36 protein-coding genes, 3 rRNA genes and 1 pseudogene (2 of these 40 running past the window's edge) are annotated in these 57,671 nt (G+C 43.0%); 7 read left to right on the forward strand and 33 right to left on the reverse strand.

Annotated elements, in window-relative coordinates; all coding sequences use genetic code 11:
- From QNH17_RS27310 to QNH17_RS27420, 23 genes are all read right to left on the reverse strand, one after another.
- Positions 1 to 666, reverse strand: the 5' portion of a protein-coding gene (locus QNH17_RS27310; RefSeq protein WP_283876468.1) for an ROK family protein. The gene continues 201 nt to the left of window position 1, outside the view; only the first 666 of its 867 coding nucleotides appear in the window; it begins with the start codon at positions 664 to 666; its stop codon lies beyond the left edge, outside the window.
- Between the two features lie 20 nt (positions 667 to 686).
- Positions 687 to 1,619 carry an ROK family protein gene (locus QNH17_RS27315; RefSeq protein WP_283876469.1) on the reverse strand — a complete coding sequence of 311 codons (933 nt, stop codon included), beginning with the start codon at positions 1,617 to 1,619 and terminating at the stop codon, positions 687 to 689.
- A gap of 14 nt (positions 1,620 to 1,633) precedes the next feature.
- The gene (locus QNH17_RS27320; RefSeq protein ID WP_283876470.1) at positions 1,634 to 3,046 is read right to left on the reverse strand and encodes a glycoside hydrolase family 1 protein; all 1,413 of its coding nucleotides are present in this window, start codon (positions 3,044 to 3,046) and stop codon (positions 1,634 to 1,636) included.
- A 17-nt stretch (positions 3,047 to 3,063) separates the two neighbouring features.
- Positions 3,064 to 4,572, reverse strand: coding sequence for a response regulator transcription factor (locus tag QNH17_RS27325; RefSeq protein WP_283876471.1), 1,509 nt, complete (start codon positions 4,570 to 4,572; stop codon positions 3,064 to 3,066).
- Complete coding sequence (locus tag QNH17_RS27330) at positions 4,565 to 6,367, reverse strand: sensor histidine kinase (protein WP_283876472.1); 1,803 nt, start codon at positions 6,365 to 6,367, stop codon at positions 4,565 to 4,567. The genes QNH17_RS27325 and QNH17_RS27330 overlap by 8 nt, the downstream gene beginning before the upstream one ends.
- Positions 6,368 to 6,479: 112 nt before the next feature.
- Positions 6,480 to 7,934: an ABC transporter substrate-binding protein gene (locus QNH17_RS27335; protein WP_283876473.1), complete on the reverse strand. Its 1,455-nt coding sequence runs from the start codon at positions 7,932 to 7,934 to the stop codon at positions 6,480 to 6,482.
- Positions 7,935 to 7,957: 23 nt separating this feature from the next.
- On the reverse strand, positions 7,958 to 8,836 hold the full coding sequence (locus QNH17_RS27340) for a carbohydrate ABC transporter permease (RefSeq protein WP_144554931.1): 879 nt from the start codon (positions 8,834 to 8,836) through the stop codon (positions 7,958 to 7,960).
- A 159-nt stretch (positions 8,837 to 8,995) separates the two neighbouring features.
- On the reverse strand, positions 8,996 to 9,925 hold the full coding sequence (locus tag QNH17_RS27345; protein WP_144554884.1) for an ABC transporter permease: 930 nt from the start codon (positions 9,923 to 9,925) through the stop codon (positions 8,996 to 8,998).
- A gap of 226 nt (positions 9,926 to 10,151) precedes the next feature.
- Positions 10,152 to 12,725, reverse strand: a complete 2,574-nt coding sequence (locus QNH17_RS27350) for a glycoside hydrolase family 84 protein (protein WP_283876474.1) — start codon at positions 12,723 to 12,725, stop codon at positions 10,152 to 10,154.
- 68 nt (positions 12,726 to 12,793) lie between these two features.
- Positions 12,794 to 15,106: a glycoside hydrolase family 84 protein gene (locus QNH17_RS27355; protein WP_283876475.1), complete on the reverse strand. Its 2,313-nt coding sequence runs from the start codon at positions 15,104 to 15,106 to the stop codon at positions 12,794 to 12,796.
- A 298-nt stretch (positions 15,107 to 15,404) separates the two neighbouring features.
- On the reverse strand, positions 15,405 to 15,902 hold the full coding sequence (locus tag QNH17_RS27360; protein ID WP_283876476.1) for a PRD domain-containing protein: 498 nt from the start codon (positions 15,900 to 15,902) through the stop codon (positions 15,405 to 15,407).
- A gap of 86 nt (positions 15,903 to 15,988) precedes the next feature.
- Complete coding sequence (locus QNH17_RS27365; protein WP_283876477.1) at positions 15,989 to 19,099, reverse strand: alpha-mannosidase; 3,111 nt, start codon at positions 19,097 to 19,099, stop codon at positions 15,989 to 15,991.
- Positions 19,100 to 19,124: 25 nt separating this feature from the next.
- Positions 19,125 to 21,005, reverse strand: coding sequence for a beta-N-acetylhexosaminidase (locus QNH17_RS27370; RefSeq protein ID WP_283876478.1), 1,881 nt, complete (start codon positions 21,003 to 21,005; stop codon positions 19,125 to 19,127).
- Positions 21,006 to 21,220: 215 nt separating this feature from the next.
- Positions 21,221 to 21,832, reverse strand: coding sequence for a YesL family protein (locus tag QNH17_RS27375; protein ID WP_283876479.1), 612 nt, complete (start codon positions 21,830 to 21,832; stop codon positions 21,221 to 21,223).
- Between the two features lie 24 nt (positions 21,833 to 21,856).
- Positions 21,857 to 23,188 carry a glycoside hydrolase family 125 protein gene (locus QNH17_RS27380; protein ID WP_283876480.1) on the reverse strand — a complete coding sequence of 444 codons (1,332 nt, stop codon included), beginning with the start codon at positions 23,186 to 23,188 and terminating at the stop codon, positions 21,857 to 21,859.
- A gap of 11 nt (positions 23,189 to 23,199) precedes the next feature.
- Positions 23,200 to 25,905, reverse strand: a complete 2,706-nt coding sequence (locus QNH17_RS27385; RefSeq protein WP_283876481.1) for an alpha-mannosidase — start codon at positions 25,903 to 25,905, stop codon at positions 23,200 to 23,202.
- Between the two features lie 201 nt (positions 25,906 to 26,106).
- Entirely contained in the window at positions 26,107 to 28,833 is a 2,727-nt protein-coding gene (locus QNH17_RS27390) for an endo-beta-N-acetylglucosaminidase (RefSeq protein ID WP_283876482.1), read from the reverse strand.
- Positions 28,834 to 29,217: 384 nt separating this feature from the next.
- Positions 29,218 to 31,887, reverse strand: coding sequence for an endo-beta-N-acetylglucosaminidase (locus QNH17_RS27395; RefSeq protein WP_283876483.1), 2,670 nt, complete (start codon positions 31,885 to 31,887; stop codon positions 29,218 to 29,220).
- A 442-nt stretch (positions 31,888 to 32,329) separates the two neighbouring features.
- On the reverse strand, positions 32,330 to 32,869 hold the full coding sequence (locus QNH17_RS27400; RefSeq protein WP_283876484.1) for a CBO0543 family protein: 540 nt from the start codon (positions 32,867 to 32,869) through the stop codon (positions 32,330 to 32,332).
- Positions 32,870 to 33,043: 174 nt separating this feature from the next.
- Positions 33,044 to 33,580, reverse strand: a complete 537-nt coding sequence (locus tag QNH17_RS27405) for a ferric reductase-like transmembrane domain-containing protein (RefSeq protein WP_283876485.1) — start codon at positions 33,578 to 33,580, stop codon at positions 33,044 to 33,046.
- 1 nt (position 33,581) lies between these two features.
- Complete coding sequence (locus tag QNH17_RS27410; RefSeq protein ID WP_283876486.1) at positions 33,582 to 34,460, reverse strand: FAD:protein FMN transferase; 879 nt, start codon at positions 34,458 to 34,460, stop codon at positions 33,582 to 33,584.
- A 60-nt stretch (positions 34,461 to 34,520) separates the two neighbouring features.
- Positions 34,521 to 34,865 (reverse strand): hypothetical protein, encoded by a 345-nt coding sequence (locus QNH17_RS27415; protein ID WP_283876487.1) that lies wholly within the window; start codon positions 34,863 to 34,865, stop codon positions 34,521 to 34,523.
- A gap of 472 nt (positions 34,866 to 35,337) precedes the next feature.
- Positions 35,338 to 36,057: a MurR/RpiR family transcriptional regulator gene (locus tag QNH17_RS27420; RefSeq protein ID WP_283876488.1), complete on the reverse strand. Its 720-nt coding sequence runs from the start codon at positions 36,055 to 36,057 to the stop codon at positions 35,338 to 35,340.
- Between the two features lie 227 nt (positions 36,058 to 36,284).
- Between QNH17_RS27420 and QNH17_RS27425 the strand changes: the two genes are divergently transcribed.
- On the forward strand, positions 36,285 to 37,613 hold the full coding sequence (locus QNH17_RS27425) for a 6-phospho-beta-glucosidase (protein ID WP_283876489.1): 1,329 nt from the start codon (positions 36,285 to 36,287) through the stop codon (positions 37,611 to 37,613).
- A gap of 169 nt (positions 37,614 to 37,782) precedes the next feature.
- On the opposite strand, the gene lsrF is transcribed toward QNH17_RS27425, so the two are convergent.
- The 5 genes from lsrF to QNH17_RS27450 are packed head-to-tail and all read right to left on the reverse strand — an operon-like array spanning position 37,783 to position 43,264.
- A complete protein-coding gene (gene lsrF / locus QNH17_RS27430) occupies positions 37,783 to 38,661 on the reverse strand; it encodes a 3-hydroxy-5-phosphonooxypentane-2,4-dione thiolase (protein ID WP_283876490.1) in 879 nt (292 codons plus the stop codon).
- Between the two features lie 38 nt (positions 38,662 to 38,699).
- Positions 38,700 to 39,767 (reverse strand): autoinducer 2 ABC transporter substrate-binding protein LsrB, encoded by a 1,068-nt coding sequence (gene lsrB, locus QNH17_RS27435; RefSeq protein ID WP_481858639.1) that lies wholly within the window; start codon positions 39,765 to 39,767, stop codon positions 38,700 to 38,702.
- 14 nt (positions 39,768 to 39,781) lie between these two features.
- Complete coding sequence (locus QNH17_RS27440) at positions 39,782 to 40,780, reverse strand: ABC transporter permease (RefSeq protein WP_283876492.1); 999 nt, start codon at positions 40,778 to 40,780, stop codon at positions 39,782 to 39,784.
- A gap of 20 nt (positions 40,781 to 40,800) precedes the next feature.
- A complete protein-coding gene (locus QNH17_RS27445; protein WP_283876493.1) occupies positions 40,801 to 41,814 on the reverse strand; it encodes an ABC transporter permease in 1,014 nt (337 codons plus the stop codon).
- Positions 41,789 to 43,264: a sugar ABC transporter ATP-binding protein gene (locus tag QNH17_RS27450; RefSeq protein ID WP_283876494.1), complete on the reverse strand. Its 1,476-nt coding sequence runs from the start codon at positions 43,262 to 43,264 to the stop codon at positions 41,789 to 41,791. The genes QNH17_RS27445 and QNH17_RS27450 overlap by 26 nt, the downstream gene beginning before the upstream one ends.
- Before the next feature lie 337 nt (positions 43,265 to 43,601).
- On the opposite strand from QNH17_RS27450, the gene QNH17_RS27455 reads away from it, so the two are divergent.
- The 4 genes from QNH17_RS27455 to QNH17_RS27470 all read left to right on the forward strand — a co-directional run bounded on the left by QNH17_RS27455 (position 43,602) and on the right by QNH17_RS27470 (position 47,796).
- The gene (locus QNH17_RS27455) at positions 43,602 to 44,522 is read left to right on the forward strand and encodes a sugar-binding transcriptional regulator (RefSeq protein ID WP_283876495.1); all 921 of its coding nucleotides are present in this window, start codon (positions 43,602 to 43,604) and stop codon (positions 44,520 to 44,522) included.
- Positions 44,523 to 44,573: 51 nt separating this feature from the next.
- Positions 44,574 to 46,133, forward strand: coding sequence for an autoinducer-2 kinase (lsrK, locus tag QNH17_RS27460; RefSeq protein WP_283876496.1), 1,560 nt, complete (start codon positions 44,574 to 44,576; stop codon positions 46,131 to 46,133).
- Between the two features lie 26 nt (positions 46,134 to 46,159).
- Positions 46,160 to 46,516 carry a cupin domain-containing protein gene (locus QNH17_RS27465; RefSeq protein ID WP_283876497.1) on the forward strand — a complete coding sequence of 119 codons (357 nt, stop codon included), beginning with the start codon at positions 46,160 to 46,162 and terminating at the stop codon, positions 46,514 to 46,516.
- 155 nt (positions 46,517 to 46,671) lie between these two features.
- Entirely contained in the window at positions 46,672 to 47,796 is a 1,125-nt protein-coding gene (locus QNH17_RS27470) for an oxygenase MpaB family protein (protein WP_283876498.1), read from the forward strand.
- 396 nt (positions 47,797 to 48,192) lie between these two features.
- On the opposite strand, the gene rrf is transcribed toward QNH17_RS27470, so the two are convergent.
- The 3 genes from rrf to QNH17_RS27485 all read right to left on the reverse strand — a co-directional run bounded on the left by rrf (position 48,193) and on the right by QNH17_RS27485 (position 53,055).
- Positions 48,193 to 48,309: ribosomal RNA gene (gene rrf / locus QNH17_RS27475) — 5S ribosomal RNA — on the reverse strand.
- Between the two features lie 76 nt (positions 48,310 to 48,385).
- Positions 48,386 to 51,320 (reverse strand): 23S ribosomal RNA (locus tag QNH17_RS27480).
- A gap of 197 nt (positions 51,321 to 51,517) precedes the next feature.
- Positions 51,518 to 53,055: ribosomal RNA gene (locus QNH17_RS27485) — 16S ribosomal RNA — on the reverse strand.
- Together the 16S, 23S and 5S rRNA genes form the textbook arrangement of a ribosomal RNA operon.
- A 755-nt stretch (positions 53,056 to 53,810) precedes the next feature.
- On the opposite strand from QNH17_RS27485, the gene QNH17_RS27490 reads away from it, so the two are divergent.
- Positions 53,811 to 54,080, forward strand: a complete 270-nt coding sequence (locus QNH17_RS27490) for an excalibur calcium-binding domain-containing protein (protein WP_283876499.1) — start codon at positions 53,811 to 53,813, stop codon at positions 54,078 to 54,080.
- Between the two features lie 256 nt (positions 54,081 to 54,336).
- Here QNH17_RS27490 and QNH17_RS27495 read toward each other — a convergent pair.
- Together QNH17_RS27495 and QNH17_RS27500 are read right to left on the reverse strand one after the other, a co-directional pair.
- Positions 54,337 to 55,125: pseudogene (locus QNH17_RS27495) on the reverse strand (GNAT family N-acetyltransferase).
- 395 nt (positions 55,126 to 55,520) lie between these two features.
- The gene (locus tag QNH17_RS27500) at positions 55,521 to 56,216 is read right to left on the reverse strand and encodes an aspartate/glutamate racemase family protein (protein WP_283879613.1); all 696 of its coding nucleotides are present in this window, start codon (positions 56,214 to 56,216) and stop codon (positions 55,521 to 55,523) included.
- Between the two features lie 121 nt (positions 56,217 to 56,337).
- On the opposite strand from QNH17_RS27500, the gene pdxR reads away from it, so the two are divergent.
- Positions 56,338 to 57,671 carry the 5' portion of a MocR-like pyridoxine biosynthesis transcription factor PdxR gene (gene pdxR / locus QNH17_RS27505; RefSeq protein WP_283876500.1) on the forward strand. 76 nt of this gene lie beyond the right edge of the window, so 1,334 of the gene's 1,410 nt are visible here — the first part of the coding sequence; the start codon lies at positions 56,338 to 56,340; its stop codon lies off the right edge, out of view.

Consider the following 57,671-nt stretch of genomic DNA (forward strand, 5'->3'; position numbering starts at 1 on the left):
CGGAGAAAGAATCAAAATATATTTCATCAGTGCCTGGGCGATATAGTAGCCTTCTAATTCCCATACTTCCTTTCTGTCCACTAACTCCATTCCTTTTTGCCCCCAGCGCCCTTCAATGGCAGGGCCGGCCGCCAATCCTTCTAGACAATCACCGTGGTACGGGCACCGCCCCTGATATGGATCCTCCGGATGACGCCTAACCAAAATATGCCCCATTTCCGGATGAGAATGCCCTTGAAGCATCTGTCCCTGAACGAGCGCTCCTGCACCAATTCCTGTTCCAACCGTTATATACAAGCAGCTATCCATCCCTTTAGCTGCACCAAAAGTCGCCTCGCCCAACGCGGCGGCATTCACATCTGTATTAAATCCGATGGGAACCCCAAATTCATCCTCAAACCCTTGCACAAACGGATAATCCTTCCATCCTGGTTTTGGGGTAGATGTGATGTGCCCGTAAGTGGGGCTTTCCCGGTTAACATCAACCGGGCCAAACGACCCAATTCCAATCGCTTTAATCGGGTAGTTTTCAAAAAATTCAATGACCTTCGGAATCGTTTCATCCGGGGTAGTGGTAGGGATTTGAATTCGGTCCACGATTGTTCCATTTTCGTCTCCAACGGCACAAACAAATTTTGTCCCGCCTGCTTCAATTCCACCAAGCATTCGCAGCTCCTCCTACTCTATTATTCATTAAACCGGCCTGCGCCCTTCAGGAAATGAAACAATGCCCCGATTAGGTTTGCATCATTTTCAAATTGACAGGCTTGCACTTCTATTCGCAACGTTGAAATGTCGTCCCTTAACCTCTTCAATTCACGATTGATCCCGTCCATCACTTCCTGCCGCTTGCTGATGCCGCCGCCAATGAGGATTTTTTGCGGGTCCAAGGCATATTTTAAATTGTAAATTCCGATGGCGAGCCGTTTATAAAATTCTGCAATACTCTCCTTGGCAATCGTGTCACCTTTATCAGCAAGAAGAAATACATCTTCACCGTTCAACATTCCTTTTTCCAGTGACTTTCTCTTGGCAACCTCCTCCACTAAAGCATGGGTCGAAGCAGTCTTGCTCCAGGTTTGATCAAGCGGATTTTTAGACTGTGCTCCCATGATCATGTAGCCGAACTCCCCGCCGTGGAGCGAAGTCCCGCGTAAGATTGATTGGTTAATGACGATACTGCCGCCAATTCCGGTACCTATGACAATACAAATATAGTATTCCGTGCCTTTTGCTGCACCTAACCATCCTTCCGCCAAAGCGGCGCAATTGGCATCGTTTTCTATCGATACCGGGAAACCCGTTCGTTCCCTTATGAGGTCAGTCATACAAACTCCATGTATATACGGAATTGCACTGGCACCGCCAATAAACCCCGTTTTAACATTTACAGCACCGGGTGAACTTAAAGCAACGCCTTGCAATTCAAATGAATTCGAATATTCTTTTGTTACTTGGCTAAGTTTCTGCAAGAAACTTTCTAATCCTTCACAAGGAGTCGGAAACTTCCCACTTTCTAGTTTCTTTCCTTCTTGATCCATAACAGCATATTTTATATAGGTGCCTCCAATATCGAATACCATGTACGCTTTCATCCGACTCACCTCATTTTCATCCATTGCCCCTTCCATGGTTAAAACCCATTGTTTTCGGACAACTGTTTATACCATTTCCCTGATTTTTTAACCGTTCGTGTTAAATCGTTCTTTAAATCTACTTCCACTAATCCATATCGGTTCTTATAAGCGTTCGTCCATGACCAGTTATCCATGAATGTCCATAGGTGATATCCCAAGCAATTCGCTCCCTCTTCCAGGGCTTTATGCACCCATTTCAAGTGTTCCTGGATAAATTCAATCCGATAATTATCCTCAATAAACCCTTCCCCATGACGGAACTTTTCTTCCCCTTCAACCCCCATTCCATTTTCCGAAATAAAGAATGGCAGATTACTATAATTGTCACGGAGGTCAATCATAATATCATAGATCACTTCCTCGCAGATTTCCCAACCACGGTGCGGATTGATTTTCCTGCCTGGCATGATATACGGATCAAAAAGATGTTCCGGCATAAACGGAGCATTCTCCGGCTCAGGCTTCTCTTTCGCTTTAACACGGCGCGGCTGGTAGTAGTTCACGCCTAATAGATCAATCGGATTATTTCTAATCACTTCCAAATCACCGGCCTCCACGGCTGGAAGCAAGTCTCTTTCTTTTAAAATATCAACCAAGCCACGAGGATATTCGCCTTTTGTGACCGGATCAAGGAAACTGCGGTTAAAGAATAAATCCGAAATATGGGCAGCCTTTACATCTTCGGCATCCTGACTCCGTGGATAAGATGGGGTGAGATTGAGGATAATGCCAATTTTCCCGTCCACATTAACTTTTCTAAAGGCTTCTACTGCCTTCGCATGGGCCACAATGGTATGGTGGGCAACCGTTGCCCCCCGTTTGAAATCCACTATATTTGGATAATGCCAATTATATAAATACCCGGCCTCAACTGGGACGATCGGTTCATTAAAGGTAAACCAATATTTCACACGGTCGCCAAATAAGCGAAAGCAAGTCTCCGCATAATTCACATAGGCATCGATGACCTCCCGGCTTTCCCATCCGCCTTTTTCCTGCATGCACATCGGCATATCGAAATGGTATAAATTCATAAATGGTTGAATGTCTCGAGCAATCAATTCATCGATGACCTGGTTGTAAAAGGCAACGGCCTTCCCGTTTACTTCACCAGTTCCATCCGGAATCAAACGTGACCATTGAATCGAGGTCCGAAAGGAGTTATGGCCCGTTTCTTTCATCAGCTGTATATCTTCTTTAAACCGATGATAGAAATCCGACGTATGTTCCGGGCCAACCCCATGATGAAAACAAGCAGGTTCCACGCTGTACCAATAATCCCAGATACTTTGCTTTCTACCATCCATCAGCGCTGCGCCTTCGGTTTGCGGGCCTGATGCGGCACTTCCCCACCAAAAGTTTTTTGGAAAACGATAGGTAAGGTTATATTCTTGCAAACTATTAACCATTGATTATCACCATTCTTTTATTTGATTTTTCTCCATTCACTTGGTGTCGTTCCCACACTCTTTTTGAACTGTTTATAGAAATAAGCCGTATCCGAATACCCGACCTTTTTGCCAATTTCACCTGCTCGGTAATGGGTGGTCTTGAGGAGCTCCTTTGCCTTTTCCAATCGGTATCGGTTTAGGTATTCTGAAAAAACCGCCCCTACTTCTTTTTGAAATAATTGCCCCAAATAGATGGCATTGACATGAAATTGCTGGCCCAATGTTTTTAACGAAATCCCTTCATCATAGTGGGCATGGATATAATCAAGGACATTTTGGACAATCGGACTGCGATTATTAACTTGCTTATGGATTGAAAAAATTAATTCCTGGCAATATTCCTTCAAAATGGCTTTCATCTCGTCAATATCAGAGCTATACACGATTTTTTCGATGGCAGCTGTATGATAGGAGAGATCGTTCGGCTGCAGCGAATAATGGATATAAGAAAGTAAATCAAAGATATATTTTCTGGCAGCTGGCGGGGAGATAAAGCTGGAATTCTTGGTGAGATCCTGAAAAAATGAATCAATCTGTTGTAAAACTTCTCCCTCCGCTTTCAATAGCTGCTTGACAATCGTTTCTTTAAATTCTTGCTGTTTTTTTAATTCTTCATGCTTATCAATCGTCAAATGTTCGGAAAGAAGAACATTTGGGCATGAATATAGCTGCAATAAGCTATACTCCCTTGCTCTCATAAAACTTTCTTCTAATTCGTCTACCGTTTTTACCGGCTTTCCCATCGCTAAATAGAATAAACCGGCCCCTCTTTTTTCATCTTTTAGCTGCTCTACCAGGCCTTGGTTATATCGATATAGTTCCTCTTCCTTTTCGCTCCCTAAAATAATGACCAGGTCTTGATTTGGAGTAAATAAACAAACGGCTGCGCAATGTTCCTCAATAAAGGTTCTGATTTCCTTTAAAATCTCAACTCTGTAATAGTTTTCAAAGCTTAAAATAGAAACAGCATAATACGGCTGAGTAAACTGGAGATCATATAATGACAATCTTTCCAGACAGTCGTTCTTCTCAATCTCTCCGTTTAAAAACCGCCATAAGGTATTATCCATTAGGGTAGACGGTTCCTGTGCCTGATTACCTCCCGACACAGCATTCATTTTCCGGCCTACATTTTGAATGGTCGATAATAATTCTTCCTCATCCACAGGTTTAACTAAATAGTTTTCGATCCCTAATAACAGACCATGCTTAATATACTCAAACTCTTGATAACCAGTTAAAATTATACATTTCACCTTCGGCTGGATTTTTTTCGCTTCCTCAATTAAATCCAACCCGGACATTTCTCCCATTAATATATCGGTAATTAGGAGATCAACTGGATGTTCTTTTAGATAGGTAAGAGCCTCTTCCCCACTCTCGGCACGCGACACAATTTCAAAGCCATCGTCCTCCCAATCTAGGAGGGCTTGAAGGCCTATCGTAATTAACGGCTCGTCATCAACAAGAAGTACTTTATACATCGCTGGTCCCTCTTACTGGAATAGAAAGTGTCACAATCGTTCCCTTATCTTTGATACTTTTCACAGAAATGCCAAATGCGTTTCCAAATTTCAGTTTTAAACGTTGATGGATATTTCTTAATCCAATTGAATCCATTTCGTCCCCGTCTTCACAATTAAGATGCTGGACAATCATCGCAAGATCCTCCTCCGTTATCCCCCTGCCATTATCCTCCACTGTTATTTCCAACGTTTCCCCTAGCTGAGTGGCACGTATGTGCAGCTCATTTTCAGAGGAATCCTTTCTAAAACCATGAACAAAATAATTTTCGATGATCGGCTGCAAAATGAGCTTTTGCACAGGTGTTTGCTCCACATCACTAGGTATATGAATATCAACCTGTAGTTTGTTTGGGAATTTAAATTGCATTAATTTTAAATACTGATTGACATATTCAATTTCTGTATATAGAGGCACCGTGTCTTTTGATTCTAACGAGTAGCGGAATAGCTTTGATAAATGGAAAATCATTTTACTAGAAGTTTTTGAACCCTCTACGACAGCCACCATCCGTATCGCCTCTAACGTATTAAATAAAAAATGTGGATCGATTTGGGCCTGAAGCGCTTTTAATTCCGCTTGCTGCTGCTTTAAATTTAACAGGTAAAATTGTTCAATATAATTATTCAATTCATCTAACATCGAATTGATATTGACAGCAATCCTTGATAATTCATCTTCATGCTTGGATTCCGGTATCCTGGCATCCAGATTTCCGTTCTCAACCTGCCGAATAGTCGAAACAATCTTATTAATACGCCTTGAATAATTTCGAGTAAAGGAATAGGAAATTAAAATGGAAATAATGATGAAGAATATAATGACGCCCCACATGGTTCCCCTGACGATCGTAAGCTTTTGCCATCCTCTATCGGGAATAACACTGACATACGTATAATCCCCCTGGTTCGCAATAGTACTGATATAAAAATGGTCATTCTTCCACTTTATTTTTTTCTCATTTGTTTCAGGCTTTATCTGTTTGATCATATCTAAGGGAACATCACCCTTATTGACGGAATAGATGATTTTGCCTTCAGCATCCATGATAAAAAAGGAAGCAGGCACTCCATCGCGCTTTTTGACCATTTTGTCTAGACGATTAGTAGAATAAAAAATAGTAATCTCACCTATTTTTTTCAAGGTCACTGGATTGTTAACGACAATCTGTTTGGTAAAGGTATCTCTTAGCTGCCTGCCTCGTGGAATACCATCCCCGCCAAGATTGGGAATCTCTTCTGAAAGATACAGGCTGCCTAAATGCCTGGGAGAATCGATGATGCTTTTATTCCATCGTAAATTTTGAAAAATGAGCAAGTATTCTACAGAAGGGGTTTCCAACGAACGTAAACTGATCGCGTTAATATCGCTATCTTGACCGAAATAGGCATTGAAATACGTATCAATATTATTCGGTACAAAGGACTTGCCCTCCGAAAATTTATCGAGACGGTATTCCAAATATTTCGCATACCCGTTTTGAAGGGCAAAGGACATATCATCAATGACTTCCCCTTTAACGTAAAAATCCCTTTTGGATCGATTAATATCTGCATCTTTAGCGGAAAAATAATCCTCCACCCGCTCCATCGTTCTGGTATTGACGTTCACTTCTTTTTGAATAATCACTTCGGAGTAATAGTTTGTAATCGTAACGATTAAAACAATGATGGTTAAAATAATAGTGATAGATGATGCCAAGAATAGTTTATTAAATATTTTTTGAGTAAAACGTCCTTGTCTTCTTAATCCCATTTTGATGTCCTCAAATTATACTTATTGTTTTTTTCTAGTCTACCACTGGAAACTACGGTTTCAAATGAAAGCAAGCTGAGATTTTCCACCCAGCTTGACTTTTTTGTTATTATTATTGCTTGCTCTTCCATTCGTCAAATTGCTTTTGAATTTCTTTTAAGACTTTGTTAATTCCAGCTTCTTTTAACTTCTTATTATATTTTGGCAAGTACTCTTCTGGGTCAACAGAACCTGTTGCCAATGCCGGATAGAATTCTTTTGAAATATTCGTAATCGATGCAAGCTCAGATCTTACAGAGTCACTGTTAAAATGGAAACCAAGGGTTGGCGCTGGTTTGGCAGATGTGTTAAACTCTTCGAATTTATCCCATTTATCTTTAGGATCATTTTCATACAAATCCAAAACAAAGAAGTTTCCAAGTGAATAAGATGGAACATTATAACGATCGATACGTGCTGGAAGGTCTTTAATCTTTCCGTCGTCATTTTTTTCGTAATGAACACCTTCAATCCCTTTGTCAACAAGATTACGAAGATATGGGTCTGTGTTAAGCAGGGTCAGGAACTCCATTGCTTTCTCAGGATTCTTGGAAGTGGCTGAGATGGCCTGAATGGAACCGGATACAGAATCATTAATGGTAATCGGATCTTCAGCCGGAACGGAAACAACATCATATTTAGCCGAGCGCGACCACAATAAATCAGCATATGGCTGAGAATCACCCATGCGGACAAACCAGTTTTCTACATCCATTGGCCAGCTGTCTTTACTTGTCGCTGCATCTTCTTTAAGAAATCCAGCCTTATAATATTGATGCATAGTTTTATAGGTTTTCATCGTTAAATCAGATTCAAATTGGTTGATCACATGGTCTCGATCGCCTTCCATCGCAAAGGCAAATGGCATTTCATTATTAAAGATATAATCATATGGCAGATAGGCTTTGAATGTCGCCATTGGAGTGACGCCAGGTTCATTCTCTTTAATGGTTTTCAGCATTGGTTCAAGATCTTCCAAGCTTTTTACTTTTGAAAGATCAAAGTGGTATTTGTCTACAAGGCGTTTATTAAAGGTATAAACCGATTGTCTAGCTGCCTCTTTATTAGTAGGAACGCCATAAATTTTCCCATTAACTTTAATTCCTTCTAACAACGCAGGATTAAGAGTCTCTTTAAGTTCTTTGCCCTCTTTTCCTAACATATCGTCAATGTCCTTAAATGCACCTTTTTGGGCATTTTGAACGTAAGAGGTACCATTCGTAAAGATAATATCAAAGGGTTCCCCGGAATTGATCATCACTTGCGATTTTTGATCCCAATCACCCCAGTCAATTTGCGTCATTTTCACTGTGGCATTAATTTTTTCCTTTGTATACTTGTTGACTTCTGCAAAGACTTTTTCAGTATCTTTTTGCGGGGTTCCAATGGTGTACCATTTAATTTCATAAGGTGCGCCATTTTTACCGCCCTTTTCTGATGTGGCACTGTCTTTGCTGGTGCAGGCAGATAGAAGGGTTCCAGCTGCCAAAACGGATGCGAGAATAATACCTAACTTCTTTTTCTTCATTCCTCTTCTCCTCTTTCTGTTGATTATTCTTTAACGCCGCCAATCGTCAGTCCGCTAATAAAGTACTTTTGGAAGAACGGGTACGAGACTGCGATTGGTAAGGTGGCAATAACAACCATGGCCATTTTGGCTGATTCTTGCGGAATCGTATCAAATAAGCTTTGCTGCATGATAGCGACATCCATATTTTTTCTCATAAATTCAAGATTTGCCTCAATTTTCATGAGTAAAGCTTGAAGCGGCACCAGATTGGGGTTATCAATATAAAGCAAGGCTGTAAACCAGTCATTCCAATAACCCAGTGTACTAAACAAGGCGATCGTGGCAATTCCCGGTAAGGAAAGCGGGAAGATGATTTGGAAGAAGATTCTCCATTCACTTGCCCCATCGATTCTTGCCGATTCCAAAATCGATTCAGAAACGGACTTTAAGAAGAAGGTTCTCATGATGATAATGTAAAACGCATTCATCGCAAGGGGCAGGATTAGTGCCCAAACGGAATTTTTCAAATGCAGAAACTGGGTGACAACGATGTAAGTCGGCACCAGTCCGCCGCTGAAAAGCATCGTAAAGAATGCCAGAAAGGTGAAAAATCTTCGATACTTAAATTGCGGTCTTGAAATCGCGTAGGCATAAAAGGTAATCATGAACACACTGATCAAGGTACCGATAATTGTAATAAAAATCGTGACACCATAGGAGCGGAAAAAGGACTCCTTCATACCCCAGAGATAATGATAAGCATCCAAGCTCCATTCCTTCGGGATCAATTGAAAACCGTTCCTGACAATACTTTCCTCGCTTGTAAACGAAATGATAATGACATAGATAAAAGGAAAGATACACGTAAGCGCGAGAATCCCAAGCAGCACACTAATAATAGCATTTGCGGCCGGATGCATATGTTGAGGGTTCCGATACTTCTTCCTGGTGACCCTAGGCTTCCCCTCTTTTATTTCTTCTACTGGTTTTGAAATAAGAAGCGTTGATTGGGTTTGTTCTAGTTTTGGCATATCATTAGCCGCCGGGCGACTTTTCCTCCCTTCTTAAAGAAATGAACATTAAAACAAGGCACTTTCCTCATCCACTTTACGGACAATGTAGTTGGTAATGATCACGAGGATAAATCCAACAGCTGACTGGTATAGACCTGCAGCCGTACTCATGCCGATATCCCCCAGATTCATAAGACCTCGGTATACGAAGGTATCAATGACATTTGTCACCCCATATAGAGCTCCCGAATCTCTTGGCACTTGATAAAACAATCCGAAATCCGAGTTGAAGATCCGCCCAATATTCATGATGGTCAGGATAATCATTAATGGCTTGAGCATTGGCAGGGTAACATGTTTAATCTGCTTCCATTTTGAAGCGCCATCAATCATCGCTGCCTCATAATACGTCCGGTCAATCCCGACAATGGAGGCTAAGTAAACGATACTGCCGTAACCAACGCCCTTCCACATGCTCATGAATACGAGAATAAATGGCCAATATTTCGATTCGCTATACCACGATATAGGGTCGACATGGAACCAGCCAAGAATATGATTTAACAAACCGTGTTCCGTACTTAAGAAAGTGAAGACAAAATAACTGCCGATAACCCATGAAATAAAATGCGGGAACAAGATAGAGGTTTGGTAAACCTTCGACAGCCTCTTATTGATTAACTCACTGAGCAAGACAGCTGTTGCAACCGCCGTTACTAGCCCTAATACGATAAAGACAAGATTGTAGAGGATGGTATTTCTGGTAATGATCCAGGCATCATTTGTACTGAATAAATATTTGAAGTTGTCAAAGCCAACCCATTCACTATTCATGACACTGGCAAAAAATCCATCGGGATCAATTCGGAACTTTTTAAAGGCCAATACCTGTCCAAACATCGGCAAATATGAAAATAGGAGCAGCCAAATTGTTCCTGGTAACACCATAAGCAGCCAAACTCGATTTTTATAGAGATCGCTTAATATCCTTTTCATGTTTCTCCTCCCTCCGAATGTTATGTAAGCACTTCCATACCTTTATTTTATAGGGAAAAGAGACCTAATCATAGTTGACTAATTTGGGATTAAGTGCAAAAATCTTAGAATTTAGTTCTATAAAATGAAAGAACCGACTGAAACGGTCCAGTCGGTTCTTTTTTGTGCTATAAAACTCGAAAAGTCTTCACTCCAGAGAAACCTTGCCACTAAACAGCTTCTGCTCCTAGTTTTTCTCTTCTGGGGATATAACGAGAACGACCCCGTTTTCGATTTGAATGGATGTTCCGATCGTGGTATTGTCTCGCAGCCAGTCATTCGCGTGAATGCTTAGGACATATCCGTTTTTCGGGATGGCAGAATTATTCCCCCCTCTTTTAACAACTTTCCCATCGATTACGGTGATTTCATATCCCCATGGGTTTGTTCGGGTCGTCTCACAATAGACAGGCGTATACTGAATCAGCTGACCAGCTCCACGAGATTTATTTACCCCATCTAACATTCGATAATCGACCACATCAAGGTCTCTCCACATGCTATTGATTAAGAACAGCTTAATAACTTCTTTTCCAATTTCCTGCGGCTGCTGATACGCCTGCATCATTAAGGTTTTTAAGGTATCTTTATACGAATTAGCTTCATCGGTCTTTCCGTTTTTGTCAGCCATTAAATAGTGTAAAGCAACTTCTCCAGCTTCACCATAGATGGTAAGATTCTGAAGGAAAGGGTCAATGGCAGTTAAAAAGGCTTCATTATCAATGTCTTTGCGAATAGTTTCTGGAATTTGCTGCAGCTCTTTAAATTCTGTAATTAACTGCTCGGCTTCTTGGCTGCCACCCCTGCCTTCATACGCTTTCCAGAACTGATCAATGACCGGCTGCAGCGTAAGTTCTAATGGCGGTACCACTAAGGCACTTTTCACTAAGAATGGTTTGATGACACCTTGCCCCACCTTTTGAGGGATCTGTTCGGATTGATTGAACAAGGTAATCAGCTGTTTCCTATATACAGATGCCTGGTCGGTATGGCCATTTTTCTGAGCCATCACATATTGAACAGCCGTTTCTCCCGCCTTACCATAGATATTTAACTTTTCTACATAAGGTTTTATTTCCTGAAGGAACTTTTTATTGTCCATTTCCTGCTGAAGTTTAGCTGGAGCATGTTGAATCTTTTTAAATTCAGCGATTAACTGTTCTGCTGCTTGATCGGCATCACCTGCCACATAGGCCTTCCAGAACGCATCGATCAATGGCGTTAAGGTAAGGGACTCTGTTGAATTAATCGGTGAGGAATACATATTCTCCGCTACGGTTTTTAGCGTTTCTGCGGCCTCTCCACCAAAGGATTGAATACTGCGCTTCCATGAATCGATTGGGTCATAGGCAGCCGGGTTCCAAGTATAATCCGCAATCGTGTACAAAGGAATTTTGGAAGCTTCGGCTTCGTTCATTGGATTTGCCGTTAACCCGGCAACTCCATGCTTGGATAAATCAGCATCACGTCCTACAATAGGACCGAGGAACAAGCTATTCCGGTCATAGTCGTTTACTGGGTAATTGTCCCATAATAACATATCGTGTTTAAATACTCCGTGAACCTCATCCGCTTCTTCGGCAGCGACCTGCTCTGAAACAACCTTTTGACCTGTCCACATAACAACCGTGTCCTTGTCAAGTAATTCAGCAAATCGATCACGGTAAGGAGATGGCCCGTTTCCGGAATAATCCGTCGGAACGGTTATCAACCGCTCGGCCCCCTCATGGGTATTGATAAATTCTTCTGTAAACCGATTTAACAGATAAGCATGTGCAGCAGCAACCGGATTTGTATCTCCTGCAAATTTTTCCCGATCTTGCTGGCAGCTTAAGTTCATATCAATATCATCTAGAAAAATCGCATAGGAGCGGACACCCAAGTCCCACATCGTGTCCATCTTCTTTTCTAGCAAGGCGAAATCTTGATCCCCGGAATAGCAGATGGATTGACCTGGGGACAGCGAGAAAGTGAATTTCACATGATTCTCTTTGGCCTTTTCAATCAGCTCTGTAATTTCCGCTAATTCTGCTTCTGGGTAAGGATCACGCCAGTTCTCGCGATGATAAGGATCATCCTTCGGAGCGTAAATATACGTATTCAGTTTATTTTCTCCGTAGAATTCCAGCTGGGAGATTCTGTCCTCATGTGTCCATGGCGGGCCATAGAACCCTTCGATGGAGCCGCGAATCGGCATTTCCGGCCAGTCATGAATTTCTGCCTCCGGAATCCAATCTCTTCCTTCCCGCTCTTGTATCAAGTGTTTGAACGTTTTGGCCGCATAATACGTTCCCGCCTTGTCCTTCCCGGCAAGAACAATCTGATTCTTTCCTTTTTGCTTGGATACTAATACATATCCCTCATCCTTTAAAGATTCAGGTCCTACTACTCCCATCTGATCTAAGACAGCGGCTGAATCCTTATTTTCCGAAGGCCCGCCGACCCAGATGGTTACAGGGGTTGTTACCTTCTCCCCTGCATGAATACGGACAATCTGTTTTACGTCCGCAGCCTCCAATGCCTCAACAACTTCGTTGATAGCTTGTTCATCCGTTTTCTTGTCTACCACAATTCCGACATTTGGTGTCAGCGGAAACCCTTTATCTGATATTTTTAGCTCTTGCGGTGTTGGATTCAAGGCAAAGTCTCCTCTGCCTGCCGCCGACGCCTGTCCGGTTCCATTTGGAAACGCTGACAGAGTACACAGCCCGAACGTAACACAAACCGCTAACACCTGTTTTCCATGTTTTAAAAAAGACATTCTGTTTATCCTCCTCAAATCGCTTCCAGTAAGGACGGTTCTTGAACCGTCCCCCACGTTACCATATCTTAGTTTTGTGATGCAAAGACGCTGAATTCGTACAGAGAGTAGCCCCAGCTGCTTGAACGTTTGATGCCTTGCATTTTAACGTATCGAGCTTCGACGGCAGGGAACTGAATTTCATCGGTTCCCCCGTTGCTGTTTAGCTCTGTGTAAACATCTGTCCACTGACTCCCGTCGTTTGACACTTGAATTTTATATTGTTTTCCATAGGCAGATTCCCAGTATAATTTCACTTTATCAATGGAATACACTTGCCCAAGGTCGACGCTGAGCCATTGATTATCAGTGTACAAGGAGGCCCATCTAGTATTGTTGTTCCCGTCTACGGCCAGGTTTGGCGTTAGCCAGCTGACTTCACTCGAAGAAGCGTCAGCTTTTTTCCCTTCCGCTATATTTTTCCCGTTAAGCGCCCGCTCCAGGAAGGTGGGAACCACGCCTATACTCAGCTTCTGTGGGATTTCGTTTATCGCTGTCATCGATTGCTGGAGCACCATGCGCTTCGCAGCAGCCATAGCCGTATCCCCACTCTGCCCTGCCAGCACCATGTTAACGGCTGACTCACCTGCTTGTCCATATAGCTCCAGCTTATTTAAATACCCGGCGACCTCCTCCAAGAAGTTGGGATTATCCACCTGCTCCCGCAGCTGCTTAGCGGCCTGCTCCATTTTGCCGAATTCCTGTAACAAGGCCTTGCCAGCCACGGAAACTGCCTGACTGTCCTTTGCTTCTTCTGCCAGCCAAAATTGCTCGATTAGCGGCTTTACTCTTTCCGACACCGGCTCCCGGTTGTTATTGAGACTCGTAGCATACGAGGCTTCCACAAAGAGATTTAAAGGTTCATAGGCTGCTCCGGCAAATTCCTTCAGACTCCGCTTCAGCGAATCAGCCGGATCATAGGCTTCAGGGTTCCACGTATAATCGGCAACGGTAAACAGTGGAATTTTTGAAGCTTCTGCCTCATTCATTGGATTGGCTGTTAAGCCAATCACACCATGTTCAGGCGTTAAATCCGAATCCCGGCCTGTCAGCGGCGCTAGGAACAAGCGGTTGCGATCAAAATCATTCACCGGATAGTTATCCCAAATCAGCAAATCGTGTTTAAAAATCCCATGAATTTTATCGGCATCCTGTGACGTAATCGTAGGAGCAACGACACCAATTCCTGTCCATTGAACAATAATGTCAGACTGAACTAGCTCAGCAAAACGTTCACGGTAAGGAGTGGTTCCCGCCTGATAATAGTCTGTCGGCACCGTGATTAAGCTCTCCGCACCGTTGTGTTTTTTAATAAATTCTTCGTTAAATCGATTTAATAGATACGCCTGTGCCGCTGCCGGCGGGTTCGGATCTCCGCCAAACATTGCCCTGTCTTCAGGGGAATGGAGACTCGGGTCAATATCATCAAGGTATAAGGCAAACGATCTCACGCCTATATCCCACATGGATTGGGCCTTTTGGATTAATGCCTTCAGGTCCGAATCACTGGAATAGGTGATTGTATTCCCAGGCGAAATGGCGAATGTAAAGGTGACATGGTTTTCTTGTGCGGTTTGGACAAGTTCGGCAAGCTCCGCTATCTTATCCGCAGGATACGGCTCTTTCCATTTTTCCCGGTGGTAAGGGTCATCCTTCGGAGCATAAATATAGCTGTTCATCTTATGCTCACCGTAAAATGCGATCTGACGCAACCGATCCTCGTGTGACCATGGCGCACCATAAAAACCTTCAATTGAGCCCCTGATCGGCATCGTAGGCCAGTCCTTAATTTCCACCTCAGGAATCCAATCCGTTCCTTTCCGTTTGACAATGATTTGTTCGAAGGTTTGGGTCCCGTAATACGTCCCTGCCTCATCATGTCCGGATATAACAATATGTTTTTTATCCTGGGTGCCGTGCTTGGAGGAGACAATATACCCCTCTTTTTTTGTCATTTCCAAATCCTCTAGGCCAGTGTGCTGCTGAATGGTTTTCAACTCGTCCGGGTCGGAGAATTCCCCCAGCCAAATGATGACAGGTACCTGGAGATTAGGATTCTTGATATCACTTTCCACAATGGTGGTAACACCTGCCTCCTTTAGGGCTTGCTTCAATTCAGCAAGCGCCGCAGGATCGGTTCCTTTTTCAGTAACCAATCCTACTTTTGGATTCAGCGGGAAACCTTTGTCTGTTTGTTCTAACGATTTCGGGATGGGGGATACAGTCATTTCGTAGGTTTCACTTGCCTTTGCTTTTCCTGCTGCTGGAATATTCAGCGGAACCAATAACCCTGATACCAAACAGGCTGAAACAACCGCCTTTAATGCTTTACTTTTTGCCACCTTTGCCACCTCTTCTTCTATCATTTTGAAATTCTTAGGGACGAATCTCGTATTTCAAGATGTTCCGGTTTACCAGTAACCGCTTCCATCGCTTCGACAAAAAAAAGCAGGACAACACCAAGCAAGGAGGAAGTCCTCCTTACAAAGCGTCGCCCTGCCTGATCGTGTCAGTAACATGCGAAATCGTTATTCACCCTATATGGGGCATTATAGACAATAGTGTATAAGGTTCATAGGGTCGAAAATCCTATTTTTTCAAAATAAGGAAATATATATAAATTGTTGAGTAGAATTAATATCACTCGTCTTCTTGAAGTCTCATTGTGTGGATATGGAGAGCTATATAAGCCGCTTCATCAACGGTCACTTCAATATTACACTTTTCCTTCATTCGGTTTATAGCCCAAAGACCAATTTCATATTCTTTGCTATATAAGATTTTTATTTCATTTAATAAATCGTTTTTTAAATGAATGCCTTGCTTTATTCGATCGATTGTATATGACACATGATCCGTTAAAGCAAGATGAATGTGCTCACTCAGTTTGCTGCCAAGGTATTGTTCTGCATAAGAGATAATCTCTTCTGAAATAATAAAGTGTTCTTCTGGAATACGACTCAAGAGTTGTTGCAGCTTTTCATTTTCCTTCATGACAAACAGCTTTTCAACCTTCTGAAAATGAATCAAATCATTTTTCCTCATTCCATACGCAATTCCAGCTCCAAACGCGACCTTCTCTCCATCGCCATCGGTTACTAAGACAGCATTGTTATTCAGAACTTTCTTTAACCTCATTAGCCACCTCCTTTAACAGTCATTGACTATTAGAGCCCATTACATAGAAGAAACTGTTATAACATCCTGTTCTTGGAATTCTAATCCTATAAAACTCTAAAAGTCTTAATCTCATACGGTTTGATTTCAACCTCAATAGGTGATGCCGATTCTTCTCCGATTGGTTCTTCCATCAAATTGGTTTCCACCCATGAGTTCATGCCTGCGAGAATATCCAAAGAAATCTTGCCCCTGCGTCCTTCATATTCATGAAGGCGGATAATGATGCCGTTGCCATCATAGGCTGGCTTAATAGCATCAATCCAAACATGGTCCGAATCGATTTTGAGGAAAGACTCTTCCTTTGCCCATTTCCCTTCAGAAGCCACAACAGGATCATTCAAATCCCAAGCTGTCTCCACCGTTTTCGCTTTGCGCCAGTCCCCGATATGCGGGTAAAGCGAATAAACGAACGAATGGGATCCCTGATCTGCTTGTGGATCAGGATGAATCGCTGATTTTAATAAGGTGATCCGCATGATATGTTCTTTAATGTCGTAGCCATATTTGGAGTCGTTCAGTAGGCTTACCCCATAGTCTGGTTCTGACAGATCGGCCCACTGATGGCCCACCGTTTCAAATTTAGCCATATCCCAGCTTGTATTCCAATGAGTCGGGCGCTTCACATTTCCATATTGAATATCATAAGTGGCCTCTGTGGCCCGGATATCCACTGGGAAAGCCGCCTTCAGCAGTTTTCTCTTTTCATGCCAGTCCACCGTTGTTTCAAAATCAATGCGGCGGTCATTTTGATAAAAGACAATCCGCTGGGAGATTTCAGAATGATGATACGTCCACTTAGCAAGAATTGTAAACGTCAATTCCCCATTTTCCACGACTTCAAATCTGATTAAATCACGGATTTCTTCCATTTTTTCTTGATAAAAGAGATCGATATCCCAAGCATCATGGGCAAGCGGCTTATCTTCAAAAATTTGCAGGATATTCCCCTTTTGATTCTCAGCGAGAACCCCACGGCCGGCTTCCTTATCAAAGAGGGACGTCATTTGGCCAAATTCATTCCATTCAACCAGGTAATACGGCGTTTCCAATTTCCGGTCCTGATAGCTGAAATTCGAATTCGTTTCCTGAACGGCTGCCGCAGGCTCAAAATATAACGTCTTCGCCCCAAAGGAAGGAAGGGTGTCGACCTCAATCAGCCAGCCATTATCCCGTTTTTGATGGGTTAAGATTTCTCCCTTGCTGTTTTTCCAAACGCCTCCGGCAAAATCGGCAAATTGCGGGACCGCCACATTTTTCTTTCCCTGATGGTGAGTGGCATTAAAGAGTACGACAGAGCGGTCATCCTGTTCGATTCCGCGCTTGATAATGCAGGATTCCACGTTTCGAACTAGTTCGTGCGCTTCCTTGTATTCTTCTTTGGCATCCTCATACACCTCATGGATAGAGGAACCAGGAATGATATCATGAAATTGATTGCGCAGAATGATCTTCCAGCCATTTTTCAGCTCGTCCGTTCCCATCCATTGGCCATTTTCAGAAAGCCATGAAGTAAGGAATTCAGCCCGTCGGTATAAGAGCTCCAATTTCCGATTCATCTGCTTCATAAACGCCTGGCTGGTATAAGTGCCCCGGTGGTACTCAAGGTACAGCTCGCCATCCCATTTATGAATATAGCCATCCGATTCAGCAACATTCTCGTGAAGCTTGTTAAAGAATTCCCCGGCTGTCGACGTTTTTACCTTCGGCATCCCTGGGAGCGTATCAAATCTGCGGCGCATTTCAAGCATATGCCGATTGACACCGCCGCCGCCATCACCATATCCATAAGAAAGCAGCAAATCCTTCGATAACTCCTTATCTCGGTAGCCCTTCCATGCACCATTCACCGTTTTCGCGGTAATAAAGCCATTATACGTATAGAACCAAGAGTCCGGAGAGTTCCATGGCTCCGGCGTCGTGATAAAGTGCGTTAAAATCTCGGTACCATCGATTCCCTTCCAGTAAAAGGTATCATGCGGCATTCGGTTATACTGATTCCAGCTGATTTTGGTCGTCATCATTGTTTTAATGCCTGATTTTGTTAAAATCTGCGGAAGCGCCCAGCTGTAGCCGAACACATCCGGCAGCCATAAATACTCGCAATCCACGCCAAACTCTTCTTTAAAAAAGTTCTTCCCATGCAGGATTTGGCGGACAAGCGATTCGCCGCTCGGAATATTACAGTCCGACTCAAGCCACATCGCTCCGCCGGCTTCCCATTTGCCTTCCGCCACTCTTTCCTTTATTTGAGCGTAAATCTCAGGATAATCCGTTTTGATATAGTCATAGAGCTGAGGCTGTGTTTGCAGAAATAAATATTCAGGGAATTGCTTCATTAAATGCAAGACCGTTGAAAAAGAACGTGCAGACTTCTCCCGTGTATTTTTTAACCTCCAAAGCCAGGCCACATCAATATGGGTATGGCCGACAGTGTGGATCGTGATGTCTGAAGTTTTGGTGAAGGACTGAATCGCCTCCGTCAAGCTTTCCTCCGCCGCATAACAGGACTGATAAAATTCAGAGCTGCCGGGCTCGGTCCAATTAATCAAATGAAGGGCATCCGAAATCAACTTTTTCAAAATGGTATAGGCGGAATCCGATTCACTTGTTTCTTTTATCACTTCATAAGCAGCTAAAAGGGTGTAATAGAGATTATCTACCCGCTGATCAAGCCAGCCAATAGCGGCTATTTGCAGTTTAAATTCATTTTCTGTCGGAACTCCTCCACCCTCAAGACCTGACCAGAGCCTGAAATCCAAACGCATCGTCCCCTTGGCCGTTTGGTTATCGAAGAGGACTTCTTCATGATTGGAATCGACACCCTGATATGGTTTGCCATTGACAAATAGAAGCGACTCAAAGCCTGAATTATTGCCCCCGCCCGTTTTTCCAAACGAGAATAGACCGACAATCTGCTGATCGGCATATGGCAAATGAGTATCAATCTCTGCATGAAGCCAAATATAGCGATCGCGGCCTTTCCAGTAGTCGCCGATATTCATCACCTTTTGTTCATCATACGCAGCCGGTGGATAGGCACCAATTGAATCATCATCCTCCTGGGCGATAAATTGATGAATTCCCTTAAGGTCTCGGTACCGGTAACCCTCTAATTCCCTGATGCGCTCTTCAAATTTTCTTTCTGTTAAGAACATGCTTTCACCTCGTTATAACTAGTTTTTATAATGAAAAGTTGCCTGCAGTGACGATCCGATGATAGACATTACCGCCTACTAGCCCCTCCACGATTTCCCATGGCCCATCATGGCGCAGCCGTTTCTCTTCCAATTCCTCGATCCGGAGAATTCTTCCCTCAAGCCACTCCTGAATCCGGTATTTGGCGGAATCCATCCGAGTCATGACGCCGCCATAACGAATATCAATCACTTCCCAGCCAAATGGTTTGTACGCCACAAACCAAATGTCTCGGTGCTTTTTCCTTAAAAGGTCCACATTCTTTTTGATTCGATCCAAAGTAAGTAAAATTGATTTCATTTGTTCATAATCGTTGTTCTGATACGCCGCTAGGATCTTGAGGCCTATTTCCGCTTTGTCAGCCAGCACCCTTGCCAGCTGTTCATAAAAATCAAACAGAGCTTCCCAGGCAGGATTCTCCTGTTTGGCTTTTTCAAGCACGGGTACCAGCTGCTGATAGTGCTCCCCTAAAGAAAGACCGCGGACATTCTCATCATATAAGCCTATTAAACTATCTTGGTAAAGCAGCACTTTCGATGTCATCGAGGTATTCATGTTATCCTTCATTACACCCGGTGTTTCATCCAATAATTTCAAACTCATAAAATCGGCAAAATGCCCGCCACCACAAAATTCAAAACGCTCGGCCACCTTTTCAATAGACACTTCCTTTTGGTAAGTGTGCTCGGCAAATAATTGCATGATCGGGTAAGCTGTTGCAAACGGCGTTTCTGCTCCGTTATCCCCCCACAATGTGACAAAGATTTCGCCGATACCTTCCTGTTTACAGGCAGCCATTGCCGCTTTTGTTGTCTCAATCGCCTTGCCATAGTTCGGCGCCAGTCCATTCCATGTCCAAGCCCCGCCGGCAAAAATCGGCGTTGTGCCGAGCAGCTTATGGTTTTGAAAATCTTGTTCATACACTTCTTGTTCTTTCCGGTAATAATTCCAATAAACAAGCTCGACATCCGGAATCCCTTCAAGAATATCCTCCCGAATGGTGCCGCTTTCATCCTTATAAGGGCTGTTTTCGGCAAACAGCGGTAAGTACATATCGCTCCAAATCATCGGTTTCAGACCCAGCTTATCGGTAATAGCGATTACCTTTTGCAGATGCCTATTCATGAGATCAATATGCTTTTCATAGCCATGCTTCTCCAAATATTTTCCTAGGCCAAGCTGAAACGTCTCGTCCATGCCAATATGGATTCGTTTGGTCCGAAATGGTTCCGAAGCCGCTTTTAGACAGCTCTCTAAAAACTCATACGTTTGGGGCTCATCTACGAGTAAGATATCATCGGTGTCTTTGATCGTTGCGGCATAATTCCATTTCAAGGCTTCCCGCAAGTGGCCCAAGGTTTGAATGCAAGGGATCATGTCAATTCCGAGTTTCGCGGCATATTCATCACAAGCTTTGAGCTCCTCAAATGTATATCTTCCACGCATATATCCAAAGTAAGGATATTCCTTTACCTCGTAGGTGTCCTCTGTATAGAGCATGAGGGTGTCTAATCCCATGACAGCCATGTGCTGCAGAAGCTTTTCTACGTCAGCAACGGTCGGAACCGCATTTCTCGACGCATCCAGCATCACGCCACTCATGTTAAACTGGGGATTCTCGATGATATCGAATTCGTTACTTTTTTGAAAATTCTCCAGCCACACTCCGATCGCCCGGAAAAAATGAACCGGCTTTTCGAATGAAATTTCTCCCTGGCCGTTTTTATTCACGACCCTTAACGGCCCTTCCTGATTTATCACGTGAATTGGATATCCATCAGTAGAAAGTTGAACTTTTAATCGTTTTGAAACAAGCTTGAGACCATCTGCGACAGCAGACATATCCCCCATTAAGTACAGTTCCACTTGAATTTCCCCTTTTTTCTCCGAATTCCAATCTGGTTCATGCTTTTTTCGTCAGCTTTGTTGTTTTTAACTACAAAACGCGAAGTATTTTTACATCCAAAAAACTAGTTTGATAGATTTATCGGCGAATTTTTGACTTTATCAGCGAATCCGGAGCTTTTATCAGCGAATTTCACACTTTTATCAGTGAATCGGAAATCGCTGCAATTTTACCTTTAACAGAGCCCTTCTAAACGAGTAAACCGGTTAAGACAAACCTTCATCATCCAATAGGCAGGAGCAACCGCAGAAATAAACGGGATGAGGCCGGGAACCTGATTGATCAGGTAGCCAATGACAAAAAAACCGGCGCCAATCCAGATAGTTGAAGGCAGCCCTGTTAAGGCGATGAGAAAGGCCTGTTTGATGTATTCCCTACTTGAAAGCTCATAATGGACATAGACGGCAAAGAAATGCCCGACTGCCAATAGTAGGATGATCAACAGGATGTAAAGGATGATCAACAGGAAGCTGGCAAAAACACCCGCCATAAAGGTCTCTGTAATCCTGATATCGATAAAAAGAAAAAGGCCGATGCTGTAAAAAACAAGGCCTATTCCATTGCTTCTCTTCCATTCTTTGAAATAGACTTGGTTAAACGTCTTCCAAACAGGTACATCGGTATCTTTTCTCAGCCATTTACGGACAATCGTAAACAGAGCTACCGTTGCCGGGAAAAAGCCAAATACCCCTAGTCCCAAGGCAGTAAAGGCAATCCAGCAAATATTTGCTGAGATCGCCCTCCATATCCATTCACAAACAACGATCATCCATGAACCTTTGTTCATTCGGCACCACCCTTTCCAATGAACTTAAACTAGCTTGCCGTTATTTTTCTGCAAATGATGATAAAGCGGACTTCCTTTTACAGCTTTACCGGTTAAACTCAGCACGAATTCACTGAACAACGTGTTGGCCCACGCGAACCAATCTCTTGTAAATTCCTCCGGACAGTCGGCGTTAAAGCCTTCGTGCATAAAATTCGTACCGCCATCAGTGTTTGTAAAATAAGCCAAAATTTGCAGTTTTTCCACTTCGCTTACCGCGGTCATCCCCTGGATGGCCAAGGCAATATGCCAAATATAGTGATCTGGCGTGTGCGGGCTGCCGATGCCATTGGCATATTTACCCTCGTAATAATAAGGATTATCCCTGCTCAAAAGGAACTTACGTGTATTGAGATACGTCGTATTATCAAATGGCTGGTACCCTAAATACGGGGCCGCAAGCAAACTTGGCACATTGGCGTCATCCATTAAATTAACCCGGCCCTCCCCATCGGTTTCATAGACATACATATCACCGTAGATCGGATGATCCAATTTCGCATATTGTTCAATCCCCTGCCTGATTTCCTCACGAAGCTTTAAGCATTCTTCTTTTATGGAGGAATCTTTTAGCACCTCATCACACATTTCCGCCGCATACCCTAACACGACAACGGCAAACATATTCGCTGGGACCAGGTATCCGTATGTGCAGGCATCATCACTTGGGCGGAAGGCGCTCCAGGTCATTCCCGTCGGAACCACACGCCCCCCTTTTCCTTCGCGGATCAAGGTATCGGATTGGCGCGCATCGGCCCGTTCAAACAGGTAAGGAGACTTGTTTTCATGATCCTGCTCCGTTCTCCAAACATGAATGATTGTCTCCAGCACTTCTTGGAGCGTTTCTTTTGTATAAGCCGTACGGCCGGTTGACTTCCAAAACAGATAAGCAAGCTGGATTGGATAGCATAACGAGTCTATTTCGTATTTCCGTTCCCAAATATGAGGGGTCATGTCAGTAAGATCGGTTTGATGCCCCCTGCCATTTGCCGTTTCGTTAAACGCATTGGCATAAGGGTCATGCAGGATAAAGGCGAATTGCTGGCGAATCACCCCTTCGAGTAATTCGGCCAGCTCCTCATCCTCCTCTGCAGCAAGCAAATAGGGGCGCACTTGTGCTGCAGAGTCTCTTAACCACATCGCCGGAATGTCGCCGGTAACGACAAAGGTCTTTCCGTCTTCCAGCTTTTTCAGCGTCGTGGTATACGTATTAACAAAGCATTGCTCGAACATATCGTGTAATTTTTCGTCCCCAGGAAAGCATTCCTTCACATGTTGGATCAGTTTTTGTATCGATTCTGGAATTACTGCTGTCATTTTTCCCTCTCCTATCGTTTATGTTGAAAACCTAGTGTGATAATTTCATAGCCAGTGACTTCATACTGATTGCTAGATTCATTGGTTTGTTCTTCAAGTATCGTACTCTTGTAAGATGTAAAATCCGGCTGGGCGGGGATGGATGCCGTAAGACTTTTACTAGTTGGCGCCGGATTGAACCAGCGAATCATCACGTCATCACATTCTTCCGCCACTTTCATCGATGACCACGCAAGGCCCTCGGACTCCCAGTTCACAAACTGATAGTCAGCTGGCAATGTCCCTTCATGGGCGCTTGTCTGAATAACCTGAAGGGGTACTTTATATTGATAAGCATCCACAAATGCTTTTGATGCAATCACATCTTTTTCATGCATGAGCACTTGCCACTCGGCTGTTTGAATCCCGATGCACTGGGCCTCCGGTGTCGGGAAGTAGCCCCAGTCGCCAAGTTCGGCAACCGAACGAAGTACGGTGAGGGCAATCGTTCCATCTTCTGGCAGGATTTCATATTCCTGCAGTCCATCCGTGGCCACGGTTAAGCCCATCTCGTCACCGTTAATGCTGGCGAAGCGCTGCTGGTGATGGCAGAAGCTTGGATTTTCCCATTCTTTTTCCGGTATATTCGGACGTGTCACAATCTCGAATATACTGTCGGCCTGGTGTGTTTCCATCTGCAATCCTGTCGGGAAAAGGACACGCAGGCGGTGGTCGGCTGCTTGATTGTCAATGGTCAGCTTGAAAGCCGGACCCTTCCTTCCTTTTTCGAGAGTGGCAACCGTGCGCAGTGTAATGGTCGTCATTTCCTTCGATCTGCCTGCTTCTCTCTCCTTATGCCAAATCAAGCGGTTCCGTTCAATCGCTAGTCGGTCGTCCGCTGAAACCGGAATGGTTAGGGTATGCGTAAACTCAAGCTCGGTTCGAAGCGGTGATTTTTCAATGAAACGAAATACGGCCGGCACATCCTTTGTCGTAATCGGCTCCTGTCCTTTTGCTTCCTTGAACATATATTCATTGCCGACATCCCCTGTATCCTCGTAAATACCGAGACGATGGAAGGTCCTGCCGGTTGCTTTATTTGTTAAATTATAGGTGCCATCCTCATGAAACAGGAGGTGAACATATTCATTTTCCATTTCCATGCCGCCATCCTCCGCTTGTTCTGGACGCTGCCCGTACGGCTGTTCCTGCGGAATAAGATAGAAGGTCTTGTAGCCGAATGCCGGTACATTTTCTGCAAAGAAGGAAACCTTGGCCCGCTTGGCAAAAAACGGCTGGCGGAATTTGTCATCCGGTAAATCATAGCCAAACTCAATCACCGGGTTTTCCAAGTGACATTCAATGGTATTGCCGGCTTGATCGACCAGCTTGTAGGCTGGCAATTCTTTATCCTGTAAATACATTGGAATTTCTTCAAAATGCATTTGCGAAAAATATAACTTTTCCAGATCAACTGTTTTCGTGACGACTTCGTCTTTATCCCAGCCCGTTGTATTCAAGACAACAAGGGGAATTCCGCCCTCTGGTACGCCCGAGGTATCAATTTTACCAGCAAGCTCTGCCGCCTGCTCCGATACAAACACCTCTCCCATTTGCGAAACCGTTTCAAAGCGGGTCTCCATTTCGCGGTGCACCTCATCCACGCTGCAGCCGCAAATGCTGTCATGCGGGTGATTTTTCATCAAGGACTTCCACATGAAGCGGAGATATTCCCTTGGGTAGGTCCCGCCTGCTAATAAGGCCATGCTCGCAAGCGGCTCGGCGATTTTTTCCAAAAGGGTTTGACAGTGATTGTTCCATTGCTTCAAATAAATCCTGCTGGATGCGGTATTGACAAGCGTCGACCAGCCATCGGTCCGCTGATTGCGCAGTTCGCCTTCAATGACCTGCAACTTCTCAGGAAGTGCTTCTTTTAACGCTTCTGTATATTCATCAAAACTGGAATGCTTAAAGGTGTAATCAGGATATAAACTAGCTGCCGTTTCAATCGCCTTCGGAATCGTTTTTTGCAGCGGCTGGTGGTCGCATCCATTCATAAACAGTAACTGATTGGTGGACGCATACTTTTCGGCATCGCGGAGTTTTACATCCCAGAATTTCTTCGCTTCCGCTTCGTCCACCGGGATTTCATTTCCGTTCGAGTACCAATTGGCAAAAAGAATGCCCAATACATTCGAGCCATCCGGTGATTTCCAGATCATCTCGGAATAAGGAGATTCATAATCAGGAGAATCGGACACCGTGTTATTAAAGCCGGTCGGTTTTACGCCTCTTCCGAAGGCAGCCGTATCAATCCCCGCTTGCTTTAAAAGCTGGGGCGCCTGCCCATAAATGCCGAAAGTGTCAGGAAAATAGCCAATTTTTGAGACATGCCCATAAGCTTTGGCATCATGTAAACCGATTTGCAGGTTTCGGACATTGGCTTCAGAGCTTGTTAAAAAAGCATCCTGCAGCACATACCACGGTCCGATATGCAGCTTTTTCTCTTGGATTAATTGTTTAACGATCTCCCGGTTTTCCGGATGAACGGCAAAATAGTCCTCCAAAAGAACGGTCTGACCATCAAGATGAAATGCTTGAAACCTATTTCCTTCTTTTTTGAACTGGTCGATCAACTCATTCATCAGCTTTATAAAATAGTAACGGTGCTGTTCAAAAGGCAAGTACCATTCCCTGTCCCAATGGGAATGGGAGATAATATGTGCAGTTTTTTTCATTGAATCCTACCCGCTTTCCTTTATTTCAGTTTTGCGAAAACGCTATCATTTTCTTTGATTTCATTTTAACAAGCCAGGATTTTCGAGCAATAGATTGCAAGTAAGTCCTATGGATTTTACAGTGTATCTAAAAATAGTTCATGAAAAATGGGGGCAGCCGCTCACTGCTTTCCTGCAATGAGGGCTACCCCCTTCACTTATTTAATTTCCATTATTAAAGTCCTTTTTTAATTCCTCCATCCGATCCAGTAACTGAACTAGTCGGTCATAGTTTGTGACCTGTTTTCTTACGGTTGGATGAAGCTTGTTGTAGGCCACTTTGCAGTCGTTGACACGATGCTTGTCAGCTAACGTCAATTGATCCACGTCAGGAAGAGCATTGATTAGATGAATGACTTCGGTTACCTTTTCGTTCAAGTAAGCCGCACTATACCTTAGGCTTTCTCTTTCATCCTCCTGCTGGACGGTATAATAGATTCTTCCAGCTTCAGTACCGAAATCCAACTGGTCAAAGGCGATGGTTCCGTCATGGTCGGCCGTCTTTTCTGCCAGAATATCCTTTGCATCCAAAGCCTTATATAATCGAACGGTTTGACCTTTTTTCACTCTTTCGATTGTTACCTTATCCTGGGCTCCAGCGTTGTTTTCCGCCTTTACAAAATGCATCATCACGTTTTCTGTCCTCGGCAAAGCAGCACTTTCAAACATTTGCCAATCATAGATACGGATCGCTCCCCAAGGGGAAGTACCGCTGTTATAAATCTGCAGCTTGAATTCCCTTGCCGTAACCGGCTGATCTAGCACTATATCTGTCACTGCTTTCGTATTATCAGTAATCCGTTTGGCACTAACCCATTCGCCATTTTGATTTTTATAAAGCAGCTCAAAATCGACGGTGTTCATGTTATTGGCTTCCCCGCCATATTCCGCATGCTCTACACGCCAGCGGCGGATCGTTTTCTCTTCACCAATATCAATGGTCATATAGCCGGTTTTCATATTGGTTGCGCACCATTTACTATTGGCGAGGGCTGTTCCGTCCAGTGCTTTAGAGGCCGGTTCTGCCGCATTTTCCGCGGAGACTGATGTTACTTTGGCCTTTAACGCCACATTCGGAGAAGTAGGGTTTTTCTCGATCTCGGTTGCATCCGTCCCCATGCCCCAATCAAAAGAAATTGTGGCGGCTTGACCGCGTACATAATCCTGATTGACCGGCACCACTTTCAGTTTCGTGATGTTATCGGCCGAAGCATTTTCAATCGTTCTCGTAATATTTGGTGTATAGAAATAGTTATTCGGTGTTACGCCCAATAGTGTTTCCACGCCATCGGCATTCTCCTGGTAAACCTCATAGTGCAAGACATTCTTCTGCTCGGACCAGCTTAGGCGGGCTTCCGCCTCAAACGCTGTTTTCGGCATTTTTTCTAGAATTTTCACATCAGCAGGTTTCGCCAGCACGGCCGCTGCAGCATCATAGACGGACAGCTCGCCTAAATGAATCGAGTAGTTTTCTATTTTTTGAGTGTTGTTGACTTTCAGACTTAGCGCATAGGCTGTTTTCCCAGCATCCTTTCCAAGATCAACAACCGCTGTCTGCCAGCCATCATCCGACTTAGGCAGCGGATAGTATTTCATGTTGCTTTGTGCATAGTCTTCACTATAGGCCACACCTAATGACACATCCGCTCCCGATTGGTTTTGATAAACAACACGGACCTTAGTTGTGTCCGTAACCGGAAGTTTGGAGCTGTACAGCATCGTGTCATTGACTGAACCCGCTTCGAGCGCACCGCTAAATTTCAGCGAATTGCCTCCGTTATAGGCTTTATCAAAATCATAGGAAACCTTGATTTTGCTGCCTTCACCTCGGATCCACCAGCGCCAGGTCGGCATGATATCCTGGATGGAGCGGTTATTCCACTCAATGCCGCTGGCGATTTTTCCGTTCACAAAGTATTGTTTTCCGTGGCCGCTGTTAAAGTTTGTTGTAAATGGCTTGGATTGGATTACAGATGTATCCGTAACAAAACGCGCCATCCCTTTCCAAGCAGCCGAATCATCGGCAAGGGTAGGATCGCCCTGTGGTCCTGTCCATAAATTCTTTTCTTTTTCATGGAAGTCAGCCGGATCAGCCGCTAACCCCATGGTCGAGTTTGGCGCATAAAGGGCAATGGAAACTTTCGGCTGATTCTTTTCATCGAGCAGTGCATCGGTATTAATTTTGGTATTATAGGAATTCTGTTGAATTTCAAAACCGGCATAAGCATCAAATGGGCTGCGGTTATGACCTTTCATCGTCTCTACGGTGGTGTTAATCTTACTGGTTGTCCAGTTATAGTTTAAAAAGAACTCATCAACTGCATATTCCCCATCTTCTGCCGGTTTCACATACATGTCATTTTTGCTGTTGATAGAATCCTGATAGTTGATGGCTCCCGTATTGTCCTGCGCGTCATACCAGCTGACATTCAGGTTGGAATTCCGTTTAATATAGCGCATCATTTCATTCATGCGTTCAGCTGTAGCCTTACTGACACCAGACGTTTCCTGATTGAAAAAATAGCCATCAAAACCATAGTACTCCGCCACTTCCATCATCTTGTCGGCAACTGGGAAACTGCCATCCGGTTTCTGCTGTGTGAACTTTTCAATTTCAGCGACTCCCTCAGCGGATTTGCCCCATGGGAAACCAAGCGTAGCATAAACAGGCACCCCATTCCGGTGGGCGGTATCGACAATATCCGGTGTAGGGATGGCAAAAATCCCTTCATTGGTTCCTGACCAGTAAATATAGGAATCTAGTAATTGCCAGTTGTCGAAAGCATATACATTAAAATCATTGCCTCCGACAGAACTGGCCTCATCATGATTCCAGTTCGTAATCGCCGCAGAGGTGATGCCAGCCTTTGGATTGGCCAGTGGATTCACCTGGGATCCTTTAAAGCGATTTTTGTTTAACGGCACGCTAGCCCGGTCTATTTCGGCATCCGGGTCGTTTTCAGGCGACCAGTTCAGAAGGGTTTCCACCCTGAAGGCCGGAGCCAGCGGCTTTAGACTGAGCCTGTCCGCATAATTTTCATTGACGATGTCCGTCCCGTCCCCATTAACGGCAGCTTTTGCCCCGGGGACATCCAGTGAACCTAGTAACATGAATGCAGCCGATACAGATAAAATGCGGCCGAACAACTTGCTTCTATTTCTCCTCATCTTGCTCCTCCTCTAATTAAAGCCTGGGGGACGGTTCTCATGGCTTTTGCCAAATGTACACCGAAAAAAGCCAGCGGAACCGTCCCCATGGCCACATGGTCATGGTTATGGATTCAGAAATCCATGGACTTCAAATTCAAATATCCTCGCAGCCGTATCGCCGCCTTGGGTTGGTTTGTCAATCCACAAACGGACATAGCGTGCGTTTGTTAACGCGATGCTGTGTTCTGAAACCGCTGCTGTATTATCGGTCACCTTAACAGCCTCTGTCCAATTGACTCCATCTGTGCTTACTTCAATCCTAAATGCCTGAGTGTTAAAGGCTTGCGGTTCTCCGCCCGCTTGTGCATGGCGAATGACAAACTTGGAAAGGGCAAACTGGTCGCCCAGATCCACCTGCAGCCAATGAGGAGCATTCCCCAATGCACACCATTTACTGTTGTCCTTGCCATCGAACGCATATTTCGCTGCTTCAGTCGGAGCGCATTGTCCGCTGGCGATCGCATTCTTATTCAATGCCACATTTTTAATGTCCTTGGCTGCTTCAGAAATGGTAATCATCGCTTCTTTTGTCAGGACACTTTCACCCTCGCTGTTTTTCGCAATCATGGTAACCGAGTAGACGCCCTCTTTTTCATAAGTAACGACCGGATTTTCCTCATTACTCATTGCTGGAGTTCCACCTTCAAAATGCCATTCCACCTCTTCTGTTACTTCTGATGAACGATTAAGAAAATGAATTTCCTGCTCCGGAGCCGCTACCGTTTGATCGGCACCGAAATCGGCTTCCGGCTTTGGATAGGACGGCCAATCGAAGGTAACCGTTGTTGGCGCGCTTCGTTTGAACTCTTTGTTCACCGCAAAAATTTCCAACGTGGTGCTGCTTTCTTTCCCACTGCGCTTCAGATTGGATAGGTAATACACCTTATTAGGGGTAGCGCCAACAAACTCTTTTTCATTGTTTGGCAGCTTCCTGTAAATTTCATAGTGGCTCACATCGGAATCAGACAGCATCCAAGCAAGTGCAACGTCCGCATAGATTCCTTTATTAAACTCGATTTTATTTACCTTTGCATCGTTCGGAGCATGGATGGAATGGTGCTTTTCCTGTTTGTTATAAACCTTGATTTCTCCGATATGGGTCGTAAAATCTTTCTCATCCTTATCACTTTCAACCAAAAGCGAAATGGCTGCGATGTTTTTACCACTGTATTTTTTTAGTTTGAATGAATCAGTTGTCCACGATTGATCCGTTCGTTTTTTCACATCAAAGAACACAAATTGGTCGGGTTTGTCAGTAAAGCTGACTCCCAGTTTCATGTTTGGCTTTTTCAAATCTGTTTTGTATGTCAGCGAGATTTCCGTATCCTTTTGAATTGGCAGATTGCTTTTATAAAGCTTGATATGGGTTGGGGTGTCTGCCTCAATTGTTCCTGAAAGCTTTAACGAGCTGCCGCCGTAATAGGCTGTATCCCAATCGAAATTGACGTCAACAGCCTGCCCGCCCTCTTTCAGCCAGCGCCAGGTCGGGAGGATATCCTGGAGACTGCGGTTATTCCAGGACTGATTGCTTACCGCCTTTCCATCTGTAGCGAAAAACTTGCCGCTTCCTGTATTAAAGTGAGTCACAAAAGGAAGCTCCTCGATCGCGGTTTTAGCGGTAAAGTAGTGGGCCATCCCTTTCCATGCCCCGTTATTGCTGGTTGCAGCAGGATTTTTGGACTTTCCAACCCAAAATTCATTTTCCTTTTGATAAAACTCCTCCATAGTGCTTGCCGTTTTAAAGGCCCAATCCGGACGATAAATGCCTAAAGAAGTTAATGGTGCTTTCCCCTCAGGGAAAATCCCCTCCCAAGGAACGTTGGTGCTTGTCCCATTTGCTTCCACATCAATGCCGGTAAACAAATCATACGGACTTCTGCCAATTTCCTGAGCCTTGTTAACAGAAGATTGCTGGTTGCGCCACCAGAAGTTTAAAAACATACTGTCAGAAACACGTGTCTCCCCATCCTGCAGGAAGCTGCTGTTTTGATTGGTCAACGCATTTTGCCAGCTAACCCTCCCGTCCTTCGTCATCGAATCGTACCACATGATATGCATGCCTTCGCTCTTATGCTGCTGAAGATAGACAAGGAAATCCTTCATTTTTTGAGCTGTTTTGGCATCTCCACCTTCGGTTTCCTGGTTAATAAACCAGCCGTCAAATCCGTAATAGCGTGCCGCTTCAAGCAGCTTGTCCGCCGCTGGGAAGGAGCCGTCCTCCCGCTGGGTCAGCATTTGGTTCAGCCACGCAACTTTTCCTCCATAGACGGTCGGTGGAAAGAACACGTTTCCCAAAATCGGCACACCGTTTTTATGGGCAGCGTCAATGACGTCCGCACTTGGCGGTACGATTATCCCTTCACCGGAAGAACCTGCCCAATACACCATGATGTCGACGTATTGCCAATAACTAAAGGTATTCGCCAAAAATTCCTTCCCGCCTTGGGACGGTACTCCACTCGTTGTGGGGTTGAGTGCAGACAAAGCTACTACCTTTGCATCTGACTGGGCATTGTCATTGACTTTGTATAACACTTCCCGTTTGCCCAATGGAATTTGGCTGCGGTTAAACACAGCATCCGGATCGTTCTCCGGCGTCCAATTCAATAATTGCTCGGGATACCAATAAGATGATTCTGGCTGTTTGGCATAGCTTGTGTTAGGTGATAACCCCATCACAAAGATGCCCAAAAAGAAAACCAGCCACAAAAAGCCCTTTTTCACATTTTTCACTGTTTCTCCCCGCTCTCTATCTATTTTTTATATTGAAGCTTATGTAAGCTTGCTTCCCTTTTCCCTGAATGGGACTATAGAATGATAGCGCTGTCAAAATTACCTTCGATGATGTTTTTCCGTCAGTCATTCTCATTTGACTCTTTTTTTCACATCTTATTCCGAGCAGATTGCTCCGTCAACGAATGCACAAAATGTGATTTAGTTTTTCCATAATCTCTAAGGTTTTTCCAGTCCATAGGGACCGTCTTCTGGTTTTTTTAAGGGGACAATCGTAATTTTTGCGCGTTAAAAGGCCCGATTAGCTGTTAAGAGCTAATCGGGCCAGATTCCATGGGTCCAGGCATGTTTGTCATAAGAGTATATTTTATCAATTTGGGTGCTTACCCCGATTCCCCAACCGCTAAGTGAGGAGCCTCATGATCCTAGACGCTTAATTAACTCATCTTAACTTCGTAACCGGAATATGAAAGTATAGGATGAGAAAAACAGAACACACAAAGCAAAGGCCCCATGCCCAAAGCGGCCTCGTCTGGTGGAGGCGCAGTCCAATAAACAAAAATATCCAAACCACACATGACCAGCCAAAATTCCAACCATGGGAATAGGAAATCAGTTTGGCAGACCTGAACAGAGATTCCGTGATCACCTCAACAATAAACCAGACGCCAATATAGAAAACTTGCTTAAACCAACGTGAATGATACGGGTATAAGGATAAGTAAAGTAAGGTCAGACAAGGGAAGGTGATAAATGTTATAGAAAAATCCGCAATGGTGTGGTTGGGTATGATGAATGAACCTCGAAAGGTCCATAATGGATATTCGTACATCAGTACAGAGATAAAGAAGTTTACACTTATAATATAAAGGATGGTGGGATAGTAATTCTTCCAATTCCTCCAATCTGCAAACCGCCAGGTACCAATCATATAGATAAAGGGAAGCACCAATCTTAAGTATGATACAACTGTATGTAACATGGTGTCTCCCTCCTTCTAAACGTTTTTCACTATTTAATAGTATTATTCATATCGGGGGCGTTTAAACAATTAGAAATAGAATTGCTATTATTGATAATACGATTCTGAACATAGCCTTTTTAAAAATGCACGTTCTACACAAAAAAATGGATTGGGGAAACCTCCAACCCATTTCTAAATTGCTTTATTCCCCTCCACTACCTTCTTATTATCAGAAGGAAACATTCCTAACATGAGGACGACTGGTACGATATTAACCACCGCTAAAACCGTCCCTTGGAAATCCGTACCACTCATTAACCCGTGTACAGTAACTAGAATATACAGGATAGGGTTAAGAGCATGCAGCTTCTGCCATCTTTGGTAACCAATTTTCTTACGGAACTTCGAAGTGACAATCGTTAAAATTAAGAAATATGTCGCAATCGAACCTAACCCCATAGAAATCGTTTCATAGCTGCCGCTAAACGGAATCAGGAGATCAGACCAACTAAATTTCATGTAAGCATCAATCAACAAAATTCCTAAGTGATCGGCTGTCATAATCAATGACCAGTCTGACAAAACCTCATGAAAATGAAGGAGATTATTCACTTTCTTTTTCCGTTTCTTCTGGACCGCAGAATATAGTCCTGTTAAGACCGCTAAATATAATAATAGATAAGCGACAATCCCTGTAGCTCGGATTGCGTACCATTCAAGAGACTCCACTTTATTCGCCACCTCTCCAAATTTCTTTTACTTCGTTTATGATAACCGCTGGATTCTTTTTGACAGAAAGCAAGGCCTTCCCGCGCTCTTCTCCTAATAAAAGAACTACTTTCGCTAATACATCTGCTTCCACTGCCGTAGGCGCCGTTACCGTAGAAGAGATAATCGTGCTCGCGGACGGTTCTCCTGTTGTGGCATCAATAAGGTGATGCTTACTACTTCCATTCACCGTCCATCTTCTTTTCATCGAAGTGGAAGTCGCTACAGCCCCGGCAGTTACTTGGATGGAAGAGAGCATTTTGGATGGATCAAAGGGATCTTCAATGCCAATGTTTAAGTGCCGCGGCAGACTTCCAAAGATCCGAATATCTCCACCGGCATTAACAAATCCATATCCAATATCGGATAAGATATCAGCTGCACGATCGACCACCCAGCCTTTAGCGATTCCACCTAAATCAATACGAGTATGCAAAACTACTGTTTGTTTATCCTCATCTAATTGATATGGTCTCATTTTCGTAAACACTGGGGCTATAGGGGACGGAGCTGTCAGCTCCCTCCCTTTGATCAGCTCAATCGATTTTGTATAACCGCTGTTTTCAATTGCTGACAAAATACCAGGATTAAACACTCCATCTGTTTCTTCGTAAAATCTATGTGCTTCTTTTAAAATGCTAAATAATTGATCCGATACCTCGACCTCTTCCCCTGGCTGCTGATTTAACTTGGATAACTCACTATCTTCCTTAAACCTGCTGCAGGTGTCTTCGACAGTGGCAAATAATTTGTATATCGGCATGAGATCATTCGCAAATAGTTCTTGGTTGATTGATAGTTGTACCATTGTACTCATTGAATTGAAGTTATACTTATACATCTTCAAGTTCCTCCTATAGTAGTCTCAAATGCACCATCGTACTCATTGATACTTTTTTCATCAGGTTCCCCCCGTTGTCGTATCAAAGCCTCTATGTTGACTTGGAAACGAGTGGTCTTGTGAAACAGCTTGGTCATCTGACTGCCCAGTTCCAAAAGTGTCTGTAGATTCATTAGTATCAGTTGATGCACTAGTATCAGTTGATTGGCTTGGCACCTCATAGGTGATCGATGAATCTTGGTTACTCTCACTTTGATAGACCTGAGTTGAATTTTGTGTTGTCGCTACTGTAGTTGTTGTGCTTGTTGTATCTTTATTGGTAATTCCCATATATGACATCATTCCAGCGACAAGAGCAAGACTGGCAAAGCTTACTCCCCAAGAGGTAAATTTCTTTTTTTGCATGTGAAGGACTCCTTTCAGTTTTTAAATGTTTTTCTAAGTCCATGTCTGCATTATGAAACGGAAACCTTAATTTAGTCTTAAGAAGTGCCAAGTTTGCCAGAGGGACAGTTTCTCCTAGCTTTTTTTGAGGAAGTTAAAGTGAACACTAGAAAGGTCCCCTTGGCCACCTGGGATTATAGTAGGAAAACGGGAAGTAGCCGATAAAATGGGAAAAGCGGCAGATATATTCTAGAAGTGGCAGATAAAAATGGAAAGCGGCAGATATATTCTAAAAGTGGCAGATAAAAATGAAAAGCGGCAGATATATTCTAAAAGTGGCAGATAAAAATGAAAAGCGGCAGATATATTCTAGAAGTGGCAGATAAAAATGAAAAGTGGCAGATAAAGTCTCCAAAGATGCAGATTAAAAGCAGTGCCTGTCACTCCCCGAATAATGTCGATAAATTCGACAAAATGAGGTGGTGACAGGCACTTAATGTTTGTTTACTTCACGTGCGATTGATTCCAAAATGTACATAACTGGAATTTGGGTTGTTATATTTGAATTATTATACTTTTCCTCGGTTACATAGTAAGGTACATTTACATCTGAAAGTTTTGCAACCGTGCAATGTTGACTGTTTGTAATGCTGACAATCTTACTTCCTTCTTGTTTAAGTTGATTAATATGCGTAACCGTAAACCGATTTTCTCCAGATACAGACAAGGCGATCGTCGTACTGTTTTGTAAATATTTCGCACTAATTGGAAAGAGTGGGTCTTTTATGTAAAGTGAAAATTTACCCAAGCTTGAGAAATACCTTGCTCCATATTCTGCTAATATCCCAGAACTCCCAATACCAATAAATATAACACTATCAGAATCTGCAATAATTTTCGCTGCATCCATGATATACGAATCGAGATTTCCTTTTAACGTCCGTTCCAGAAATTCAGATAAGGACTCTTGCGAACTTCTCAAATGGGGGGTTTGGTCTTTATCTAAAAATAACTTCAACTTCACTTTGAATTCCGAAAATCCTTCACAATCCACTTTGCGGCAAAATCGTAGGATCGTTGAAGTCGAAACGTGCGTCTCCTTTGCCAATTCCCTTATCCGCATATAAATCACTTTATCACTGTTTTTAATAACATAATTATATAAAGACATTTCCAGATCATTAAAAGTGCTGATCACTTCATTTGAAAACAAATAATCCCCCCTTCAGTTGACCATATTCGAACTATTATGATTGGGATTATCATACCACATGTTTGGAAAAACATAGTGTTTTCACAAAGTAACAAATCACTTTTAACGACAACTGTTACAAAAACCTTCCCTTCTATTTCCACCGGCATTATTTGGAGGTACACTTTCGTTGAGCAGAAAAACTTCATTGATATACAGTATTTGAAAATATCCGGAGGTGCACAATCATGAAAAAAGGGATTAAAATTGTAACAATAGGCGGAGGTTCAAGTTATACTCCTGAACTTGTAGAGGGTTTTATTAAAAGATACGATGAACTTCCAATCAGCGAGTTATGGTTGGTTGATATTCCAGCAGGACAAGAAAAATTAAATATTGTCGGTTCTCTAGCCAAACGGATGGTAGAAAAAGCCGGACTCCCAATTGAGGTACATTTAACTCTTGATCGGCGTGAAGCACTTAAAGACGCAGATTTTGTTACCACTCAATTCCGTGTTGGATTACTCGATGCTCGTGCAAAGGATGAGAGAATACCATTAAAATATAATGTCATTGGCCAAGAAACAAACGGACCAGGTGGATTATTTAAAGGTTTACGTACCATTCCAGTCATTTTGGAAATTTGTAAGGATATCGAAGAACTATGCCCTGATGCTTGGCTAGTAAACTTCACAAACCCTGCGGGCATGGTAACGGAAGCTGTACTCCGTTATAGTAATATTAAAAAGGTAGTGGGACTCTGTAATGTTCCAGTTGGCATAAAAATGAGAACAGCCGAGATGCTAGAAGTGGCTCCTGAAAGAGTCAACATCGACTTCGCTGGACTTAATCATATGGTATTTGGATTAAATGTTTATGTAGATGGAGTAAGTGTACTTGGTGACGTGATTGAAAAAATGGCGGACCCCGAAAATTCTATGAGCATGAAAAATATCAAGGCCATCGATTGGGAGCCTGATTTCCTTCGTGGGCTAAACGCGATTCCTTGCCCATATCATCGTTATTATTATAAAACAAGTGAAATGTTAGAAGAAGAGATGCGCGCAGCTAATGAAGAAGGCACTCGAGCAGAAGTGGTAAAGCAAGTCGAGAAGGAACTATTTGAACTTTACAAGGATCAAAATCTAGCGATTAAACCTCCTCAACTCGAACAACGTGGTGGTGCTTATTATAGTGATGCCGCTTGCAACTTAATAAATTCGATCTATAACGATAGACGTGACATCCAGCCAGTAAACACAAGAAATAATGGCGCGATTGCAAATATAGCAGATGATTCTGCAGTTGAAATAAACTGTATCATTACAAAAGAAGGCCCTAAACCAATTTCAGTAGGTGAGCTTCCTGTCGCAGTACAAGGTCTTGTCCAGCAAATTAAATCATTTGAGCGTGTAGCTGCAGAAGCTGCCGTAACCGGAGATTATAATACGGCTCTACTGGCAATGACCATCAATCCACTTGTACCTTCTGATACGATTGCAAAACAAATTTTAGATGATATGTTAGAAGCACATAAAGAATACTTACCACAATTTTTTACAGCCGTAGAGGCGTAAAGAACGGTGCCTGTCACTCCCCGTGGACCAGACCAAAAGTAATCATACACGTAGACCATCCCCAGGCTATTCAAAGCCTGGGGACGCTTTATGATACCTGTGTCTATTTATGATTTTAAACGTAAAGCATCTACTATATGTAGAAGCTTTACTGTAAAAATAATATAACTTAGTTTATGAGATGTTGGTAAAACTCAAAAGCCTCTATATCAGTAAACCCTTCATGAACGACCTTTATAACCGCTTGAATCATTTCTTCGGGGTGTTCAGATTGAAAAATATTCCTTCCCATATCTACACCCGCTGCTCCGCCTTGAATAGAGTTGTAGGCTAGAGTCAGGGCATCTTTTTCTGGTAATTTCTTACCGCCTGCCACGACTAATGGGACTGGGCAAGCTGCGGCAACTTTTTCAAAATCTTCACAGTAATACGTTTTAACAATTTGTGCACCAAATTCAGCCAGCATTCTTGTCGCTAACAAGAAGAAGCTAGTGGTGCGCGCCATTTCTTTACCAACCGCTACAACGCCCAATGTTGGAATGGAGTATCTTGAGCCAAGGTTAACAGCTCGGTTTAACTCTTCGATGGTTTCCTTTTGACCATCACTTCCAATGAATGTTTGAATGGCGATTGCACTTGCATTCATCTTAATCGCATCCTCCATATCTACCACCATGGATTCATGACTCAGGTCATCTTGGAGAACACTGGAACCAGAGGAAGCTCGTAAGGCTATCGCTTTATTAAAGGTCGGCGGGACACTGCTTCGAATAGCCCCTCTAGTCCCCATTAAACAATCGGCATAATTGGCTAATCTAGGAATAAGCAGATCTAATCTTTCTAGCCCTGACGTAGGTCCCATGAAATAACCATGATCAAACGCTAACATGACCGTTTTACCAGTGTCCGGTTTGAAGATTCTGGATAACCGATCCTTCATTCCCCAATCATAATTGTTTGCACCTTTTACATGGTAATTCCCATTGTTTGCGAACGGTATACTCTCAGAATAATCCTTTGCATTTTTGTTGCCATCTCTATCAGCCACTTCTATCACTCCTTTATAACAAGTACTCTATTTGACTATTAAAAATCGTAGTCGCTCGTATTGTCTTTCGTAAATACAATCCGTTCAGGTAAAACAATAATGCCTGAATCATCTGCTGTGTAATCATAGCCTTGGATGGTGTTTGGCTCTACTTTAACAGAACCCATATCAGGAACCTCCAAAGAGTCTCCAACTTTCAGTTCCTTTCCTTGTGCTAACCAATAAGCGACGTATACGGCAAGGGCACCTTGATCTTTTACATCCCATAAACCATGGTTGTTAATGGTACCATTTTCAATAAATTGTCTCATTGAATTTGGAGAAGCAAATCCTGTTATAATGACATCATCCGCTTTTAATCCCTTATTTTCAGCCGCTTGTGCCATAGCCGGAAGAGCGGTTGAGTCAGGACAAATAACCGCATCAATATCAGGATAAGAACTTAAAATACTTTCTCCCACTTGTAATGATTTTTGTTCATTGGCATCCCCAAATTGAGTCGTAACCAATTCCCATTTTGGATATTTTTCTTTAATATATTGGTTTGCAGCCTTAACCCATGAGTTTTGGTCAGGAACTGTCGGGCTGGAATAGAACCAGGCAATTTTCTTAGCCTCATCAGGTTTATCCATTTGCTGGGCAGCCATGTCAACAAGCATTTTTCCTAGGATATCTGGTGTACCCTGGTCTACATAAACAGAACGAAATTTTGGATCAACATCTGAGTCCCATGTGACCACTTTAACGCCGGCATCTAATGCCTTTTTCAATGCTTGATTCAAACCATCAGAAGAGACGGAAGAAATGGCAATCGCATCCGCACCGCTATTGACGGCACTATTAATAATTTGTACTTGATTCGCAACCGTACCTTCAGGGGCACCATCGTACTTCACTTTAAAACCAACCTTTTTGGCCATTTCTTGGGCCCCATCGTTTCCAGACTCAAAGAAGGCGTTCCCTGTCATTTTTGGAATAAACACAACTTGAATATCTTTCGGATCTTTCTTCTTACCCCCATCTTCAGAAGCATTGTCATTGGAACCGCAGGCAGCTAATAAAAACGTCAGAATCGCCATCAAACTTACTATTTTAATAGACTTTATTTTTCTCACTGTCCCTAACCCCCAATATGTTGTTTTTGTGTTAAGATCCTTTTCATATTCAATCTGAACTCTGGATTTATGCCCAAGAATGCGACAGATAAGATAAGAAGAACCCCAGTAGCTAATCCTATATATTGGGTGGAAACCCCCGCCATTTGCAATCCTATCTGCATAAATCCTAATATAATGCTAGCTAACGCTGTCCCTACAACACCCCCTTTACCTCCTGTGATTAATGTCCCTCCTAACACAACGACAGTTAGAATGGGCATTAGATACTCAGCGCCATAATCAGCTCTTGCACTGCCTAAATAGGAAGTCAATACAACCCCTGCAACACCGGCACTTAACCCTGACAAAACGTATGAACTAGCTATGATTCTTTTCGTATTGATTCCCGAGTAATCAGCTGTGTTTTGGTTTATTCCTGTCAAGTATATATATCTGCCATACCTAGTGCGGTGCAGGAGAATATAAGCAATGAGAAACATGATAATAAAAAGAAGCACAGCATGAGGGATTCCTATGACCTCTCCATTTGCAATGTTGCTAAAATCTTCAGGGAAGCCCGAGATCCCTTCATAGGTACTTACACCAGACAATCCCACGAGCACAATGGCTATCCCGCTATATAAAAGCATGCCGCCAAGGGTGATGACCATCGCTTGAACTCTTCCATAAGCAATAAGAACTCCATTGAGAAGACCGCATAACCCGCCAATTAAAATGGCACAAAGGATGGAGCCCCAGATATTGATCCCAGCCACTTGCGACAATAGACCTGTGACGACGGAGGTTAACCCAATAATCGAAACGCCAGATATGTCGATTCCTCCTGTAATAACGACCAGTGTGACAAAAAAGCCAATAATGGCAATCGGAATAAAATCGTTAAAGCTATTTAACAAGATCGTGACATTCCAAAATCTTGGATTAATCATCCCAAAAACGATCATTTCAGCAATGATCAAGACGAATAGGGTAAGGTTCCATTTCGGGATTTTATTTAACATGAAAATTTCTACACCACCTTTTAGAGAACCCTTGCATTTAATCTTAGCTTTTTTGCCTTTTTATTCGCATGAAACGCAAGCAGGGCATCAATCACTACAATGATGATCAATAGAGAACCCGAAATCGTATCATTCCAAAAGGCCGGTACTTTCATATAAACCAGAGCAGAGTTGATGGACGTTAAAATAATCGCTCCCAAGGCTGCTCCAACAACCGTTCCAATCCCGCCTATCAATGACACACCCCCAAGAACGCAAGCTGCGATCACCGTCAACTCTATTCCTGCTCCAGCATTAGTGGAGACAAAGCCAATTTGACTAACAAAGATTAATCCAGCTAAAGAAGCACAGATACCAGAAATAACAAAGGAATAGGCAATATATCTATTCACAGGAATTCCTAATGAAATGGCTCCGTCTGCGTTATCACCAATAGCGTTGTAATATCTTCCTTTACTGCTCCTAGATAGATATAACTGAACGAATATGACCCCAACAATAACGATGAAAGATAATAAATTAATTCCAAAGATGTCTATATTCGAAAGCTCTTTAAAGTTTGCAGGTATATTTTCTACCCATTTTCCGTCCGTATAAATAACTTGAACAACTCTCGTAATGGAAAGGATCGCTAAAGTCATAATAAACGAAGAAATTTTTAACTTGGTCACTCCAAATCCATTAATGAGTCCAATGATAGCCCCAATAAGTATGGCAGCGATCACAGCTAGAAGGATATTTCCTCCATCGCGAAGAATCGTTCCGCAAACAGCAGCACTTAATCCTAGCGTTCCGCCTACTGAAATATCCAAATTCCCGGTTAATAGAACAAAGGTCATCCCGACGGCAAGAACAATATAAAGCAAGCTGCTTTTCAAGGATCGATCGATATTCTGTAAAGACAAATAGTCAGAGTTGATAAAACCCACAACAATAAATAGAAGGACTAAAAATAGGAAAGTTCTAAACTCCCGTTGTTTGAAAATTTTTCTAACCCTTGGCATGTGTCTAATCACTTCCTTTAAATGTTCCAAAAGCTGCCTTCATTACATTGACCGCATTGATTTGGTCTACGTTTAGGCAAACATTACAGGTCCCCTGATAGACAGCATAGATGCGGTCGCTTATTCTTTCGATTTCTTCTAAATCAGAGGAAATGAGGAGAATGGAAAATCCCTGGCTTTTTAATTCCGTCAAGATAGCATAGATGTCGCCCCTTGCAGCCGCATCAATTCCCCTTGTTGGTTCATCCATGATGATTAATTTAGGATTCATGGATAACGCCCTTGCAATCACAGCCTTCTGTTGATTTCCGCCTGAAAGAGATTTGATTTCATCCTCCTGGGAATTGACCTTGATTCTTAATCTCTTAATATATTGATCGGCCGCTTCTTCTTCTAACTTTTTCTTGGTAAAAAAACCGTGTCGTTTAATCATTTGAGATGTGATATTATTTCTCACGGAAGTGATCGAAAAAATACCGTTTAAAAATCGATCTTCTGGTATATAAGCCAATCCGCTGTCAACCGTTTCATTTACGGATAACTTTGTAATGTCCTTTCCATCAAGATAGACTTTTCCACTCTCAATCGGATGAATTCCGTAAATCGCTTCCGCAATCTCTGTTCTTCCGGCACCGACAAGCCCGGCAAGACCCACTACCTCTCCCTTATAAACTTCAAAACTAATATTCTTAAATCCATCGCCAACTATGTTTTCAACTTTAAGGATCGGTTCTTCTCCCTCGTGAGCAGCCCTTCGTTTTTCAAAATGGCCATCGTAATGATTTTCATTTCCAACCGGAAGCAGCCCTTGGATCAACATGTCTTTCGTGAACTCCTCTATTTTTCCTTTAAGCGCTATTTTTCCGTCCCGTAATATGACAGCATGGGTGGAAATCTGAAAGACTTCATCAAGACGGTGGGTTATATAGAAGATTCCAACCCCGTCATTTTTCAACTGTTTAATCACTTTGAATAATGACTCTGTTTCTGAAAACGTTAATGTAGAGGTTGGTTCATCCAGAATCAACACTTTTGACTTTCTTAAAAGTCCCTTTATGATCTCAAGCTGTTGTTGTTCAGCGATACTCAATGTCACAGCTAATCGGTTCAAATCAAGATTCCAGCCTAACTCTTTAATTAGCTTTGCCGATTCTTCTCTCACTCCATTTTTATCATTACTAAATCCAATCGTGAGGTTTTGTTCAACCGTCATATTTGGGAATAGCAAAGGTTCCTGTGGTACTAAATAAATGCCTCTTTCATGTGCCGAAGAAGGATTTAGATGATCCGCCTTTTCACCGGCAATCTCAATAACCCCTGCATCTGCCTTGTAGATCCCTGTGAGAATTTTCATTAAGGTGCTCTTCCCTGCTCCGTTACCGCCGATAATAGCGATTACTTCTGACTCATTCAGTTCTAATGAAATCTCCTCCAAAACGATGTTTCGGTTAAAGGCCTTCCGGATATTCTCCAATCTCACTAAGTTCCTCGGCGCCTTCATCATCATCCCCTACCTTAGTACCATTTTTGTAACCGCTTACTATTAAGCGTATTACAGTTTCATACATTTTATTAACGATGAAACATATTATTAGCTAGTAAACCTTCTATATTGAAAAATAAACCAAAACACCTAATGAATGGATCCCTCGTAGATTATATGAACTAGGCATAATATTCATTACATGCTTATTACAATATAGAAGGGTGCTTGAATGGTAACTGCTGTTACTTTTGTTTTAACGTACAGCAAAAGTATCACAATTGTTTTAACATAAAACTTTTGTTTCAAAAATAAACTGTAGAGAGTGAATAACATGTCATATGAAAATAGCCTGATCATAAAAATCGCATGGAAATATTACATTGAAGGAATGACGCAAAATGAGATCGCAGAGTCTTTAAATCTATCTAGAATGAAAGTTATTAAATACCTAGATATCGCGAAAGGCAATAACATTATCCAATTTAAAATTAACCTGGAAAAATTGGTTAACATCGATTTGCAGAATCAAATCAAGCAGCAATATCAATTACAAGATATTTATATTGTCCCTGCCTCTAACGAAAATCCGTTAAATAGTCTGACAAAGGCCGCCGCCCACTATATTGAAGACCGAATTAACAGCGACACCATGATTAATGTTGGGTATGGGCAAGCCGTTTCAGGAACCTTGGGACATTTAAATATCTCCACAAAGTATAAAGTCACCTTCGTCTCGTTATCAGGAGGTGTAAAATTCTACATTCCAACAGCGATCGATTCTTCATCCGATTATTATATCAATCAGAATCACAACCATTACATTATGCCGGCCCCATTATTAGTATCTTCAGAACACCTCGCCAAACAATTGATTAATGAAAGACCAATCAAGAAAATCTTTGAAATGATCCCTTACTCTACGATCACCATTATTGGCATTGGAGCAGTAAACGAACGGGCCACCCTTGTGAAGGAAGGATATTTGAGCACGCATGAAATGGAAATCTATAAATCTTTGGGGGCTGCAGGAGATTTATTAAGCCAATTTTATGATCGAAATGGCCATGTTCTAAATCTTCCCTTGCATAAGCAACTGGTTAGTACCGATATTCATTTATTAAAATCACTTAACCATGTGGTTGCCGTGGCTGGAGGAGTTGAAAAAAGAGAGGCGATTATCGGCGCCCTAAAAGGGGGCTATATCGATGTATTAATTACAGATGAAGTAGTTGCCAAAAGTCTAATCCAATGAAAAGCTCCGGATCATGAATCCCAATAATGATAGAAAGGAAGATTGGAAAGCATGGAAAAGTACTTAATGGCGATTGATGCCGGAACCGGCAGTGTCAGAGTCATTTTATTTAACACACTTGGCCATGAACAATTTGTTACACAATCAGAATGGACCCATCATGAAGATAAACGGTATCCAGGTTCCATGGACTTTGATATCGAGAAAAATATAGACATGATCATCAATCTAATAAAGGAAATCTTAGCAAGGAGTAAAGTTAACCCTGAAAACATTGTGGCTATTTCAACCACAAGTATGCGTGAAGCCATTGTCCTATACGATGAAAATGGGAAGGAATTATGGGCCTGTGCCAACGTGGATTCAAGATCAAATGATGAAGTGGCTCACCTTTGTAAAATAAGTGACACAATCGAAGCGGACATTCACCATATCTCTGGACAGACCTTTTCATTAGGTGCAATTCCAAGAATCCTATGGGTAAAAAATAATATCCCTGGAACCTATAACAAAGTTAGATTCGTTACGATGCTGAACGACTGGATTACATATCGCATGACCGATGTGATCTCTGTTGAACCTTCTAATGGCTGCACCACTGGCCTTTTCGATATTAAGAAAAGAGTTTGGGATCCTGGCATTGCTGAGAAGGTAGGTCTTAGAAGTGATATTTTTCCAATTGTAAATGAAAGCGGAACCATTATTAGCCATGTGACTAATGAGTTCTCAGCACTTACTGGATTAAGCACTCAAACAATTGTTGTGGCAGGAGGCGGCGATGCCCAATTAGGCTGCATTGGCATGGGGGTCATCAATGAAGGGGATGCAGCTGTTTTAGGCGGGAGCTTTTGGCAATATGAATATACAACCAACCATGTAGAAATCAAAGATCATTGCAAAGTTAGGGTGAATTGCCATGCCATCCCAAATACCTGGCAATACGAAGCCATCGCCTTCTTTCCCGGACTGATCATGAGATGGTTCAGGGATACGTTTTGTGAGCTTGAAGCCTTTCTTCAGAAGGAAAGCGGGGAAAGCATTTATGCCCAAATGGAGAAAAGAGCCCATAATGTACCGGCAGGCTGCAATGGAATGATTTGCACGTTTTCCGATAAAATGAACTACTTTTCATGGAAACATGCGGCACCAAGTTTCATAGATTTTAAATTTGATAGCTCCTATAATAAAGCAACATTTTACCGGGCCATTATGGAAAATGCCGCTCTTGTCACAAAGGGCAATATCGAAATCATTTCCAAAATAACAAACAAATCACCGGAATCGATTGTGTTTGGAGGCGGGGCTTCAAAAAGTGACTTATGGTGTCAAATTGTTGCGGACGTTCTGAATATAAAAGTGAAAGTTCCAGTTGTAAAGGAATCGACAGCTCTAGGTGCGGCCATTTGTGCTGGTGTAGGAGCAGGCATTTATGAAAGTTTTAATGAAGCCATTACTAAAGTTGTTAAATTCGAAAAAACCTTCGAACCAAACGAATCGAATCACTTCATTTATGAAGAGTTATATAAAAAGTGGGAGGCTGTGTACAAGGTACAACTAGATCTAGCAGATCAAGGATACACAAACCATATGTGGATTGCCCCAGGATTATAAGACATCTAAAGGAGTGAAACAAAAAAATGACTGTTATTAACGAGAATGAGCGTGAATACCGATTTGGTGATAGTGGTCCTAAGTACCTGCAAAAAGGACCCCGAATGAACTTTGGTATCGTTGTCCTGCAGCCAGGACAGGATTTTACGGCACATTATCATAACTTTATGGAAGAAAACTTCTTTATTTTAGAGGGCGAACTAGAAATTCATATTGACGAGGAGATTTTCCAATGTAAACGAGGAGATTTTATTCATGTGGAGCCAAAAAAGGTCCACTATTTAATTAATAAGGGAGATACCATCTTTAAAGCGGCCTTTATGCTGGCACCCTACCAAGAAAATGATAAGGTGGAGGTCGAATACAGTCCATACGGTAATTAAAAGAACAGTGCCTGACACTCCCAAATAATGTCGATGAATTCGACAAAATGCGGGGGATGTCAGGCACTTTTCATATTAGAATACTAATAGGAATATATATGTAAAATGTTTCAAGTCTTTTAATCTACCAAGGGTTAGTATCGAGGGGGAAATGAATGTTATATACAGACGAGTTTTTGGAGAATTTACGGATGGAAGGCGATCCAGTTCTGGACCGAATAATCGAAGAATTGTTCAAGAACAGTCAGGTTGGCTCCGTAAACAATTTGTTAAAGCAATTGATGCACAATGACCAGGAGTACCCTGAAGAGCTGCCTGATACCATTGAATTTTGGCTGAAGAATACCGCCTCTTGCCCAGAAGGCGTGGATTGGGCCAGAATAAGAAATGCTACTGATTTATTTCGGGAGCATGGGATTGCCATCACCTTCTTATTATCAACATCCTCACTTGTGAATTGTTACGCTGCCGGTAAAGGTGTAAAGGTCCTTACATTCAGTTATCGCTTAGGCCAAAATGCTTACCGCAGGATAGCGGAAACAGGGCAATTTGTTCTTCATATCATGGCTCCAGGCGGTCTTGAATCCGGAGGGCAAGGAATCAAGGCGATTCAAAAAGTCCGTTTAATGCACTCAGCCATTCGGCATTTGGTTCAAAAGACCGGCAGATGGGACGAAAAAGAAAATGGAATCCCGATTTGTCAGGAGGATCTGCTTGGTACTCTATTAACCTTTTCCAAAGTCGTCATAGATGGGCTTCGTCACTTAGGGATGAAAGTAACAGAGAAACAAGCGGAAGATTACCTCTACTTTTGGAAAATCGTCGGGATCATGTTAGGAGTTCGGAAAGATATTATCCCAGAAACAATGGAAGAGTCAAAGCAGTTGGAGAAAATGATTAAAAAAAGACACCATGGACCATCTCCTGAAGGAGTCCAGATGACCCGTGCTCTACTTGAATTTCACGCAGGCCTCATTCCCGGTGAGATGTTTGACAACATGATCCCTGCTCTAATTCGAGAAACCGTAGGGGACGAAATAGCAGACTGGATGGAAGTACCACACTCCAATTGGCAAAAACTTATGAAATTCAAAGAGCTAATGGGCTTTTTTCTTGATTCAGATTATACAGGCTTTTTTGGAAGTATGGTCAATCGGCTTGGGTTAGCCTTAATTAAGCGTCAGTCACTAGCAATGACCGATTATGAGTATACACCCTTTCTCATACCAACTGAACTGCGGAAGGTTTGGGGGATTGAGGAAAAAAGGGTGGAACAATGAAACAATATTGGGATTTTGCGTAATTACATAATCCCCTATCCCCTTTCATATAAAATGCTCAGCCCAAATGAAGCTGCTGCGATCATTATTAAAGGAATGGAAAATAAAAAATACCGAGTATTAGCTGGAAATGATGCAAAGATAATGTATTTTTTATATCGTTTAAATCCGAAAAAAGCAACGGACATTATTGCTAAAAAGATAAAAACACATTTGAAATAAGAATAACCTTTTTCAAAATTTCCGGATTAAACAAATGATGATTCGTAGCTGCCCTTTTGGCAGCATTTGTTTTTAATTCAACCTTACCCCTTAAAAAAGCGACAAACCTTGGAGTGACAGGCATCAAAATTATGCATACAAAAAAAGACAACCATCTCTGATTGTCTTTTTATTGCCTGGCAACGTCCTACTCTCACAGGGACGCGTGTCCCAACTACCATCGGCGCTGAGAAGCTTAACTTCCGTGTTCGGTATGGGAACGGGTGTGACCTTCTCGCCATTGCTGCCAGACTATTTAATTGAGGTTTCATTCCCTCAAAACTAGATAATGCAGAAGAAGTTTGTAAACTCAGAGTTCACCTTAAAAATGGTTAAGTCCTCGAACGATTAGTATCAGTCAGCTCCACATGTTACCACGCTTCCACCTCTGACCTATCAACCTGATCATCTTTCAGGGTTCTTACTAGCTTGCGCTATGGGAAATCTCATCTTGAGGGGGGCTTCATGCTTAGATGCTTTCAGCACTTATCCCGTCCGCACATAGCTACCCAGCGATGCTCTTGGCAGAACAACTGGTACACCAGCGGTGCGTCCATCCCGGTCCTCTCGTACTAAGGACAGCTCCTCTCAAATTTCCTGCGCCCACGACGGATAGGGACCGAACTGTCTCACGACGTTCTGAACCCAGCTCGCGTACCGCTTTAATGGGCGAACAGCCCAACCCTTGGGACCGACTACAGCCCCAGGATGCGATGAGCCGACATCGAGGTGCCAAACCTCCCCGTCGATGTGGACTCTTGGGGGAGATAAGCCTGTTATCCCCGGGGTAGCTTTTATCCGTTGAGCGATGGCCCTTCCATGCGGAACCACCGGATCACTAAGCCCGACTTTCGTCCCTGCTCGACTTGTAGGTCTCGCAGTCAAGCTCCCTTGTGCCTTTACACTCTGCGAATGATTTCCAACCATTCTGAGGGAACCTTTGGGCGCCTCCGTTACTTTTTAGGAGGCGACCGCCCCAGTCAAACTGCCCACCTGACACTGTCTCCCACCCCGATCAGGGGTGCGGGTTAGAATTTCAATACAGCCAGGGTAGTATCCCACCGACGCCTCCACCGAAGCTAGCGCTCCGGCTTCTCAGGCTCCTACCTATCCTGTACAAGCTGTACCAAAATTCAATATCAGGCTACAGTAAAGCTCCACGGGGTCTTTCCGTCCTGTCGCGGGTAACCTGCATCTTCACAGGTACTATAATTTCACCGAGTCTCTCGTTGAGACAGTGCCCAGATCGTTACGCCTTTCGTGCGGGTCGGAACTTACCCGACAAGGAATTTCGCTACCTTAGGACCGTTATAGTTACGGCCGCCGTTTACTGGGGCTTCGATTCAGAGCTTCGCTTGCGCTAACCCCTCCTCTTAACCTTCCAGCACCGGGCAGGCGTCAGCCCCTATACTTCGCCTTGCGGCTTCGCAGAGACCTGTGTTTTTGCTAAACAGTCGCCTGGGCCTATTCACTGCGGCTCTTCGAGGCTATTCACCTCAAAAAGCACCCCTTCTCCCGAAGTTACGGGGTCATTTTGCCGAGTTCCTTAACGAGAGTTCTCTCGCTCACCTTAGGATTCTCTCCTCGCCTACCTGTGTCGGTTTGCGGTACGGGCACCTTTTATCTCGCTAGAGGCTTTTCTTGGCAGTGTGGAATCAGGAACTTCGGTACTAAATTTCCCTCGCTATCACAGCTCAGCCTTCGCGAGAGGCGGATTTGCCTACCTCTCAGCCTAACTGCTTAGACGCGCATATCCAACAGCGCGCTTACCCTATCCTCCTGCGTCCCCCCATTGCTCAAACGATAAAGAGGTGGTACAGGAATATCAACCTGTTATCCATCGCCTACGCCTTTCGGCCTCGGCTTAGGTCCCGACTAACCCTGAGCGGACGAGCCTTCCTCAGGAAACCTTAGGCATTCGGTGGATGAGATTCTCACTCATCTTTCGCTACTCATACCGGCATTCTCACTTCTAAGCGCTCCACCAGTCCTTACGGTCTAGCTTCAACGCCCTTAGAACGCTCTCCTACCACTGACATCAAAGATGTCAATCCACAGCTTCGGTGATACGTTTAGCCCCGGTACATTTTCGGCGCAGAGTCACTCGACCAGTGAGCTATTACGCACTCTTTAAATGGTGGCTGCTTCTAAGCCAACATCCTGGTTGTCTAAGCAACTCCACATCCTTTTCCACTTAACGTATACTTTGGGACCTTAGCTGGTGGTCTGGGCTGTTTCCCTTTTGACTACGGATCTTATCACTCGCAGTCTGACTCCCACGGATAAGTCTTTGGCATTCGGAGTTTGTCTGAATTCGGTAACCCGATGAGGGCCCCTAGTCCAAACAGTGCTCTACCTCCAAGACTCTTACTACGTGAGGCTAGCCCTAAAGCTATTTCGGAGAGAACCAGCTATCTCCAAGTTCGATTGGAATTTCTCCGCTACCCACACCTCATCCCCGCACTTTTCAACGTGCGTGGGTTCGGGCCTCCATCCAGTGTTACCTGGACTTCACCCTGGACATGGGTAGATCACCTGGTTTCGGGTCTACGACCACATACTCATACGCCCTATTCAGACTCGCTTTCGCTGCGGCTCCGTCTCTTCAACTTAACCTTGCATGGGATCGTAACTCGCCGGTTCATTCTACAAAAGGCACGCCATCACCCATGAACGGGCTCTGACTACTTGTAGGCACACGGTTTCAGGAACTATTTCACTCCCCTTCCGGGGTGCTTTTCACCTTTCCCTCACGGTACTGGTTCACTATCGGTCACTAGGGAGTATTTAGCCTTGGGAGATGGTCCTCCCTGCTTCCGACCGGATTTCACGTGTCCGGCCGTACTCAGGATCCACTCAGGAGGGAACGAAGTTTCGACTACAGGGTTTTTACCTTCTCTGACGGACCTTTCCAGGTCGCTTCATCTACCCCGTTCCTTTGTAACTCCATGTTGAGTGTCCTACAACCCCAAGAGGCAAGCCTCTTGGTTTGGGCTATGTCCCGTTTCGCTCGCCGCTACTCAGGGAATCGCGTTTGCTTTCTCTTCCTCCGGGTACTTAGATGTTTCAGTTCCCCGGGTATGCCATCAATACCCTATGTATTCAGGTAAAGATACTGTTCCATTACGAACAGTGGGTTTCCCCATTCGGAAATCTCCGGATCAAAGCTTACTTACAGCTCCCCGAAGCATATCGGTGTTAGTCCCGTCCTTCATCGGCTCCTAGTGCCAAGGCATTCACCGTGCGCCCTTTCTAACTTAACCTAAAAGGTTTATAACTCTTACTAAATAAGAGAGAAAAACTAAAATGGCGATTACTCGATGTTTACTTTGCTTCTTCATTACGATTATCTAGTTTTCAAAGAACGAATGGTTTGAGAGAATTGCACTCTCAAAACTAAACAAACAAAGATCGTGTACAAACTGTTTTGTCTGGCTCACAGGTCCAGCTTTATCCTTAGAAAGGAGGTGATCCAGCCGCACCTTCCGATACGGCTACCTTGTTACGACTTCACCCCAATCATCTGTCCCACCTTAGGCGGCTGGCTCCTTACGGTTACCCCACCGACTTCGGGTGTTACAAACTCTCGTGGTGTGACGGGCGGTGTGTACAAGGCCCGGGAACGTATTCACCGCGGCATGCTGATCCGCGATTACTAGCGATTCCGGCTTCATGCAGGCGAGTTGCAGCCTGCAATCCGAACTGAGAATGGTTTTATGGGATTGGCTAAACCTCGCGGTCTTGCAGCCCTTTGTACCATCCATTGTAGCACGTGTGTAGCCCAGGTCATAAGGGGCATGATGATTTGACGTCATCCCCACCTTCCTCCGGTTTGTCACCGGCAGTCACCTTAGAGTGCCCAACTGAATGCTGGCAACTAAGATCAAGGGTTGCGCTCGTTGCGGGACTTAACCCAACATCTCACGACACGAGCTGACGACAACCATGCACCACCTGTCACTCTGTCCCCCGAAGGGGAAAATCCTATCTCTAGGAGTGTCAGAGGATGTCAAGACCTGGTAAGGTTCTTCGCGTTGCTTCGAATTAAACCACATGCTCCACCGCTTGTGCGGGCCCCCGTCAATTCCTTTGAGTTTCAGCCTTGCGGCCGTACTCCCCAGGCGGAGTGCTTAATGCGTTAGCTGCAGCACTAAAGGGCGGAAACCCTCTAACACTTAGCACTCATCGTTTACGGCGTGGACTACCAGGGTATCTAATCCTGTTTGCTCCCCACGCTTTCGCGCCTCAGCGTCAGTTACAGACCAGAAAGCCGCCTTCGCCACTGGTGTTCCTCCACATCTCTACGCATTTCACCGCTACACGTGGAATTCCGCTTTCCTCTTCTGCACTCAAGTCCCCCAGTTTCCAATGACCCTCCACGGTTGAGCCGTGGGCTTTCACATCAGACTTAAAGGACCGCCTGCGCGCGCTTTACGCCCAATAATTCCGGACAACGCTTGCCACCTACGTATTACCGCGGCTGCTGGCACGTAGTTAGCCGTGGCTTTCTGGTTAGGTACCGTCAAGGTACCGGCAGTTACTCCGGTACTTGTTCTTCCCTAACAACAGAGCTTTACGACCCGAAGGCCTTCATCGCTCACGCGGCGTTGCTCCATCAGACTTTCGTCCATTGTGGAAGATTCCCTACTGCTGCCTCCCGTAGGAGTCTGGGCCGTGTCTCAGTCCCAGTGTGGCCGATCACCCTCTCAGGTCGGCTACGCATCGTCGCCTTGGTGAGCCGTTACCTCACCAACTAGCTAATGCGCCGCGGGCCCATCTGTAAGTGTCAGCCGAAACCGACTTTCAGCTTTTCCTCATGAGAGGAAAAGGATTATCCGGTATTAGCACCGGTTTCCCGGTGTTATCCCAGTCTTACAGGCAGGTTGCCCACGTGTTACTCACCCGTCCGCCGCTAGACTCCGAAGAGTCTCGCTCGACTTGCATGTATTAGGCACGCCGCCAGCGTTCGTCCTGAGCCAGGATCAAACTCTCCAAGAAAGTTGATTAGCTCATTTGTTACGTTGGCTTAGTTTCATAATTGAAACTAAAGTTTATTGTTTGTTTGCACGATTTTGTTTGTTTAGTTTTCAAAGAACAATCTATCTCGCCAGAAGCGACATTTAATATTATATCAACTCTCTATTACTATGTCAATATAATAATTTAGCTTTTTTCACACTCGCTTTTAACTTATCAAACCGTCGTTAAAAGCAACTTTCATATCATAACACCTCCTGTTTACTTTTACAATAGGTAGTTTTTCTTTTTATAGAAATTTCATTACAAGACATCTTCCTATCTTCCATCCTTTATCATAAATTAAACGAATTGCTATGGGACGATACTAAACAAACCGCTGCAAGTAACATTGCAACGGTCTAATCTATTCCTTTTTTCACTCTTTGGGGGTCATTTCCTTACTGTAAACCAATAATATCACTGTCTAACTTTCTTCCATATCCAATAACGATCGGGTTGGCCGCATCTGTCACAACAAAAACGGCAGTTGAAAAACAATGATATTCAATAGTTCAACAGACCTATTCATTTCCCCTTCTATCCTCACATAAATTTCAGCAATTATCGGACGGTGTCAGGCACCGAAACTAGTCACAACATTTAGTACTAGCACTTTACCTGAGAAGGTGTACGAATTGAATAACTTCCTAGGTTGCAATCAATATTTGTATTGATAATTACCAAATAATAACCTATTATGGAAATTAGATTTCAATATTAGGAGTGGGATAAAATTGAAAAAGTTAGTTACTATTTTACTATCTTTGGGGTTAGTTTTTGGGTTATCTTTCAGTTTGACTGATTCTGCGGAGGCAAAAGTAAAGATTAAAACTTACAAAAACTGTACTGCTTTGAATAAGGACTTCAAAGGTGGCGTGGCACGTACATCGAAGGTTAAAAACAAAGGTGGAAAAACTAAGTACAAGCCTTATGTTTCAAAAGCACTGTATGACAAAAATAAAAAAAGTGACCGCGATAAAGATTTAATTGCATGTGAGCGTTAATAGGTGAGACTCTAGGAGGACTGATGATCAGTCCTCTTTTAGTTGCTTTCAAACTAGAATCACATCCTATTTCTACACGATAGATAGCTTTTATTCGACCTTTTTCGATTTAGGCTATACTATTCAAACGTTTGGTTAAAATTTGCCTCCGCACGCTCCACACATAGTTTTCTCAATCTATATCGTCAAAAAGATTGTCGAAAAAGGGTCAGTCCCCTACCACTTTAACGCAGCGGGGGACTGACCCCAAGTTTCATTAACTTCCCTGAATCTCCTTAATACTTCTCCCAAACAAAAATGCATGGCCTGTGGTCAGTTTCGCTATCGTACGGAATCCATATTTCGAATAGACCTTTTCCACTCTCTCATTGATCGGGAACACCCAGAAATCCTTCAATCCAAGCTTACTTACTTCCTTTTGCAAAAAGTAGATAAGTTCCCCTATTAGCCCATTGCCTCGGTACTCTTCGATGGTCGCAACACTCTCAAGACGAACTTGATCCTCATGTTTAAACAAGCAGGCGCTTGAACAGGCAACTCCATCATAGCGGAGGAGATAATGCGTATAGGTGGGATGTTCAAACTCTACCGGAAAAGACTTCTCCCTTACTTCTCTACCGCCAAATTCCTTAATACTGCACTCAATTTCTAACGCTTCTTGAAAATTATCCTTTGTTACTCTCTCAATCGTTACCTTGTCATTCGGTTGATACTCGGTACGCACTTGATTCCAAACCTGCACTGGCTGAACCAAGATCTCGACCTGAAACTTATAAGATTGCAACGCTTCAATCAACTTTGCTTGTTCTTCAAAACGATAGATATAAAACCTTGGTGTTAAACTTTTATCCTGATAGAATCGAAGCACTTCCTCGATCACAGACTCCGGATTTTGTGGAACCTTATGGATATGGGCATGATTCGCATTAAAATATGAAGGTTGATTTTCATTGTGAAAAATATATCCCCACTATGTATTCATTCGGTTTGTAAAGGTATCAAGGTACGCTATTTCAAGCTCAAAAATCTTATCAAGTGTTTCCATTTCATTGTCTCCTTTATTGTTTTATTACATTATACTTCCTAAGTCGAAATATACCCTATGTATCTATTAATATCGTAGACTGTAGGCATTAATAACTATAGTCGATATATCCTTTTACAAGGTAAATCAAGAATTTAATAGTAAGGAGCTGGAATCAACGATAATTAAAATAGTTACGATGTTGTCCGATGGAATACTGTCCCTGAATATAACAGTGATCTTTTGTCCATTTGGTTGCTTGTTGATGAATAAATTTTGAGGACAGAATTGACATACTATGTTTAAATTGGCAAATTGAATGGGGATGGTGAGCCGAACGTCTAAGGACGGTACAGAGGTTAAGGTTAGACTATAATGTTTTAAAGAATTCACCGGTCATTGACCGGCTTTTTTATTTAACACTTCTTAAAAGCAAAATCAACTGCAGCTTTGGCATGTAATAATGTTGAATCAAATAATGGGACAAATGTATCTTCCTGTTTTACGAGAAGAGGGATTTCAGTACAACCCAGAATGATTCCTTCAGCTCCTTGATTAGAAAGGCGGTTTATTATATGGAGGTATTTATCTTTTGAAGCCTCCTGAAAATCTCCCTTACATAATTCATTATAAATAACGTCATGTACGATTTTTCGATCTTCTTCATTTGGAATAACAACCTCAATGCCATGTTTACTTAAATATTCTTTATAAAATGGCTGCTCCATTGTAAATTTGGTTCCAAGTAATCCAACTTTCGTCATGCCTTGTTCATTTATTTTTTCAGCCACCGTATCAACGATATGGAGTAAAGGAATCTTTACTTCATTTTTTACTTCTGGAGCCATTTTGTGCATCGTATTCGTACAAATCACGATCATATCTGCTCCGCCATTTTCTAGTGTTTTAGCGGCATGAATCATTTGAGTTGTCGCTTGATCCCAATCACCATTATGCTGGAGGTCCACCATTTCCTGAAAATCAAATGAATGCAGTAAACACTTCGCCGAATGTAATCCACCCAATTTTTCTTTTACAAAACGATTAATATAACTGTAGTATTCTGAAGTGGATTCCCAGCTTAAACCGCCTATTAATCCAATTGTTTTCATATCATTCATACATAAGCCTCCTCCTCATTTATTAAAAATATAATAGCATGCTATACTGGTATGGTTTAGTACCAATTAATCATTATATTTATGGTACCAGTTAACTAAAAGGAGATTGCTCATGCTATCGTTTCAAATAAACCGCTCACATAATAAAACATTAACCAAACAGGTATATGAGCACATTAGGGAAATGATATTAAAGAAAAAATTGAAAGATAATGATCGTCTTCCCTCAACGAGAGAACTCTCCATCTCCATTGGTGTATCAAGAAATGTAACACTTGAAGCATATGAGCAGCTTGTTGCAGAAGGATATTTAATTGTACGGCCTAGGTCAGGTACATATGTAGCTCCAGGAGCGTCTTTTCAGATAAGAGAAAGAAAATCTCCACATGCTATTTTGAAAGAAGAACATCAAGTAATTAAGGATGAGGGAGTCATTGACTTTCGAGCAGGGAATCCTGCAACGGATCATTTTCCACGACAAATATGGGGGAAGCTTGCAAAGGAAGTTTGTCTTGAAGCGCCGGATTATATATATGGCTACAACAGCTCATTAGGTATGAAAGAATTAAGAATGGTACTATCGATCTATCTTTCAAGAACAAGAAGTGTTGAATGTCACCCAGATCAAATTTTTATTACCGCTGGAGCAACACAGGGTCTTTCCCTCATTACAGACTTATTAGCGCATAGGGAGAACTATGTAGCAGTCGAAGATCCTGTTACCGATGAAATGAGAAATATTTTTTCTTTCGCAGGTGCAAAGATCCAGCCGGTACAGGTAGATGAACATGGGATCATTCCTGAATATCTTTCTAAATCAAATATACCAAGCTTTGTTTTTGTGATACCTTCACACCAGTTTCCAATAGGAGGGACGTTACCAATTCAGCGTCGGATCCAACTTATTGAATATGCACGAGAAATGAATTGTTACATTGTAGAGGATGACTATGATAGTGAGTTTACTTATGAGGGAACAGCCGTAAATTCGATGCAAGGACTTGATCGGGAACGTGTAATATATGTTGGTACCTTTAGTAAAATCCTCTCTCCTGCATTAAGGATTGGATATGTGATCCTTCCAACCCATTTAATTGAGAAATTTAGGGAAATAAAATGGTATAGTGATCGCCATAGCTCATCACTCGAGCAATTAGTATTAGCACGTTTTATTAATGAAGGATATTTAGACCGACACGTTCGGAATATGAAAAAAATCTATCGAAAACGAAGAGAAGCACTAGTAACTAGTTTGTACGAGAATTTTAATAGTCCAGTTATTTTAGGTCAAGCAGCAGGAATGCATCTGGTCGTTGAATTCTCTGGTGTAAACTTTAATGATTTATTAATGAATTGGATCCAAAAATATGGTGTTATAGTCTATCCAGTTGAAAGGTATGCTATCAAAAAAGGGTACCACATCAATCGTATTATTATGGGGTATGG

It is taken from the genome of Neobacillus sp. SuZ13 (assembly GCF_030123365.1).
Taxonomy (GTDB): domain Bacteria; phylum Bacillota; class Bacilli; order Bacillales; family Cytobacillaceae; genus Neobacillus.

Coding starts and splice junctions, on each gene's coding strand:
- QNH17_RS27400 (WP_283876484.1), bottom strand. CDS start 32,869: ATGTTACATACAGTTGTATCATACTTAAGATTGGTGCTTCCCTTTATC.
- QNH17_RS27500 (WP_283879613.1), bottom strand. CDS start 56,216: ATGAAAACAATTGGATTAATAGGCGGTTTAAGCTGGGAATCCACTTCA.
- QNH17_RS27415 (WP_283876487.1), bottom strand. CDS start 34,865: ATGCAAAAAAAGAAATTTACCTCTTGGGGAGTAAGCTTTGCCAGTCTT.
- QNH17_RS27410 (WP_283876486.1), bottom strand. CDS start 34,460: ATGTATAAGTATAACTTCAATTCAATGAGTACAATGGTACAACTATCA.
- QNH17_RS27385 (WP_283876481.1), bottom strand. CDS start 25,905: ATGAAAAAAACTGCACATATTATCTCCCATTCCCATTGGGACAGGGAA.
- QNH17_RS27360 (WP_283876476.1), bottom strand. CDS start 15,902: ATGAGGTTAAAGAAAGTTCTGAATAACAATGCTGTCTTAGTAACCGAT.
- QNH17_RS27455 (WP_283876495.1), top strand. CDS start 43,602: ATGTCATATGAAAATAGCCTGATCATAAAAATCGCATGGAAATATTAC.
- QNH17_RS27425 (WP_283876489.1), top strand. CDS start 36,285: ATGAAAAAAGGGATTAAAATTGTAACAATAGGCGGAGGTTCAAGTTAT.
- QNH17_RS27375 (WP_283876479.1), bottom strand. CDS start 21,832: ATGAACAAAGGTTCATGGATGATCGTTGTTTGTGAATGGATATGGAGG.
- QNH17_RS27465 (WP_283876497.1), top strand. CDS start 46,160: ATGACTGTTATTAACGAGAATGAGCGTGAATACCGATTTGGTGATAGT.
- QNH17_RS27470 (WP_283876498.1), top strand. CDS start 46,672: ATGTTATATACAGACGAGTTTTTGGAGAATTTACGGATGGAAGGCGAT.
- QNH17_RS27350 (WP_283876474.1), bottom strand. CDS start 12,725: ATGTCTTTTTTAAAACATGGAAAACAGGTGTTAGCGGTTTGTGTTACG.
- QNH17_RS27345 (WP_144554884.1), bottom strand. CDS start 9,925: ATGAAAAGGATATTAAGCGATCTCTATAAAAATCGAGTTTGGCTGCTT.
- QNH17_RS27365 (WP_283876477.1), bottom strand. CDS start 19,099: ATGTTCTTAACAGAAAGAAAATTTGAAGAGCGCATCAGGGAATTAGAG.
- QNH17_RS27380 (WP_283876480.1), bottom strand. CDS start 23,188: ATGACAGCAGTAATTCCAGAATCGATACAAAAACTGATCCAACATGTG.
- QNH17_RS27440 (WP_283876492.1), bottom strand. CDS start 40,780: ATGTTAAATAAAATCCCGAAATGGAACCTTACCCTATTCGTCTTGATC.
- QNH17_RS27325 (WP_283876471.1), bottom strand. CDS start 4,572: ATGTATAAAGTACTTCTTGTTGATGACGAGCCGTTAATTACGATAGGC.
- QNH17_RS27340 (WP_144554931.1), bottom strand. CDS start 8,836: ATGCATCCGGCCGCAAATGCTATTATTAGTGTGCTGCTTGGGATTCTC.
- QNH17_RS27315 (WP_283876469.1), bottom strand. CDS start 1,619: ATGGATGAAAATGAGGTGAGTCGGATGAAAGCGTACATGGTATTCGAT.
- QNH17_RS27335 (WP_283876473.1), bottom strand. CDS start 7,934: ATGAAGAAAAAGAAGTTAGGTATTATTCTCGCATCCGTTTTGGCAGCT.
- QNH17_RS27320 (WP_283876470.1), bottom strand. CDS start 3,046: ATGGTTAATAGTTTGCAAGAATATAACCTTACCTATCGTTTTCCAAAA.
- QNH17_RS27330 (WP_283876472.1), bottom strand. CDS start 6,367: ATGGGATTAAGAAGACAAGGACGTTTTACTCAAAAAATATTTAATAAA.
- lsrK (WP_283876496.1), top strand. CDS start 44,574: ATGGAAAAGTACTTAATGGCGATTGATGCCGGAACCGGCAGTGTCAGA.